Source organism: Nocardia sp. CA-145437 (assembly GCF_050956485.1).
Taxonomy (GTDB): Bacteria; Actinomycetota; Actinomycetes; order Mycobacteriales; family Mycobacteriaceae; genus Nocardia.
The window spans coordinates 4,711,526-4,767,110 of record NZ_CP191204.1; the positions used below are offsets into that span (position 1 = coordinate 4,711,526).

A 55,585-nucleotide genomic window follows, 5' to 3' on the forward strand; every position below is an offset into this window, starting at 1 on the left:
CGTCTCGAACTGTCGGGAATCGTGGTCACCATGTTCGACTCCCGGCTGCTGCACTCGCGCCAGGTCCTCGACCGAGTCGCCGACACCTTCGGCGAACGCCTCTACGACACCATGATCTCGCGCACCGTCCGCTTCCCCGACTCCACCATCGCCGGCGAACCCCTCACCACCCTGGACCCCAAATCCAAAGGCGCCGAGCAATACCGCGAGCTGGCCCGCGAATTCCTCAAGCGCTCCGGCCGAGACGCGGCCCAGTCCTCACTGCCGTTTTCGCAGTAGGCGGGCCGTGCAATAACGGTGGTGCCGTGGTCTCCCCTCCGGAGCACGACACGCACCGGCTCAATAGTTGTCGCCGAAAGCGGCCCGCTGGGCGCGTTCCAGCCAGCCGCCGAACAGCCTGCCCAGCAAGGGAACCGGTACGCCCGCGGCATCGTCCGGACCGGCGACCGACAGCAGCCAGGCGGGCATGAAGCGCAGGGTCCACAGCGGGGCCGTACTTCGCATGTGGTTCTCGAAGCCCTTCCACATGGGCTCGTCGAGGACCGGGGCGAGGCGGCCGAGCAGTTCGCGTTCCTCGTCCGCGGCGTGCGCGGCGAGTTGACCGCGGACGGCGGTGGTGAGCTCGGACAGGCGGTTGGCCGCCGCGGAGTCGGAGACCGGCGTCGCGCCGAACTCCTGCCACGCGCTCAGCAGAGTGGCGAGCTCGGAGTGTTCCGCGGCAAGGATTTCCAGGGCCTGTTCATCGGCGCCGGCGTCACGCAGGCGCGGCCACAGGAACTCGTCCTCGCCCTCGTGGTGATGATGGATCACCGTGGCAAGCTTGCCCAGGTATTCCGCCAGCGCCTTGGCGCGCACCGGATTCGGCGTCGCCGCCAGGTCCAGGGCGGTCCGCTGGACCCGATCCAGATCTCGAATCATGGCCCGGTGAGCCAGAAGCATGGTCTTGTGACCTCGGGGCAGGCCGGCAACGGATGACACGGGCATGATGGCTCCTCGACGTGTGGCAGTGACGCCACGTCCCGACGCTACACTACATTCATAGTGTCGGACACTACAGGCATAGTGTAAGGAGGAGTGATGTCCCGCCGGGAGCAGGTACTGAACGCGGCGATCGAGGTCCTGGCGACCGAAGGCCCCCGAGGGCTCACCTTCCAGGCCGCCGACAAGGCCGCCGCCGTCCCCGCCGGCACCGCCTCCAACTCCTTCCGCACCCGCGACGCCCTCCTCCTGGGCATCGTCACCCACCTCGCCGAACTCGACCGCCACGACTGGGAAGTCGTCAGCGGCCTACTCCGCCCCGACACCCCCGCCGCCCTCGTCGAAGCCCTCACCGCCGTCACCCGCCACGCCCTGGGCCCGGCCCGCAGCCGAACCCTGGCCCGCTACACCCTCTTCCTCGAAGCCGTCGCCAACCCCGACCTCCTCGAACCCCTGGCGATCGCCCGCACCACCATCACCACATGGCTCGCCCCCTGGCTCGAACGCCTCGGCTCCCCCACCCCCGCACCACACTGCCGCACCCTCCTCGACCACCTCGACGGCCACATCCTCCACCAAATCACCTGGCCGGAACCGATATTCGACCCCGAACCGGGAATACGAGCACTGGTGCACGGGCTACTGCCCAACCCCTGATAGCGCCAAAACATCAGGGTGGAAACACATTCCGCCCCTAGATGCGCCGCCTGCCGAGCAGTCTCGCCTGCTCGGCCTTCAGGCGGGCGAACCGATCTCTGGTGTACTCGTGCAATTCCCGCGCCGGGAACTTGATGATCGAAACGTAGTCACCCACATCACCCTCGGACCATCGGGCAAGCGTGACTTCGTAGCCGGATACATGAGCGCAGAGCTCGAGCAGGACGGTCGGCATCTCCGCCTCGAGGAGGAGGTCGGCCTTGGCGACTACGACATCACGCGTCGCCCTGATGTTCGGAATGAACACATTTGTCGCCCAGAATCGCCACTCAGCAAGGTCTTGCTCGGACGGCACGGGAACGTCGCAGATGGGACACCTGCCGTCCGCCAGCGCGAAATCCGAATGGAACGCATCGAAGGTCCGTTGATTCGCCTCCATCAGCGCGCGAAGCGGGCCATAAAACTCGCTCAACTGCTGATTGATTCGCGTAAGTCGAGCCTGCCGCTGGCCCAGACGAAGTCCGTTCAGATACGTGGCCATATAGCCGACGAATGCCAACCCGACGGTCATCCCCACAGTGACCATGCCAGCAATGATAGTGGCATTCACGCACCGTCGGTACTACGCAAGGTGGACCGGGTGAGGCCCGTGCTGATCTTGGATAATGTCGGAATATGTTGCGATACTGGACATTTCGGGTTCCCGGAGTGATCATGCCCGCGTAAAATGGAGGCATGGATTCGAATGGGGTGACACTCGACGACTGCGGTATCGCTGAACTGGCGGCCGCGGTCTCGACCCTGACCGGATCCTTGCAGGGCGGGAAGATGGTGGAGTTCTCCGACGAGGATGTTGTGTCGTTGATGCGGCAGCTCGAAACCTGCAAGCGTCAGCTCGCCGCGCTCGATACCCGCCTGATCATCGAAGCCGGAGAACGTTCCCTGCATTCGCGCAGTGGGGCGGGGAAGATGGTGCCGTTCCTGCGCCACACCCTCGGACTCTCCCGCTACGACGCGTCCGTACGTGTGAAGATCACCCACCACTGCGGCGAATTCGTCCAGCAGACCGGGCACGTCGCGCCGCCGGTACTGCCGGTGACCGCCGAAGCGTTTGCGGTCGGCGATATTTCGCGGGATCACGTGCGCCACATCATGGACGTGATGAACCACCTCCCTCTCGATGTTCCCGCCGAAGCTCGCGCAGAGGCCGAACAGATCCTCGTCGACTACTCGCGTAGTGGGTGGCCGGATGATCTGTTGAAGATCGGGCGTGACATCCTCGCCCGCCTCGATCCCGACGGGAAAGTGGTGTCGGACGCTGACCGTCGCCGCCGTCGCGGGATCACGTTGTGCCGTCCCGGGGTGGACGGGATGACGCGGATCGAGGGCTGGATCACCCCTGAGCTGCGTGCGTGCCTGGATGCGGTGTTCGCCAAGCTGGCGCGTCCCGGGATGTGCAATGTCGAGGATCCGGAAAGCCCGTCGGCCACTGGCGGGTTCATCGCCGACAGTGTTCTTGATGCTGCCGCGCGTCGCGACCGTCGTGATGCCGGGCAGCGGACTCATGACGCGTTGCTGGCGTTGGTGCAGCCGGGTGTGAACATGCGGACCCTGGGTATGCACCGTGGCCTGCCGGTCGAGGTCGTGCTGACCATGAGCCTGTCCGACCTCGAGAACGGCACCGGTGTCGCCACCACCGCGTCGGGCATCCAGATCTCGGTCAACGAAGCCCTGAAGATGGCCGAGGGCACCCGGCCGGTGATCGCGGTCCTCGATGGCGACGGGATGCCGCTCTACCTGCGCCGTTCCCGCCGCACCGCCAACCGCGCCCAACGATTGGCGCTCCTCGCCCGCGACAAGGGATGCACTCGCCCGGGGTGTGAACAACCCGCCAACATGTGCGCCGCCCACCACATCACCGATTGGGCCAAGAACGGGCCGACCGACATCACCAACCTGACCCTGGCGTGCGACCACTGTCACGCGCTTGTCAACGACGGCCCGGATGGCTGGAAAACCGTTGTGATGGGTAAAGATTCACCTCATGCGGGCCGCACTGGGTGGATTGCGCCGAAGAGTGTTGATCCCACCGGCACCCCACGCGTCAACGATCGTCATCACGTGGGGCAGGCGATCGCCGCTGCCGTCGATTCCAGTTGCCGAACGTGGCGCTCACGGGCAGCGTGACACTCGGCTGCTCGTGTCCTGCCGGCGTGCGCAAAGCGACGGGGAGTGTGGTCGCCTCGCCTGCCCTGCCGGACTGGGGCTGACGCCGGGTTGGGATCCGCATTCCGCCGATCCCAGCCCACGGACCGCACGCATCACCTTCTCGAGAAAAGAACCCGAAGAACCTATACGCAACAAGCCACTTCGAGAAGCTCACCCGCAGCTCTTCCTCTACACCGGGACGATGCGCGGCCGAGCCGTGAGGGGGCTGGTAGGTGAGGGGCCTCGCAAGCTCGGCCACCCTCTCTTCCTTCTCCAGGCGTCTTTTGTCTTTGGTCTTCTTTTGTCTTTGGTCTCGTCTTGATCCTGACTACAGCAGGGCGCGAGCTCGATGCGCCTCGACAGCTTGGCGGGTTTCCTCGGCGACCAGGTCGGCGTTGATGTGGGCGCCTGCCATGGAGCCGCCGGCGGCGGAGTTGCCCACCTGAGCGGAGAGGTCGGTGACGTTTCCCGCCGCCCAGACGCCGGGGACTTCGGTGCGGCCGGTGGCGTCGGCGGGGATGTATTCGCCTACGCCCGAGGGGTGGGGTGTTGGGGTGAGGCCGAGGTCGGTGAGGAAGGCGGCTCGGGGTCGCATGTGGGTGGGGGCGGCGAGGACTTCTCGGGGGATGACGGTGCCGTCGGTGAGGCGGACGCCGGACAGGTGGTCGGCGGTGATCTCGACCGAGGCGATTTCGCCGTGGACGACCCGGATTCCCCTGGCGGCCAGTTGTTCCGATTCCTCCTCGGTGGGCGGGGTGTTGGTGTGGGCGAAGTAGACGATGTCGTCGCTCCACTGACGGAAGAGCAGGGACAGGTGGATGGCCATGCGGCCCAGGCCCAGAACGCCGATGGGACGGTCGCGGACCTCCCAGCCGTGGCAGTAGGGGCAGTGGATGACGTCGTGGCCCCAGCGGTCGCGCAGGCCCGGAATGGCGGGGAGTTCGTCGACCAGGCCGGTGGTGACGAGCAGACGGCGGGCCCGGACGGTGCGGGCGTCGGCGAGGGTGACGACGAAATCGTCACCGTCCCTGCGGATTCCGGTCACCTCACCGGAGACGATGCGGCCGCCGTAGTCGCGCACCTCCTCGCGGCCCCGGGCCAGTAGTTCGGCGGGCGGGACGCCCTCGCGGGCGAACAGGCCGTGCACCCGGTCGGCGGGGGCGTTGCGCGGGGCGCCCGCGTCGATCACCGCCACCGTGCGGCGGGCCCGGGCGAGCATGAGGGCTCCGTTCAGGCCCGCGGGTCCGCCGCCCACCACCACCACGTCGTAGCTGTCATTCAGCTGATCGGTCATTGATGACCACCTCCTGCCTACGACCATGCGGACCGCGCGGGCATATCGGCAACGTTATTTGCCGATGTGGCAAACTGGGGTCATGACCGAGGATATCGACGCAGCCCTGGAAGGGGTAGGCCTACGACTCCGTGAGCTGCGTAAACAACGGGAAACCACACTGGCCGAGCTGTCCACGGAGACGGGGATCTCGGTGAGCACATTGTCGCGGCTGGAATCCGGGGCGCGACGGCCCACCCTGGAGCAGCTGCTGCCGCTGGCGCGCGCCCACGGCGTCACCCTCGACGAGCTGGTGAACGCGCCCGACACCGGGGATCCGCGGGTCCACCTGCGGCCCATCACGCGCGGCGGGATGCAGATGCTGCCGTTGACCCGGCGGGCGGGCGGCATTCAGGCGTTCAAAATCATCATGGACCCGAAAATCGGTCGCACCGAACCGAATCCGCAGACCCATGAGGGCTACGAGTGGCTGTACGTCCTCAATGGCCGGTTGCGGATGATCCTCGGCGCGCACGACCTGATCCTGCAACCCGGCGAGGCCGCCGAATTCGATACCCGCGAGCCACACTGGTTCGGCGCGGCCGACGATCAGCCGGTCGAATTCCTCAGCCTGTTCGGCAAACAGGGCGAGCGCGCCCACTTCCGCGCCCGGCCCCGCAAGGACTGATCACGCCGGGCAGCACCCCGATCAGGCCGGGTAGCGCGGACCGATCAGCGCCAGCGCGGTTTCCACCGCCACCGGAATGATCTCGGTGATGTCGCGTCCGTCCTCCACCGTGGAGGCGATGAGCTCACGGAAGCCGCCGTAGAGGATGGTCGCCATCCGACGGGTCGGCGGGTGCAGGCCCGCGCCCTGGAATTCCGTTGTGCCGGCCAGGGTTTGGATCAGCGTGATGAACGCGTCCGCGGCGTCGCGCTGCAGGTCCCGGGCCCGCTCCCCCAGCGCCGGGATGTCACGGATCCAGGCCAGCGTGATCGGGGTGTCCTCGCGTGAGGCCCCGATCCACGCCTCGATCGCCTGATGGATCTGGGTGTCCCACGGCGCGGCCACGTCCACGGCCGCGTAGATCTGCGCGATGGTGTCGTTGTTGCGTTCGGTCAGCAGCGCCACGAAGCAGTCCTGCTTGTCGTCGAAATGCTCGTAGAAGGTGCGTCGCGAGGTCTTGGCCAGGCGCACGATATCGGCGACCGTGGTGTCGCGGTAGCCGCGCTCGCGGATCGCGTCGGCCATGGCATCGAGCAGCCGACGCCGGAAGCCGGACTCGGCGGCGGTGTCGGCGCTGGTGGCGGGGTCGGCGCGGGTCACGAGCATCAGCGTAGTTTGCCCGGATCTCGGTGGGCGCCGCGGCGGCCGGTGTGTTCGCCGCGGCGCTGGTCACCGAGGTCAGGCGGTCACCGGTTCGGGCCCGCGATCGGCGCTCGCGGCCCGCACCGAGCGGCGGCCGAAGCGGATGGTGCCGTCCTCGATTCGCCCGTGCCGCAAGGTGATCACGTCCTGCGCGTAGTTCATGCCCAGCCGCCAGGGCGGGCGCGATCCGGCCTTGGGGAAGCGGTCCATCGACCGCAGCACGTAGCCCGCCTGGAAGTCGAGCAGCGGCGTGGTGGTCACCGCCGGGTCCGGCCACGGCGTGGCCTGGCTGTACCCGTGCTCGTCGAGGTGCCGCAGCAGCCGGCAGACGAATTCGGCGACCAGGTCGGCCTTGAGCGTCCAGGAGGCGTTGGTGTAGCCGATGGTGAAGGCGAAATTCGGGACGCCGCTGAGCATCATGCCCTTGTAGGCCATGGTGTCGGACGCCGCGATCTCGCGGCCGTCGACGGTGAGCGCGATGCCGCCCAGCGCCAGCAGATCCAGTCCGGTCGCGGTCACCACGATGTCGGCGGGCAGTTCGGTCCCGGACTCGAGGCGGATGCCGTCCGCGGTGAACCGCTCGATGCGGTCGGTGGCCACCGAGGCGCGTCCGGCGCTGATGGAACGGAACAGATCCCCGTCGGGCACCAGGCACAGCCGCTGATCCCACGGGTTGTAGCTGGGATTGAAATGCGTGTCGACGTCGTAGCCGTCGGGCAGCTGCTTGATGGTGAGGTTCCGGAAGAACTTGCGCATCATGGCCGGTCGCCGCTGGCTGAGCTGGTAGATGACGGTGCCGATGGCCACGTTCTTCCAGCGGGTGACGGCGTAGGCGCGCCGCTCCCCCAGCCATCGCCGCAGCGTGGTGGCGATGGCGTCGACGGTCGGCGCGGACATGATGTAGGTGGGCGAGCGCTGCAACATGGTGACGTGCGCCGCGGTCTCGGCCATGGCGGGCACCAGCGTCACCGCGGTCGCGCCGCTGCCGATCACCACGACCCGCTTTCCGGCGTAGTCGAGTTCGGCGGGCCAGTGCTGCGGATGCACGACCTGTCCGCGGAAGTCGGCCAGACCGGCGAACTCCGGGACGTAGCCCTCGTCGTAGCGGTAGTAGCCGCTGCACAGGTAGAGGAAGTCGCAGGTGATGGTCGAGGCCCTGCCGTCGTGCTGGTATCCGACGGTCCAGCGCGCTTCTTCCGAGTCCCAGGAGGCCCCGGTCACGCTGTGCCCGTAGCGGATTCGCTGGTCGATGCCCGCCTCGGCGGCGGTGTCGCGAATGTAGGACAGGATGGCGGGCCCGTCGGCGATGGCCTCGGCCGCCACCCACGGGCGGAACCGGTATCCGAGGGTGTGCATGTCGGAGTCCGACCGCACGCCCGGATACCGGAACAGGTCCCAGGTCCCGCCCATGGCCTCGCGAGCCTCGAGGATGGCGTAGCTGCGATCCGGGAACGCGTCCTGGAGATGATGCGCCGCCCCGATGCCCGACAGTCCGGCCCCGACGATCAGTACGTCCACGTGTTCGGTCATCGTCCCGCTCCCTTCGCGGCCCGGGTCCGCGCCAGGCCCATCACGACCGACAGCACGTCGAAGTAGTGCGTCGGGGTCACCCGGGTGAGGGTGTCGAACAGATACGCGTCGGGTCCGACGAGGATGCGCGCCTTGCCGCGTTCGACTCCGCGGCAGATGATCTCGGCCGCTTTCTCCGGGCTGGTCATGGTCATGGCCTCGAATTCGGCGGCCATCTGCTCCTGGCTGCGGCCCCGGCCCTCCGGGTCCTGGCGGACGCGTCCGTTGCGGGCGATATTGGTGCGAATGCCGCCGGGGTGCGCGGTCACCGCCGAGACGCCGGTCCCCCGCAGTTCCTGCCGCAGCGCGTCGGTGAATCCGCGCACCGCGAATTTCGCCGCGCAGTAGGCGCTCTGGTACGGCATGCCCGCCAGTCCGAACACGCTGGAGGTGTTGACGATCGCGCCGCTGCCCTGTTCGACCAGGATCGGCAGGAAGGCCCGCGTCCCGTTCACGACGCCGTCGAAGTTGATCTGCCGCAGCCATTCGTCGTCCTCGGGCACGGTGTCGAGCACCGAGGAGGACACGGCCACACCGGCATTGTTGAAGACCGCGGCCAGGGGCGCGGTCAGCCACGCCTTCACTTCCTCGGCGAAGGCCAGCTGGTCGGCGGCGTCGCGTACGTCCAGCACCCGGGTCAGCACCGGCCCGTTCAGTCCGGCCGCGGTCTGCTTCAACCCGTCGGCGTCGATGTCGGCGATGGCGACCGGCGACCCACGGCGGGACAGCAGCTGGGCCAGTCCCCGCCCGATTCCCGAGGCCGCGCCGGTGATCATGACCGGATGGCCGGACAGCGGCCTAGAGGTTCGGGGCATCGGAACTCCTGAATTCGACGGTGCGGATGTGGGTGTCGATGAGGTCGGCGAAGGTGGGCCAGAGCGCGACCGGCAGATCGTGGCCCATGCCCGGCACGGTGTGCAGGCGCGCGCCCGCGATCGCGGCGGCGGTCACCGCGCCGCCGGTGGGGTTCACCATCTGGTCGCGGTCGCCGTGCACTACCAGTGTGGGCGCGGTGATGGTCCGCACCTCGCGAGTCCGGTCCCCGGACTTGAGGATTCCGGCGAGCTGACGGCCCACGCCCGCCGCCGGGCGCGGATCTCGATCCCAGGTGAGGCCCGCCGTGGCCCGGATGCGCGGCTCGTCGAGGGGATATCCGGCCGACCCGATGTGCCGGTACATGCGCACCGCCGCCTCGACATGCTCCTCCCGCGTGCGAGCGGGCCTGGCGAACATGCGAATCCAGGTCGACGGCGCGGGCCGCCCGACGCGCGGCGCACCCGTGGTGGAGAAGATCGACGTCAGCGAGGACACCCGCTCGGGATGGCGGGCCGCCACGGTCTGGGCGATCATCCCGCCCATCGACATGCCGACCAGGTGCGCCGACCGCCAGCCGAGGATGTCGAGCAGTCCGGCGGTGTCGGTGGCCATGTCCCCGAGATCGTATTGCTGTGCGTCCCAGCGCTTGCGGGCCATGGCGAGTCCGCCCGGCGGCCGGAACCCGGCGTGGGTGGAGGTGCCGACGTCGCGATTGTCGAATCGCACCACGTCGTAGCCGCGGACCACCAGCTGCGCGACCAGACCGTCGTGCCATTCGTGCTTCTGCTGCCCGAGTCCGGCGATGAGCAGCAGCGGCACGCCCGCGCCCTGCCGCTCGTAGGTGAGAGTGATGCCCCGCCCGACCTCGGCGACCCGCTCGCTCATGCGGTCACCTGCTCGCCGCGCGCGTCCCGGGTGGCGGCGGATTCGTTTGTGACAGTGCTGGATTCGACCGGCACCGCGCCGGTGTCGCCGGACTCCACGCCGGCGTGCGGCCGCGGCGCCCTGCGGTACACGACCGCGCGTCCCTTCTTCGCGGGAGCCAGTGCGACGCCACGGAAATGGGTGCGCTCGTCGGGCGCGTCGGTGGGCGCGAGGGTGAAATCACGCAGCAGTACCCGCAGCACCACGTTCATCTCCATGGTCGCGAACGCCGCCCCGATGCAGCGGCGCGCGCCGCCGCCGAACGGAATCCAGTTGAATGTCCCCGGCCGCGCGTCGACGAACCGGTCCGGGTCGAAATCGCGTGGGTTGGTGAACAATTCCGGATTGTCGTGCATGAGCCGGATGCTGACCAGGACGTGCTGACCGCGCGGCAGCGTCCAGCGGCCCAGCCGGAAATCGTCCACCCGCACCTTGCGGGCGGTGGCGTCGATGACCGGGCGCACCCGCTGGACCTCGAGCAGCGTCGCCTCGCGCAGCGCGGAGCCGCCCGCGTCGGTCTCCTCGACCAGGCGCGCCAGGATGTGCGGATGCCGGCGCAGCCGTTCAACGGTCCAGGCCAGCGAGGTGGCGGTGGTCTCGTGGCCCGCGGTGAGCAGGGTGAGCAGCTCGTCGGCGATCTCGCTCTGCGTCATGGCCGAGCCGTCGTCGTAGCGGGCCTGCAGCAGCATGGCCAGCACGTCGTCACGGTCGGCCAGGTTCGGGTCGGCGGCGGCGCGGCGGATGAGCCGCCCCACGATCTCGTCGTAGCTCGCGCGGTGGGCCTGGAACCGCGCCCACGGCCCGAAGCGCCCGAACAATCCGGGCGGCACCGGCAGCGCCGCCAGCGCGGAGGCGACCAGCACCAGTTTCGGGATCACCTCGCGCAGTTGCTCGAATTCCGCTCCCTCCGCACCGAATACGGCGCGCAGGATCACATTGAGCGTGATGCGCATCATCGAATCCATGGTCGCGAATTCGCGCCCCGACGGCCAGGTGGCCATCTCGCGGACGGCCTCCTCCTCGATCAGCGATTCGTAGACCGCCAGCCGCCGCCCGTGGAAGGGCGGGGTGAGCAGTTTGCGCTCCTTGCGGTGCTCCTCACCGCGTCGCGCGAACAGCGAACCGGGGCCCAGGAATTGGCCGAGGTTGATGTCGAGGTTGTCGACCAGATCGGTGTGGGTGGTGAACAGCGCCTTCACTTCGGCGGGGTCGGAGAGCACGACGGTGGGTCCGAAACGCGGCATCGACACCACGAACGCCGACCCGTAGCGCTGATGCAGCCGCCGCCAGGCGCGGGTGCGCCCGGCCAGAATCTCGATGCCCTGCACGAAGCCCGGCGTCGTCGGTCCGTCGGGCAGTGTCACTGTGGTCATGCGCCATCTCCCAGCGTGGTACCTCTGCGTACCAGCGCGACGGTACGCCGGTGTACCAGGGTGTGGCAAGGGTCACTTTCGCGACGTCAGGGGCGATGGGGTGACGTTTTCCGCTTACCGGCCGGTGCCGACGAGCAGCGCGACGATGGCCTGGACGAATCCCTCGATGCGTTCACGGGGGTATACATCCGGTTCACTGACCGCCATCCGGCCCAGCATCTCGGCGATGGTCAGCAGCGAGTTGGTGAGCAGGCCGGAATCGATTCCGGCCCAGCGGGAATCGGTGATGAGGCCCACGCGGACCAGCGCCTCGGCCTGGTCGAAGATGCCCGCGCGGGAGCTGCGGATGGCCTCGCGGTATTCGTCGGGGGCATTGCCGGGACCCGAGAGCAGCAGCCGCCACCGGGTCGGATTGTCCAGGGCCACATCGACGAACGCGCGGACCGAGGCGGAGGCCGCGACCACCGGATCCGCGCCGAGCAGGTCGGTGGGCAGGGTGTCGGCGACCTGCTCGAGGGCGCGTTCGCGTTCGCGTTCCAGCAGGGCGGCGACGAGTTCGGCACGGGTCTTGAAGACGGTGTACAGCACGGGTTTTCCCACACCGGCCTCGGCGGCGACGGCCTCCATGCCGAGCTCGTGGAGTTCGGCCTTCTCCAGGACCGCGAAGGCGGCGTCGAGCAATTGCGCGCGACGTTCCTCGGGTGGCAGCCGGGGCGCGTAGCGCCGGCGCGGCCGGTCGGCCGTCATGCCCTCATCCCCTGCCTCCACCGTCATCGGCCCCATTCTGTCATCCCGGATCGCGAGGTCACGCGCCCACCCAGGGTAAAGCTACGCCACCGTTGTATTCATTCCACGCAATTGCTACGGTGGCGTTGTATTCCATGGGATCGAACCTGTAGAGGAGCCCCCAGTGACCTTCGATCCGACCACCCTCCGCCGCGACGACTACGGCTTCTTCGGCCCGGATTCCCCGAGCTGGAAGGTATGGACCTCGCCCACCGCCGTCATCGGATTCCAGCGCGCGGTCACCCTCGAGCACTTCGATCCGTTCCTGACCGCGGCCGTCGCCGACACCGGCAAGATCTACTCCGAGCCGCGCGACCGCCTCGACGCCACCTTCGCCTACTTCCTGATCGTGGCCATCGGCGATTCCCGCACCGCCATCCAGGCCTCCGAGCATCTGATGACGGTGCACGCGAAGAACACCGGCATCGAGCCGATCAGCGGCCAGCGCTACAGCGCCAACTCCCCCGAGACCCAGCTGTGGATCCACATCACCGGCTGGCAGTCGGTGCTCAAGGCCTACGAGATGTTCGGGCCCGGACTGACTCCCGAGGAGGAGGCGCAGTACTGGCGTGAGTGCCGCATCGCCGCCGAGCTGCAGACCTGCAAGCCCGAGGACGTGCCGATCACCCGCGAGGGCGTGCGCGAGTACTACGCGGATGTCCGTGCGCGCCTGTGCACTTCGGAGGCCGCCCAGGACGGTATGCGGCAGCTGCTGTTCACCTCGCCCAAGAACGGCGCGGGCTGGACCTACGCGCTGGGCGCGCGGCTCCTGTCGTTCGCCTCCATCGCGACCCTGCCGAAGTGGCAGCGCAAGCTGGGCCAGTTCGACCGGCCCGGCCTCGTGGATCTCATGGTGCGCCCGGCGGGCCGGATCCTGGTGTGGCTGTTCACCCTCTTCGACAAGAAGGGCTTGATCATGGCCGCGCCGATCATCGCGCCGATGGCCGGGCAGATCCTCGAACAGCACATCAAGGGCGAGCTGCCCGCGCGGCTGGAAACGGTGACCCCGGCCGATGCCCGCCGCCTCTACGGGACGCGCGGGCATCGGACCGTCACCGCCGCAAGCTGATCCGGCTCAGATCAGCGGTGTGAAGTCGCGGGCGGCCAGGTACTCCGGCCGCGGACTCGGTGCGGAATACGGGTCGCGCAGAGTGTTCTCGACGCTGTTGAACACCAGGAACAGATTCGAGCGCGGGAACGGCGTGATGTTGCCCGAGGACCCGTGCATCAGGTTCGAGTCGAACAGCAGCGCCGAGCCCGCCGGACCGGTGAACTGGGTGATGCCGTGCTTGCCCGCCAGGTCGGTGAGCGCTTCCTGGGACGGAACGCCGATCTGCTGTTCCCGCAACGACACCCGGTGATGGTCGGTGGGCGTCTCGCCCTGACACGGCACGAAGGTGCGATGCGAGCCGGGCATGACCATCAGGCTGCCGTTGAACGGGTAGTTGTCGGTCAGGGCGATCGACAGGCTCACCGCGCGCGGGGCGGGCATACCGTCCTCGGCGTGCCAGGTCTCGAAGTCGGAGTGCCAGTAGAACCCGGCGCCGGTGAACCCGGGCATGTAGTTCACCCGGGCCTGGTGCAGGTAGACATCCGAGCCGAGGATCTGGCGGGCCAGACCCGCGATCCGGTCCTGGCGCACCAGCTCCCCGATCATCGGGCTGAGCCGATGCACGTCGAAGACCGAGCGCACCCGATGCGAGGCCCGCTCGATGATCACGCGCTCGTCGAGCAGCAGCTCGGGATCGCTGGTCAGGTGCTGCATCTCGGTCGCCACCGCCCGCACCTCGTCCGGGTCGAGCAGCAGGTCCAGCACGGCGTAGCCGTTGTCGTCGAACTCGGCCAGGCCGTGGGAGTCGATCGGGCCCCAGACCGTCGGGTCGTCGCGCTCTATCGGCGGCGTCCCGGCGACCGTGCGGGTGCGGTAACGGTCGATCAATCCGTAGTCGGACAAGGTCATTCGAATCTCCTAGTCGACGGCGACCAGCGGGTAGACACCGTTCTCGTCGTGAACCTCCTGCCCGGTCACCGGCGGATTGAACACGCACAGCATGCGCATCCGGGTGCGGGCGAACAGGCGATGGCGTTCATGGCCGTCGAGCAGATACATGGAGCCGGGGCCCAGCTCGTAGGTGAGGCCATGGTCGAGATCGACCAGGGTGCCGTCGCCCTCGACCAGCCAGACGGCCTCGACGTGATTCTGATAGTGGAATTCGTGGACGGACTCGGCGTCGATGGTGGTCTCGTGGAACGAGAACCCGACCCGGTCGCCGCCCAGCACGATCCGCTTGCTGCGCCAGCCCGGACCCGCGACATCGCGGTCGGTGCCGGTGATCTCGGCGGTGGTGCGCACGATCATGTCAGCGACCCCGTCCGCTGCCGACGACGTCCAGCGAGGAGGCCAGCAGTTCCAGTCCGTGATCGAGCTCGTACTCGGAAATGGTCAGCGGCGGAAGCAGTTTCACCACCTCGTCCTCGGCGCCGGAGGTCTCGACCAGCAGTCCGCGCTGGAAGGCGGCGGCGCACACCTTCTCCGCCTGGGAGGCGTCGTCGAAGACCAGGCCGTGCACCAGCCCGCGCCCGCGGGCGCTCACGCCGTCGAAGGCCGCGGCCATGCCGGTCAGGGCGCGATCGATGCGCGCGCCCTTGGCCCGGGTGGCCGACTCCAGGCCGTCGTCGGACCAGTAGTGCTCGATGGCGGTGCGGGCGGTCACGAAGGCCGGGTTGTTGCCGCGGAAGGTGCCGTTGTGCTCGCCCGGCTTCCACTGGTCCAGTTCGGGTTTGAACAACACCAGCGCCATCGGCAGGCCGTAGCCGCCGATCGACTTGGACAGGGTGACGATATCCGGTGTGATGCCGGCGCTCTCGAAGGAGAAGAACGGGCCGGTGCGGCCACAGCCCATCTGCACGTCGTCCACGATCAGCAGAATCTCGCGCGCGGAGCACAATCCGGCCAGCTTGCGCAGCCATTCCACGCTGGCGATATTGACCCCGCCCTCGCCCTGCACGGTCTCGACGATGACGGCGGCCGGACTGTCCAGGCCGGAGGAGGCGTCGTCGAGGACCCGCTCCATCCATTCGAAGGAGTCGCCCTCGGCGCCGGACAGGTAGCCGTCGAAGGGCATCGAGGTGGCGTGCTGCAACGGCACGCCCGCGCCCGCCCGCTTGGCCGCATTGCCGGTGACCGAGAGCGCGCCCAGCGTCATGCCGTGAAAAGCGTTGGTGAAGTTGAGGATCTCGGTGCGGCCGGTCACCTTGCGGGCCAGTTTGAGCGCCGCCTCGACCGCGTTCGCGCCGGTGGGTCCGGGGAACTGCACCTTGTAGTCCAGGCCGCGCGGCCGCAGGATGCGCTCACGCAGCGATTCCAGCAGTTCGCGTTTGGCGACGGTGGACATGTCCAGGCCGTGGGTCAGGCCGTCGCCCGCGATGTAGTCGAGCAGCGACTGCTTGAGCACCGGGTTGTTGTGGCCGTAGTTGAGCGCGCCCGCGCCGGCGAAGAAGTCCAGGTATTCGCGGCCGGTCTCGTCGCGCAGCCAGGCTCCCGAGGCGGTGTCGAACACCGTCGGCCAGGAGCGGCAGTAGCCGCGCACATTCGATTCCAGATCCGCGAACACGGACAGGTCGGGGGTGGTGGTGATCATCGCGGTTCCTCCTGAGTGGTCACCGGTGCGATGCGGTAGAGATCCTCCGGCTGATGCCCGCCGGGGAATTGATCCGCCGAGAACAAGGTCGTGCGGGTCAGAGCCGCGCCCCGGCGGCGGGCCAGGGCGGCGAACATGGCCACCGACGCCGGATTGTCCGGCGAGATGGTGGTTTCGAGCTGGGTGATGCCGTGCGCGGTGGTGCGTTCCAGCAGTGCGTCGAGCATGTCCACGCCGAGTCCGTGCCCGCGGTGCGGCTGGTCCACGGCCACCTGCCAGACGAACAGGACGTTGGGCCACGCCGGCCGGGTGTAGCCGATGACGAAACCGGCTACCTCGCCGTCGATCTCGGCGACCATCGAGGTGGCCGGGAAATCGCGGCACCACAGCAGATAGGCGTAGCTGGAGTTGGTGTCGAGTACCCGGGAGTTCTCGGCGATCTGCCACATGTGCGCGCCGTCGGCGAGCTCGGGTTCCCGGATCTGGATGGTTTGCTGGGATATCGCGTCAAATTTGCTGATTGGGATCTGCATGACCATCCCAGCCTGACCAAGCAACGTTGAGGTCTTCCATGCGAACTCATTGCGATCTCATGACGATCCGATGACTCCGCCCGGGACGCGGGGCTCAGCGGGGCATGTCGAGGCGGTAGCCGAGCCCGCGCACCGTCACCACGATGCGCGGATCGGAGGGATCGACCTCGATCTTCGTGCGCAAGCGCCGCACATGGACGTCGACGAGTCGTTCGTCTCCGAAGAAGCCTTCGTCCCAGGCTCTTTCGAGCAGCAGGGTGCGGGTGAGCACACGGCCCGGATTCGCGGCCAGTTCGCACAGCAGCCGGAATTCGGTGATGGTCAACGGAATCTGCTCCTCGCCCCGCCGCACCGCGCCACCCTCGGGCGAAAGCACCAGCGGCGCAGCCTCGTCGGGGTCGAGCACGATCTCGGTGAGTGGTTCGGTCACCGATTCGTCGGGCAGCCCGCCCAGGTGCGGGCGCCGCCGCAGCGCCCGCATGCGCGCGCTGATCTCCTTGATCTCGAACGGCTTGGTGACGAAGTCGTCGGCCCCCGCCTCCAGGGCGGCGACCACGTCATGGGTGTCGTTGCTGGCGCTGACCACCATGATCGGCACCTCGTGCGCGCGCCGGACCTCACGAATACAGGTGAAGGCGTCCATCTCACCGGACAGGAGGTCCACGACCATCACGTCCGGCGCGCCGTTCACACGCAGCTGTTCCAGCGCGGCCTCACCCGCGCCCGCCTCGGCGACCTCGTATCCTTCCTCTTCCATCGCCGCCCGCAAGGAGCCGCGGACCCCGTAGTCGTCCCCCACGATCATCAGGCTCGCACCCATGTTTCAATTCCTTTTCGCGTTCGACAAAGTCGAATACCCGAACCTTAGTTGCCCGAAACATGCTGGCTTTTGCGGTATGCACGCGATTGCTGGCGCGCAATGATGGAATTGCCACACGTCAAACATGCTTTTCATGCGACTCCGGAGGAAGGCGCGGCTATTCACCCGGTCCGATAACCCGCAGGTCGCATGTGCGACATTGTGAGAACAGGCACAAGGTGTTTCGTATGCGAAATCGTGGTTTTCGGGGCCTATTCCCGGACGGCGATATCGATGACCGGCCCGCGCGCCGGATCCAGCCAGCGCATGAGTCGGTCCAGGTCGGCGGCGGGAACCGCGACGCAGCCCGCGGTCGGATGGCCGTCGCCGACGTGCAGGAAATAGGCCGATCCGGCCCCCGCGACGACGGGGGCGCGGTTGTAGTCGATGACGACGGCGTGATCGTAGGCCGGGCCCGCGCTCCCCAGATCCTCACCGGCCGATTCGTCGAACGGACAGCTACCGGGCGCGCAACTGTGATGCGTGTTGTAGAACCGCGACGCGGTGTCCGACACCCACCAGTCCGAGGTCGTCACCCGCCGGTACGGCAGCCGCGTGCCATTGTCGGCGGCGATGCCGAAAGCCTCTGTCAGCGACCAGATTCCGGCGGGTGAGCGGGTCGCCGATTCACTGGCGGGGCCGATGCCCTGCGCGCCGACATCGGCCCGCAGCGGTCCGATCGCCCGAACCCACTGCGCCCCAACCCGATCCCACGCGCTGAGGGTGGCCGTGGTCGCGTCGGCCGAATCGGAGATCACGGTGATAACCTGCCCGGCCGGGCCGCGGTAATCGGGTTGATCGCCGGTCTCGGAGTGCCGCCGGCCGCAGCCGACCGCCACTGTCAGCAGGGCCGCGGTGACCGCGGCCGCGCTGAGCAGGCGTCGATGGGAGACGGCCATCAGGACAGGCGGTGCTCTTCGATGTCGGTCGACAGCGTGTTGCCGTTCAGCTCCAGATACAGGTGCCGGTCGGTGATCGAGAGCGTGAGCGCGTTGCGGCGCTGCAGGAACGGAGTCGCGTCCTCGATGAAGGTGGGGTCGAACGAGTAGACGCGAATCTCCGAAGCGTGGTGAATCCGCTTGGCCGGGAGCTGCGCCAGCACCTTGACCGGATCCCGGTGGGTGTAGATGACCACGCGGTCGGCCAGTTTACTGCCCCGGTGGATGCGGGCGGCGTCGGGCGCGCCCACATCGATCCAGGCGGTCATGCGGGTGGTGAGATCACGGATCATCACCGGCGGCTCATCGGTGGAGGAGACGCCGCCGACACTGAACGCGATGCCCTCCTCGTACTCGAGACAGTAGGCCAGCACCCGGGTCAGCATGTATTCGGCCGTCTCCGAAGGATGCTGGGCGACCCGCAGATCCAACTCCTCGTACACCCCCCGATCGATGTCGGACAGTTGCACGGCGAAGGTATGGAGAGTCGCGTTCAGGGCCATAGTGCTTGCAGCTTAGAACACCCCTGGTTCAGGGCTCGTCGGCGAACCGGCCCGTCGCCAAGGCCGCGTCGCGCAGCCGCGCCGGGAAGCCCGGGCCCAGCCGGGCGGAGATGTCCTCGTGGCGCAGCGGCTCGCGGCAGTGCGCGCACACCACCTCGGCGTGTGTGTCGTGGTCGCAGGCGGTGTGGTGGAGCAGCACCGGCTCCCCGGATTCGGGGGCCAGATAGCGGTCGCCCCAGGCCATCATGGCCGCGATCACCGGAAAGAAGTCGCGGCCCTGGGTGGTGAGCCGGTACTCGTGGCGCACCGGACGATCCTGGTAGGGGACCTTGTCGAGCAGGCCCGCCTCCACCAGACGGGTCAGCCGCTGGGTGAGGACATTGCGGCTGAGCCCGAGGGTGGATTCGAAATCGTCGAAACGCTTGGCGCCGTAAAAAGCTTCGCGCAGGATCAGCGGCGTCCACCAGTCGCCCAGCAGGTCGACGGTGCGGGCGACGGTGCACGGCCAGTTCGCGAAACTCGTACGTTTCATGTGGTCACGGTATCCAGGCGGGCGGGAACGTACTTGTGCCAGGGGGTGCCGACCCATTCGTCGCGATCCTCGACCGAGGTCAGCTCGTTGGGCGCGGTCCCGGTGGTGACCGGGGTGCCGTCGGCGCCGGCGACCGAGAGCCCGAAACCGTTGGGCAGCGACAGGTGGCCCGAGCGCATCCGGTCGGTGGGTTCGACGGGCACGCGCGCGGTGCCGCGGCGGGTGGTGACCTGCACCAGGTCCCCGGCGGTGAGCCCGAGCCGTTCGGCGTCGCCGGTGCTGATGCGCAGGGTTCCGGCCGCATCGCGCTTACGCCAGGCCGGATCCCGGAAGATGGTGTTGGCGGTGAAGGCCCGCCGCTCCCCGGCGGAGAGAACGAACGGCCAGGCCGCGAGGTCGTCGGCGGCGGGCTCGGGCAGGGTCGCGACCACCTCCAGCAGCTCGGGCACCTCCAGCCGGATCACCTTGTCGCGCACCCGGTTCCAGGTCTCCTCGTAATCGTCCTCGGAGATCACGATGCCGTGCCTGCCCGTCAGGATCGCCTCGAACAGCCGCTCCCCCGCCTCCAAGCCGGTGCCGTACCCGGCACGCTCGACGCTGGCCGGGAACTTGCGGACCATGTTGTAGGCGGCCGCCCACAACAACGCCGCCGACGCCGCGCCATCGGGCAGGGTCTCCCCCAGCGTCCGGTACAGCAGCACGGGAGCCAGTTTCGAGCGGGCCGGATCGCCCAGAATGCCCAGGAAGGCCATGGCGAACGCCTCCCGGCCCTGGGCCAGCGCGGCCCGCAGCGGCGCGTAATCGGCCTCGCCCAGCACGCCCGCGGCCTCGACCAGGCGGGCGTGGATCTCGGGTTCGGGCAGCACGCCCGCGGGGGCGGGCAGCACGGGGTGGCGCAGGTGGAAGATATTGCGCGGGAAGTCGAAGTTGAAGAAGGTGGCCTCGAACTTCTCGAACTGGGTGGGCGCGGGCAGCACGTAGTCGGCCTCGCGGGCGGTCTCGGTCATGGCGACGTCGATGACGACCACCAGTTCCAGCGCCCGCAGCGCCTCGCGCATGCGGGCCGAATCGGCCAGGGAGTGCGCGGGATTGGCGCTCTCGATGACCATGGCCCGGTAGCGGGCGGGGTGGTCGGTGAGGATCTCCTCGCTGATCACATTGCACGGCACCAGCCCGCTCACGATCTGCGCGCCCGCCACCGGGCTCTTCGGGCCCTCGCCGGCCGGGTGGCCGCGGTCGTGGCCGAGATTGCTCAGTCCGGTGAAAGCGTATTGGGTGCCGGGCTTTCCGACATTGCCGGTGAGCAGCCAGACCAGCTTCTCTACATAACTGACCACGGTCGAGTACCGGTTCATCTGCACGCCGAGATCCTCGAGCGCCGCCACCGATTCGGCCGCCGCCAGCCGGTGCGTCGCCGCGGTCACCAGCTCCGGGTCGACATCGGCGATGGCGCAGTACTTCTCGATCGGCACCGTCCGCAGCACCTCGAGGACGGCGTCGAGTCCGGTGGTGTGGGCGGCCAGCCACTCGCCGTCGAGGAGGTTGTCGCGCACCAGGATCGCGGCCATGGCCGTGAGCAGGTACACATCGGTGCCGGGCTTGAGCTGCAGGTGGAAATCGGCCAGTTCCGCGGTCTCGGTGCGGACCGGATCCAGCACGATCATGGACCGGGCGGGATCCTTGGCGATCTCCTTGAGCACCGTGCGCGCTCGCGGGAAGCCGTGCGACTGATAGGGATTCTTGCCGATGAAGAACGCCACCTCGGCGTGCTCGACATCGGCGCGCATCGGGTAGCCCGTCATGCGCGCGCCCACCCAGAAGTCGCCGGTCTTCTCCTGCGCCAGCGCGCTGGAGCGGTACTTCATGCCGAAGGCGGCCATGGTCGCCGGGGCGTACGCGCCGCCCAGGTGATTGCCCTGACCGCCGCCGCCGTAGTAGAAGATCGATTCCCCGCCGAAGTGGTGGCCGATCTCGAGCAGCCGGGCCGAGATCTCGGAAATCGCGGTGTCCCAATCGATTTCCTCGAAGCCGCCGTCGGCGCGGCGGCGCAGCGGCGAGGTCAGGCGGCCGGTGCGCCCGTTCTGGTAGCGGTCCAGCTGCAGGGCCTTGTTACAGGTGTAGCCCTCCGAGGCGGGATGCAGCTTGTCACCGCGGATCTTCTCGAAGGACCGGCCGTCCGGGCCGAGCAGCACCTGGATGCCGCAGTTGCACTCGCACAGGATGCAGGCCGTGGGCCGCCACTCCGTCATGTGAGCAGCGTAACTCGAGTCAGTTCACTAGCGCTACCAACTCAGAGATCCTTGACCACGATCCCGAACGCGTGCGCGAACACCGGGGCCAGCTCGAGCAGCTGAGTGTTGGTGACCAGCGCGCCCGACAGCGACTCGACACCGCTGGAGACGCCGATCGACCGGGCCTGGCGCAGATCCACCTTCTTCAGCTTCGCGTTGCGCAGCGACAACCCGGAGATCTCCGAGCCCGGGAAGCTCACCGAGGTCGCCTTGGCCTCGCTGATGTCCACATCGCGCAGCACGCAGTCCACGAACGAGACATCGGTGAGGGTCGCGCCGCGCAGGTTCACCGAATCGAACTTGCAGTTGTGGAAGCTCACCCGGCGCAGCACCGAACCGAACGCCTCCACCCCCGACAGCGCGGCCATCACGAATTCCACGTCCATCCAATTGGTTTCGGACAGGTCGGTGCGGATCCAGCGGGTGCTGCCCAGCCAGACGTCGTTGAAGCGCGAATACCGGAAGAAGCCACCGTTCACGGTGGTGGCCGAGATGGCGCACTCGGTGAAGGTGACCCCGCGCAGCTGCGGGTCGTCCAGGGACAGGCCGTCGAAATGCGCGCAGTCGTACGCGCCTTCGTCGCGCAGCGCGTCCTGCGGTTCCAGGAAACGGGCGAAGGGCAGGTCTGCCAGCTCACGCGGCATTATCGGGCTCCTTGCTGGGGAGATGACGAGCTCGGATCGGCGAACACGCCCGACTGTATGCCCGTCAGCGCGGCGCGGATTCGCCGGAGGTCAGTGCGGCGAGCAGATCACGCAGGGTATAGCGCTGTTCCGCGGTGAGGGCGGCGAACATCTCCTCGGCGGCGTCGCGCCGAGCCGCGAACATGCGGTCGAGCGCGTCGCGACCGGCGGCGGTCGGGGTCACCAGGGTGGCGCGGCGATTGGCCGGATCCGCTTCGCGGGCAACCAGACCCGCGGCCACCAGCGCGTCGACCACGGTGGTGGCCGAGCGCGGCACGATGCCCAGGTGTTCGGCCAGCGCGGACATGCGCAGCGGTTCGTCCCCGTGCTCGGCGGCGCGGCCGATGATGCGCAGCGCGCGGGCCTGGGCCGGGGTCAGGCCCAGCGGGGACAGTCGCGTGGCCTGGGTGCGGTGCAGGCGTTTGGTCGCGCGCAGGAACAGGTCGGCGAGGTCGTCCTCGCGGGGTTCCCCGGTGGCGCGCGGCTGGTCCGCGGGCGTGCTCGACATGATTCAGAGCATAACTCATTGTCCTCGGAACAATAATGAGTCAGACTCAGTTACAGCGTGTGACTCCCTGCGAAAGGAGGCGCTGTGACTTCGAAAGCGAATCAGACTTCGGAAACAGAACTTCGCCGGATCGTCCGGCTCTTCCACCCCTATCGGGGACGCCTGGCCCTGGTCGCGGCCCTGGTCGGCCTGGCCTCGCTGGCCGGCCTGGCCTCCCCGTTCCTGCTGCGCGGCATCATCGACGACGCCCTGCCCGGCGGCCGCACCGGCCTGCTCACTGTGCTGGCCGCGGGCATGATCGCCGTGGCCGCGTTGAACAGCGTGTTCGGCGTGCTGCAGACCTACATCTCGACCGGCGTCGGCCAGGACGTCATGCACGATCTGCGCTCGGCGGTCTACGCGCGGCTGCAATCCATGCCGCTGTCGTTCTTCACCGCCACCCGCACCGGCGAGGTGCAGTCGCGCATCGCCAACGACATCGGCGGCATGCAGTCCACCGTCACCTCGACGCTCACCTCCCTGGTCTCCAACTTCACCTCCGTCGTCGCGGCGGTCATCGCCATGTTCGCGCTCGATTGGCGGCTCACCCTGGTCTCGCTGGCCATGCTGCCGCTGTTCGTGTGGATCAGCCGCCGGGTCGGCTCCGAGCGCCGGCGCATCACCGGGGAGAAGCAGCGCAAGCTGGCGGGCATGTCGGCGATCGTGGAGGAATCGCTGTCGGTGAGCGGAATCCTGCTGGCGCGCACCATGGGCCGCTCCCCCGCCCTGGTCGAGGACTTCACCCGGGAATCGCGCGGGCTGGTGGATCTCGAGATCCACGCCAGTATGGCCGGGCGGTGGCGGCAGTCCACCATCTCCATCGTGATGGCGGCCATGCCCGCGGTGGTCTACTGGGCGGCGGGCATGACCGTCGCCTCGGGGCACCCGCTGGTGTCGATCGGCACCCTGGTCGCGTTCACGACGCTGCAGAGCGGCCTGCTGCGGCCGTCGGTGATGCTGCTGTCGACCGGCGTGGACATCCAGAGCTCCCTGGCGCTGTTCGGGCGCATCTTCGAATACCTGGATCTGCGACCCGATATCGAGGAGCCCGTGCGACCCACCCCGTTGCCCGAGCGGGTGACCGGTGCGGTGCGGTTCGAGCGGGTCGGCTTCGCCTACGACGCGGACCGGGACGTGCTCAGCGACATCGACATCGACGTGCCCGCCGGGACCAGCCTGGCCATCGTCGGCGAAACCGGTTCGGGCAAGACGACTCTCGGCTATCTGGTAGCGCGGCTCTACGACGTGACGGCCGGACGGGTCACCGTCGACGGGGTCGATGTGCGGGACCTGTCGTTCGCCGGCCTGTCCGCGGCGGTGGGCGTGGTGTCGCAGGAGACCTACCTGTTCCACTCCTCGGTCGCCGACAACCTGCGCTTCGCCAAACCCGATGCCACCGAGGCCGAACTGCACGCCGCGGCGCGCGCGGCGCAGATCCACGACCACATCATGAGCCTGCCCGACGGCTACGACACCCTGGTCGGCGAGCGCGGCTACCGGTTCTCCGGCGGCGAGAAGCAGCGGCTGGCGGTGGCGCGGGCGATCCTGCGCAATCCGCCGATCATGGTGCTCGACGAGGCGACCAGCGCACTGGACACCCGCACCGAGCGGGAGGTGCAGGCCGCCATCGACACGCTGTCGGCGAATCGGACCACCATTACGATCGCGCACCGATTGTCGACCATCCGCGACGCCGATCAGATCGTGGTGCTCGACCGCGGCCGTGTGGTGGAGCGCGGGACGCATCGGGAACTGGTCGAGCGCAATGGGTTCTATGCGGAGCTGCTGGCCCGCGACACCTTCGACGACGTGGTCGGGTCGTTGGACGTCTGACCTGGACGGATCGCACCGATCACGGCGGACCAATCGGTATTCTGGGTCCGGCCGACCGCAGCGGCCGGCCGCCACCGACCGTTATCGGGAGGATCCGGATGCCCACGACAGACAAGGTTTGGCCGCAAGGAACTCCGTGTTGGGTCGACTGCTCGGTCGACGATCCCGCCGCCGCGCGGGACTTCTACTCCCAGCTGCTCGGCTGGGAAGTCCTCGACAGCCCGCCCGAGGCCGGCGGCTATCTGATGGCCATGCTCGACGGCAAACCCGCCGCCGGCATCGGACCCAAGATGGGCCCCGACCCCATGCCCTCGGTGTGGACCACCTACTTCGCCGCCGACAGCGCCGACAAGATCGCGGGCGCGGTGACCGAGGCCGGCGGCGCGGTCTTCATGCCGCCCTTCGACGTCATGGACGTCGGGCGCATGTTCATCGCCGCCGACACCGCGGGCGCGGTGTTCGGCGTCTGGGAAGCCAAGGCGCACACCGGCGCCCAGATCTACAACGAGCCCGGCGCGTACTGCTGGAACGACCTGCAGACCACCGGCTACAAGCCGTCACAGGACTTCTACAACTCCGTCTTCGGCTGGTCCTTCGACGAGATCGGCAACGAGCAGATGCCCTACTCCACTTTCGCAGGTCCGGACGGACGGCCGATGGGCGGAATGGCCGACAGCAGCGGCCAGCCCGCCGGCGCACCCAACTACTGGCTGACCTGGTTCCAGGTCGCGGGCGCCGACGCCGCGCTGAACAAGGCGAACTCGCTGGGCGCGACCGTCCTCATGGGTCCCTCGGACAGTCCCTTCGGACGCATGGGCATCGTGTCCGGACCGCAGGGTGAGGTGTTCGGCCTCATCGACACCACCGTCACCAGCGGCTGACGCGACACCACCGTCACCAGCGGCTGACGCGCAGCCGAGCACGAGGGCCGAGTGGCAGTGCGCCACTCGGCCTTTCGCGTACTCGGAGCGGTTCGCGTCAGGCGAAGAGCCGGGCCACGAAGGGCACGCTGTCGGCCAGCGAGGCCAGCATCGCGCCACTGTGGTCCTTGCCCGCGTAGACGTGCACCTCGGGGAAGGTGCCCGCCAGCGCCATGTCGGCGACCAGCTTGGCGGTCAGCGGCGCGGGGACGTCGGTGTCGTTGGTGCCCTGGCCGATGAACAGCGGCCGGTCGTACCCGGTCAGGGGCACATCCATGACCGAACGCGCGGTGGGCACGAAATCGCCCTGGGCCAGCGGACGCGACAGCAGCCGCCCCAGCGTCAGTCCGTCGGCGCGTTCGGCCAGCGGCGTGAAGCACAACGTCTTGGCGTCCTCGACCAGGTCCTTGCCTTCCGGGCTGAGGTAGCTGTCCAGATCGAAGTCCGGGCGGGCCGCCTTCAGGCCGTTGAGGACGTAGGTGGCGTAGGCGGTGATGTGCGGGGACCCGACGGTCGTGCCCGGGCCGATCAGCGTGGCCGCGTCGACGATATTGGAGGCCGGGCCGGTGGCGACCGCGCCGCGGTAGTCCAGTTCGGGCGCATAGCGAGTCGCGAGCGAGGCGGTGAACACCGCGGCCCCGCCGCCCTGCGACTGACCGATCGCGACCCACTTCGAGGCCAGCGACCGGTCCACCGCACGGGCGGCGCGCACCATGTCGATGGCGGCGTGCGCCTCGGCGCGGCCGTCGAGGTAGGCGTGCACACCGGGGGTGCCCAGCCCGATGTAGTCGGTGGCGACGATGGCGTAGCCCTGCCGCAGCCAGGTGGCCAGGAAGCCGTTGTCGCGCTCGGAGCGACCGGTCACCGAGGGCGCGCAGTCGTCGCCGATGCCGACCGTGCCGTGCTCCCACGACAGCACCGGCCAGCCGCCGGGCGGCGGGGTGCCCGCCGGGGTGAACACGACGCCGGTGGACAGCGCCGGCTGATCGGCGGAATCGCGGGTCCAGTAGGTGAGTTTGCGGGCCGATCCGGTGCCGTCGAGCCACAGGTGCTGCGGCAGCTCCGCATTCGCGACGACCGCGCCCGGGGACGTGCTCTCGGCCTGAGCGGGCGGGGCGGCCACGGCGGTGGCGGCGAGCGGCCCGGCGGCCAGCACGGCCGCCGAGACCAGGGTGATCATGGCGCCACCGCGCAGGGTGATCATGGCGCCACCGCGGCGGGGCCAGGCACATCGCGTCATCGAGGAGTCCTCTCGTACTCGTCTCGCTCCGGTGTCACAGTGAGACACTTCCGCGAGACTATCCTGAGAAGTGTCACTTTGAGACACCAGGGGGTGACACGGCACGAAAGGTCGGGATGACGGCAGCCACCGGGATGCGGGAACGCGAGAAGGCCAGGGTACGGCGCGAGCTGATCGACGCCGCGCTGCTGCTGTTCGAGCGGCGCGGCTTCGAGGCGACCACCGTGCAGGAGATCGCCGACGCCGCGCAGGTCTCGCGGCGCACCTTCCACCGCCACTTCCCCGCCAAGACGGCCGTGGTCTTCAGCCACGAGAAGGACGTCATGTCCTACCTGCTGGCAGCCCTGGACCGCCGTCCGCCCGGTGAGGCGGTATTCGTCGCATTGCGCGCGGCGCTGCGTGACTTCCTGCTCGACGACGCCGAACTCGACCTGCGGCGCCGCCAGGCCGACACGGCCCGGCGGGCGCGACTGGTGCTGATCGCCAATCCGCAACTGCGCCAGGAGAATTTCACCGGGGCCTTCGGCCGCCGCGACGCCCTGGCTCGCAGTTTCGCCCGCCGGGCCGGGCTCAGCGCCGACGACCTGCGGGCGAAACTGGCCGCCGCGACCTGCTTCGCGGCCTTCGGCGTCGGGCTCGACCATTGGGTGGCCGGCGCGGACCCGTCACTGCGCAGCCTCTACGAAATCCTCGACGACGCCGTCGCCGCGATCCAGCACGGGCTCGAGATCCCCGCGGCGGCACGCGGATCCGGGCGGTAGCCGCCGCTCAGCGCAGCAGGCCGCGCAGCCTCAAATCGGCCGCGTACTTGTCGATGAGCGACCGGCCCAGATGCGGGATATCGCCGGTCGGGCCGAGTTTCGCCTGTTGCACCGCGGTCTGGAAGCGCTTGGCCGGGAGCGCCGCGCCGGGGATCGGCGGCGCGGGGTGGCGGTAGGCGTGCAGCAGCGGGAGCAACGAGTAGGTGCGTTGTTTCTCCGGGAGCGCGCGCAGGGCGGTCTCGAAGCGGGTGAACCAGTCGCGGTGCGAGTCGATGCGATCGATGGGATGGCCGGACTCGATGAGCCAGTCGACGAATTCGTCGAGGGAGATGCCGTCGTCGTGCGGGTTGAGCACGTCGTAGCTGTCGAAACCCGCGGTGACGCGGGCGCCGAGAGCGGTGATGGCGGCGGCGGTGAAGTCGGCGGGCAGGCCGTCGTAGTGGGCGCGCTGCCGTTCGCCGCGAGCGTCCAAGGCGTAGAACGACTTCGGGGCCAGGCCGGTGGCGAGCACGCTGAGCAGCAGCCGGGTGAACATGTCGGGCAGGTTCAGCTGACCGGCGAAGGTGGTGTGCGCCAGGATCATGTCGGAGCGGAACACCGCCACCGGCAGCCCGCACAGCTCGTGGGCCTCGCGCAACAGGACCTCACCGGCCCACTTGCTGTTGCCGTAGCCGTTGGCGTAACCGTCGTCGAGGGAACGCACGGGGCTGATCTCGCGGATGTCGCCGTCCTCGGTGAAGACCGCGGGATCGATCTGCGCGGCCACCGCGACCGTGGACAGGTACGTCACCGGCTTGCGGACCGTGGTCAGGGCCAGCCGGATCACCTCGGCGGTGCCCACCACATTGGGGGCGAACAGCTGGTCGTAGGGCAGCACGTGATTGACCAGGGCGGCGGGGTGCACGATCAGATCGACGGTGGCGGCCAGGTCCTGCCACACCTGGTGATCCAGGCCGAAATACGGGTCGGCGAGGTCACCGGCCAGCACGCGCAGGCGGCGCGCGGCGAGCTCCCGGTAGCGCGCGAGCAGCGCCGGATCACCGCTGTCGAACACCTCGTCGAGCCGCGCCCGCGCGGACTCGGCGTCGCGGCCGCGGATCACGCAGATCAGGGTGCCATCCGAATCATCCAGGCGCTCCAGCCATTCCAGGCACAGGAACCGGCCCAGGTAGCCGTTCGCGCCGGTGAGCAGCACCGTGCGCGGCGGCTGCGGGGCGAGCCGCAGATCGGGGGCGGCCGCCAGGGTCGGCGCGTCGAGGAACTTGTCCAGGGTGAGGTCCGCGGCGCGGATCTCGGTGCCGCCGTGCACCGTCGCCGCGGTCGGGCGGATGTCACCGGCGCGCGCGGCCTCGATGTACGCGGCCAGCCCGGTGAAGTCGTTGGCGGGACTGACGATGACGCCCACCGGCACCTCGATGCCGAAGATGTCCCGCAGCAGCGTCGAATACGACAGCGCCGACAGCGAATCGCCGCCCAGCTCGGTGAAGTGCTCATCCGCCGCGGGCTCACCGCCGCCCAGGATCGCGCACGCCGCCTTGCGCACCGTCTCGAGCACCGGCCGATCGGTGGCCGCGACGCGCAACGCGGCCAGGTCGTCCTCCTGCCGCCGGGCCTGGGCCCGGTAGAGCTCCTCGAGCCGGTCGCCGTAGCGTTCTCCCAGCTTGGGCCGCAACAGTTTTCCGATCCCCGACAGCAGCCCGTTGTCCTGGGTGAAGGGCTCGGATTCGAGCAGGAACTCGCGCGGGATCTCGTAGGACTCCAGGTCGGCGTCCTTGGCCAGCTGCCGCAGCGACTCGGCGATGGCGGCGGTCCGTTCGGCGGGCTCGAGCGCGCGGGCCGCGTCGGTGGGCACGATGACGGCCAGCAGATGCGAGCGTTCGCTGGAGCCGTGCACGAAGATCTGGGCGATGAGCGGGCTGGTGGCGTAGACCGCCTCCAGCTTGGCCACCGTCACGAACTCGCCCTGCGACAGCTTGAGCACATTGTTGCGCCGGTCGACGTACACCAGGTGGTCAGGGCTGACCTCGGCGACGATGTCGCCGGTGCGGTAGAAGCCGTCCTCGTCGAACATCTCCGCGGTCAGCTCGGGCCGCTTGAAATAGCCGGGGACCTGCAGGATCGACTTCACCAGGAACTCGCCGCGCGGATACGGCTTGTCGGTGGCGAAGTAGCCGAGTTCGGGCACGTCGGCGAGCTTGTAGTCGAGCACCGGGGGCCGGCGGATCTCGTTGTCGATGAGCAGGCCGCCGCCCGCCTCCGTGGAGCCGTAGCCGTCGATGAGCGGCTGATCGAGCACCGCGTTCATGAACTCCTTCATCTCCGCGGAGATGGGCGCGCTGCCGACCATGACGCGGGCCAGGCGCTCACCCAGGAAGTCCTGCCGCAAGGCGGTTTTCGCGGCGGCCGCGGCCTCCTCGGCGGACGCGCCCGCGGCCAGCCGGCGCTGCGATTCGCTCTGGTAGCGCTGGAACACCATCTCGCACACGCGCGGCACGAAGAACGCCTCGGTGGGCTGGGCCAGCCGGAAATCCTCGAACAGGGTCGACATGTCGCCCGAGGCGGTGCAGTAGGCGGTGCCGCCGCGGGAGAAGGTGCCGTTCACCACCATGCGCCCGGCGACGTGGCTCATCGGCATGTAGCAGAAGTTCAGCACCGGGACCGGGATCTGAGCCGGGCCTTGCCACATTCCGGTCACCAGGCGGTGGGTGTAGATCGCGCCCTTGGGGGTGCCGGTGCTGCCGGAGGTGTAGATGAGCAGCGCGGGCTCGTCGGGGTCGGCCGGCACGTAGGGCGGGACCGGCGGCAGGTCGCGGCCCCGATCGGTCACGGCGGCAAGGGTTTCCAGCGTCAGCGCGGCGCCCGACTCGGCGATGCGGCGTCGCGCGGCGGCATAGGTCTCGGCCTGGTCGTCGTCGCCGGGATCGAAGTCGAAGACCACCAGCGATTCCACCGGGGTGCCGTCGAGGACGCAGTCGAGGGCGGGAATGAGTAGTTCCAGGCTCACCGCCAACGCCCGGGCACCGGTCTCGGTGATGATCGAATGCCATTGCGCGGCCGGGGCATTCGCCTGCAACGGCACACTCACCAGGCCGAGCCGGACGGTCGCCAGCTCGACCGCGGTGAGGTCGCCGCTGACCAGGCCCAGCGAGCACAGAAAATCGCCGGGGCGCAAGGGATTCCGCATGTCCGCGTGCCACGCGGCGGCGAGTGCGCCCGCGCGCGACCACAATTCGCGGTAGGTGATGGCGCGGTACTCGGGCAACAGCCGCCGGGTGCGCCGGCCATCCGGGCCGGCCACGATCTCACCGGCCCGCTCGGCGATGGCCGGACGGTCGGCGTACCCGTCCATGAGGATCGCCACGACCTCGGCCATCGCCAGCCCGGGCCGCTGGGCCGCGGCCGCGATCTCGGGCGAGGGCACCAGCGCGCGGACCTGATCGTCGACCAGCAGCGCCTCGAAGCGCCGGGCGGCCTCGGCGCGGGCGAGCCGATCCGCCAATCGCTGGGTCAGCTCCGCACGCGCGACGTCCTCGACCATCACTGCCTCCCTGGATCTCCCGTGACCGCACGCCCCGAATCCGGTTCGGGCGCCGGGATTTCTCCCAATCGCTTAGCTTCGCTAAGTATTCTTACGATGCGGGCGCGGAGCAGGAAAGTCAAGACTCCGCGGTGCATCCCCGAACAACAGAATGCACCGCGCGTCAGTTGGGGGCTAGCTGTAGCCCAGATCCGCCACGGCGGCATCGATCAGATCCGCGATCGCGCCCGGCTGCGAGGCCAGCGAGGCGTGGCTCGCGGGCAACTCCACAATGCGGCGCGGACCCGTGCGCTCGGCCATGCGCCGCTCGTTGTCCGGGTTGATCATGCGGTCCTCGGTGGACACCTGATACCAGGTCGGCTTGGCCTTCCAGGCCGGGGCGGTGACCGGGTCCCCGAAGGCCGAACCCACCGGAGCTTTCTGGGTGACGGCCATGACCAGGGCCTCGTCCTCGGTCAGGTCCTGACAGAAACTGTCGTGGAATTTGTCCTGCGCGATCCACAGGTAGCCGTCCGAATCCGGCGCGATGGCCGCGACCGCCGCCGGGGGCAGCTGCTCGGTGATCCGACCGGGGCTCTCCCCCGCGTCCGGCGCGAAGGCCGCGACGTAGACCAGGCCCTCGACATTGGGCAGATCACCGGCCTCGGTGATGACCGCCCCACCATACGAATGACCCACCAGCAGGACCGGCCCGGCGATCTGGCGCACCATCTTCTGGGTCCGGGCGGCATCGTCGGCCAGCCCGGTGAGCGGGTTCTCCACCGCGTACAGCGACTCGTAGCCGCGCCGCCGCAATTCCACGATGACCTTGGCCCAGTGCGCCGCACCACCCCAGAATCCGTGTACCAGAACGATCGCAGGTTTGTCCGCCATGGCGTATCTCCTCTCGAAGTACTGATCTCGTGTGCTTCCCGGGTTGCGAGATCTACGCTATTCGGATGATGGAGCAAAGACCATGACGGAAACACCGCAAAACTTTGCCGAATCACCGGATGCCGCCTTGCCGAACCCGGCGGAACTGGCGGGGCTGGACGCCCTGTCGGAGATCCTGGAGACGGTGCGGCTGCGCGGCGAGACCGTCGCCCGGCACACCGCCGACTCCGATGCTCCGGTGCGGGTTCCGGCCGGGAAACGGGTGCTCCACATCGTCGAGCAGGGCGCCGTCGAGATCCGCGTGGACGGCGAATCCGGGCTCACCACAGCGCATTCCGGCGACATGGTGGTGCTGGCCCGCGGCGACGGCCACACCGTGACGCCGCTGACCGCCGACACCCGCTGGGTCACCGGCTCGTTCCTGGTCGACGAACCCCAGGCCGCCCCATTGCTTTCCGTGCTCGCCCCCGCGATCCACATCGATGCCGCCGGCCGCGCCCGCGATTGGCTGCCGTTGAGCCTGAATCTGCTGATGGTCGAGGTCACCGATCCACGTCCGGGCGCGGCCGCCATGATCTCGCGCATCCTCGACCTGCTGTTCATCCACGCGCTGCGCGCCTGGTCCACCGACACCGCCGCCCCCGGATGGCTGACCGCCGCCCTCGACCCGGCACTCGCCCCGGTCCTCACCGCCGTGCACCGGGCACCCGCCGCCCCGTGGACGGTCTCGGATCTGGCGGCGCTGGCGTCCATGTCGCGTACCACCTTCACCGACCGCTTCACCCGCCGGCTGGGCCGCGCGCCCGCCGCCTATCTGGCCGACCGCCGCCTGGCGCGCGCCGCAACCCTGTTGCGCACCACCACGATTCCCATCGCGGCCGTCGCCCACCAGGTCGGCTACGACTCCGAGGCCGCCTTCAGCCGCGCGTTCCGCCGCCGCTACGACACCCCGCCGCTGCGCTACCGCAAGGGCGACACCCCGGCCCGCCCCTGACCTTAGCCTCTGTCCGACGAAACCGGCGACCGGCGCAGGTCCTTGGTGAAATCGGTTGTGGTGGACGGTATTCGCCCGACCGCTTCGGCCTCGACCTGCGGGTCACCACCCCGCGCGGCATCGCGGTCACCCGTATCTGCCATCTCACGCCCGTCGACAGCATCGCCGACTTGCGTACGGCCACTGTCGATCTGGCCCGGGCCTCGCGACCGGAGTGACCGACCGGACCATGCCGCAGCGGCGATCGTCAGTGTGCGGTCTGGGAGGCGGCGGCGGTCTCGTCCAGGTCGGCGAGCGAAAGCAGGTGGCGGGGCGGGGAATCCCGAACAATGCTGGACCGCACGTGCAGATGCCCGGTGACATGGAGCAGTTCGCCGGAGGCGAGGAGCCGCCATCCGGGGTCGTCGTCCATGCGTTCGGTGGCGATGACGACAGCGGGATAGTCGGTCAGCGCGCCACTGCTGGTGCGAATGCCCCGATGACGGTGACTCGCGTGGTCGAGCCGCCGATCGCCCTGTGCGCCACCGGCGGCGCGCTCGAGGACATACAGGTCGTGGGTGTCGGGATAGCGCAGGGCCCACAGCTCGGTCGCGGTGGTGAGAATCAGGTTGAGTGCGTAGAGCGGCAGCCGGTCGGCGATCCAGCCGACCGCGTCGGTGATGCCCGCGGTGACATCGCCGGCATGATGGTCGATCCGGGCCGTGATCAGGGCGAAGAAGCGCTCGGAGTCGGTGTCACCGTGGACCAGTCGGCGATAGTCACCGAGTTCGTGATCCAGCTCGTCGAGCCCCTCCAGCACCCCGTTGTGCGCGAACAGGCGCCCGTGCTGCTCGAACGGGTGGGTATTGCGCGTCTTCAGCCCGCCCGTGGAGGCGAATCGAACATGCGCGACGAAGGTTTCGGATTCGCATGCGCGCGCCTCCTGCGCGAAGAGCCGGTCCGCATAGGCGGCGATCGGCTGCTTCGCCACCAGCGGCGCACCCGCCGCGGTGAAGGTGCCCAGGCCGACGCCGTCAGGTTCGCGGTGACTTTGCTGGGACAGGCTGTCGGGCGCGTTCAGCAACCAGAAGGTGGCGCGCACCCGCTGCGGCGCGGCCGAGAGTCCGAACAGGCGGCACATGACCAACTCCTCTCACGAGAGGCGAAGACGCGCCCGAGCATGCCGCCATGTGCGGGAGCGTCGGTCTCCGGCTCGGCTACTCGCTCTGAATGGACGCCGCGGCGTCGCGGATGACGTCGAGGACGAACTCGGGATTCGACAGCATCGGGACGTGACTGCTGTCGATGTCGTAGGTCTTGGCACCCATGCGCTTGGCCGCGGCGCGTTCCAGTTCGGGATTCACGGTGCGGTCGTTGTTGGCGACGATGTACCAGCTCGGCTTGGTCTTCCAGGCTGTACCCGGTACCTGCTGGTTGAACAGGTCGGCGTCCGGCACGGCCCCGGTGGCGAGGACGAGCCTCTGCTCGGCCTCGGGTAGGTCGCCGCAGAAGTGCGGGACGCCCGAGGGCTTCAGCCAGATGCGCCCGCCGCCGATTTCGATGTGGTCGAACAGTGGGGTGCGGGCGAACTGGTTCTGCTGGTCCTGGGACGTCTCGTTCTCGTCGGGGGCGAGCGCCGCGATGAATACCAGCGCGCGGACGCGGTCGTGCATGCCCGCCTTGGTGACCAGGGTTCCGCCGTAGGAATGGCCGACGAGCACGACCGGGCCGGGTACATGGTCGATCGTGAAGTTGACGCATGCGACGTCGCTCTCGAGCGAATTGAGGCCGTGCTGCGAGGCGAACACCTCGTGCCCCTCCGCCTGCAGCGAGGGAATGAGCTTGCTGAAGCATGATCCGTCGGCCCATAGCCCATGGGCGAACACGATGCTCGGCTTGGTCTGCGATGACATGCGCTGCTCCTTGGACGAAGGCCGGCCTTGGTCAGCCGTGAGCGACCTACCTGGCCGGTACAGACTCGCTTACATTCCGCAACACCATCCTGGGACAGAATAGACCGTCCAATCCCTCACATATTCCGGTGATACCTGGCCTCAGGTCGAGCAGATCACCGGCCGCCCCGCACGAACCTTCGACGAGTTCGACCAGGCCACCGCCTTCGCGTGGAAAGAGGATGTTCAGTGATCGACCACGTCTACATCTCCGTCACCGATATCGAGCAGGCGCTGGCCTTCTATCTCGAGGCTCTCGCCCCGGCGGGCTGGCGTGCTTTCGGCAACTACAACGCGTACTCCGGGCCGGAGAATGTGCCCGACCTCTTCGGCATCGGCGACGCCGACTACCTCTCCGGCGTACAGGTCGGCTCGAGCATTTGGCTGCGACAGCGCGAGTCCGGCGAGACGGGCCTCTACCTCGGAATCGTCTGCGACAGCAACGAAATGGTCGACGCCGCCTATGCCGCGGCCCTCAGGGCGGGCGGAATCGACGAAGGCAAACCGGCGGACCGAACCTACTTCGCGCCCGGTTACTACGCTGCCAATGTGCGCGATATCGACGGAAACCGCATCGAGTTCGTCCACAAAGCTTGGAACAAAGCACGCTAGAAGTGCAGGACGGCGAGCTCGGCTCGGTGTCCCAATCGGGATCGGAAAGGATTCGCCATGACCAGTTCGCCCACCGAGCTCATGCGGCGCAACCTGCTCGATGTCTTCAACGAACCCGACCCCGATCGCCGGGCCGCCGTGATCGCCGAGACCTACACCCGCGATGTGGTGTGGCATGAACCGGACCGGATCAATCAGGGACGCACCGAGTTCGAGCGTAGGGCCGCCGAGATGCTGACGGACAACCCCGACTGGGTCTTCTGGCCCGCGGGCCCGGCGTCCGGGCTCGACGACATCGGTCACCTCGGCTTCCATTACGGGCCGCCCGACCGGCCTCCAATGGTCAGCGGGATGGACATCGCACGGGTCGAAGACGGCCGCATCGCCGAGCTCTACACCATCGTCACCGAGATCCGGCCGCCGCTCTGACGGCTCGGCACGGGGGCCTGAACAGCCGTCAGGAGGCGGAGCCAGTGGGTCCTTGCGCACGGCCGAATTGGTATGCGCCTCTAGCGGCCTGCTCAGCAGCGAGACGGAGATTGATGCGGTCGAGCAGTTCACTGCTTCTCAACGGCTTGGGCAGGTAGTCACATGCACCGGCCGCGAAAGCGTCACCGATGGCGTCGGGATTGCCATCGAGAGACGTCGCGATGATGGGAATCGGCGAACGGTTCCGAAGCTGCCGACACAGATGCGTGCCTGGCAGGTCCGGCAGGATGAGCTCGACCAGCACCAGGTCTGGGTTCCATCGCCGAGCGACGGCGAGAGCACGCTGAACGTTGCTCACGGAAACCACTTCATGGCCGGCATTGGCCAGCACCAGTACCTCGATCTCCGCGGTCGCCGGGTTGCTTTCTACAACAAGGATCCTGCTGGGCTCGGCCGCAGCGATCCGCGGCAACGTGACTTCTGTTTCAGAACAAGGTGATTGACTCACGGTGGGTCCTTCATCGACGGGTCTCCGCCCCTCGGAACCTCGGTGCACGTCGGCATACGAATCCGTGTAACCAACCGCTAGGCACGACGGAAACGCTCGATCACCGCGGCGAGCGTGGGCGCGTCGACGATGAGATCGATGTGCCCGCCCGGGTGCAGGTGCACGGTCGAGTGAGGCAGGAGATGGGCCATGAGAATGCCAGCCACCAGACGAGCGGCAACCGCCACTTCAGTCGCGCTCCACTGGGGTCCACCACGGCTTGACCGACTAACTAAAACCTGTTGTCACGACTTGTTATGGTGGACAAGTGATTCACATCCGGCAGGCATGGCGCTGGTCGCAGTAGCGGCCCGCTGAACCATGTCCACGGGCTGTACGCGGCCCGTGCTTCCCGACCGGAACACCCTGCTCGTGCAGCCCTCCATGAACTTTCAGGAGTTGTACGGTGACCACATTGTCGGATTCCTTCGCCGCCGCCCGCGAGCGTAGTGACGACCTGGCCGCCGAGGTGGCCGCGCAGCCCGGCCGCTTCCGCGTCCTCACCGGTGAACGGCCCACGGGCAGACTGCATCTGGGCCACTACTTCGGCACCATCCGGGAACGGGTGCGCCTGCAGGGGCTGGGCGTGGACCTGTGGGTGATCCTGGCCGACTACCAGGTCATCACCGACCGCGACACCCTCGGCCGGGTGCGCGAGAACGTGGTGAACGCGGTGCTGGACTACGCGGCCGCCGGGATCGACACCAGCCGGGCCACCGTGTTCACCCATTCCGCGGTGCCGGCCCTCCACCAGCTGATGCTGCCGTTCCTGAGTCTGGTCACCGAGGCCGAGTTGCACCGCAATCCGACGGTGAAGACCGAACTCGCCGCGTCGGGACGGGCGCTGAGCGGGTTGATGCTCACCTACCCGGTGCACCAGGCCGCCGACATCCTGTTCTGCAAGGGCGATCTGGTGCCGGTCGGCAAGGATCAGCTGCCGCACCTGGAGCTCACGCGGGTCATCGCGCGGCGCTTCAATGAGCGCTTCGGCCAGGTGTTCCCGGAACCGCGGGCGCTGCTCACCTCCACCCCGGAGATCCCCGGCCTGGACGGGCGCAAGATGAGCAAGAGCTACGGCAACGCCATCTCGCTGTCCATGACCGCCGACGAGACCGCGGCGCTCATCCGGCGCGCCCCCACCGACGCCGACCGCCGCATCACCTTCGATCCCGACGCCCGCCCCGGCGTGTCCGCGCTGCTCACCACCGCGGCCCTGTGCCTGGGCAGCGACGAGGTGACCCTGGCCGACAAGCTCGGCGACGGCGGCGGCTCGGCGCTCAAGAAGCTCGCCACCGACGCCGTCAACGACTTCTTCGCCGCCCACCGCGCCCGCCGCGAGGAACTGGCCGCCGACCCGGATTTCGCGATCGGCCTTGTCCGCGAGGGCAATCGGCGCGCCGGCGAGATCGCCGAACGCACCCTCGACGAGGTGCGCGCGGCGATGGGGACGGTGTACTAGGAGCCGATGTACGCGGCCAGGTGCTCGCCGGTCAGGGTGGACCGCGCGGCCACCAGGTCCGCGGGCGTGCCCTCGAAAACGATGCTGCCACCGTCGTGGCCCGCGCCCGGACCCAGGTCGATGATCCAGTCGGCGTGCGCCATGACGGCCTGGTGATGCTCGATCACGATCACCGTCTTCCCGGAATCGACCAGACGGTCCAGCAATCCGAGCAGGTTCTCCACATCGGCCAGGTGCAGACCGGTGGTCGGCTCGTCGAGGACGTAGACGCCGCCCTTCTCGCCCATGTGGGTGGCCAGCTTGAGGCGCTGCCGCTCACCGCCGGAGAGCGTGGTCAGCGGCTGGCCCAGGCTCACGTAGCCCAGCCCGACCTCGTTGAGGTGTTCCAGGATCTTGTGGGCGGCAGGAATTTTCGCCTCACCCTCGGCGAAGAAGCCCAGGGCCTCGGCGACCGGCATGGCCAGCACCTCGCTGATGTCGCGCCCGCCCAGCTTGTATTCGAGCACGGCCGCCTGGAAGCGCTTGCCCTCGCACTCCTCGCACACGGTGGCGACCCCGGCCATGATGGCCAGGTCGCTGTAGATCACGCCCGCGCCGTTGCAGGTCGGGCACGCGCCCTCCGAATTCGCGCTGAACAGTGCGGGTTTCACGCCGTTGGCCTTGGCGAAAGCCTTGCGGATCGGTTCGAGCAGGCCGGTGTAGGTGGCCGGGTTGCTGCGCCGCGACCCCTTGATCGCGCCCTGATCGACCGACACCACGCCGGCACCGGCCGGGATCGAGCCGTGCACCAGCGAGCTCTTGCCCGAGCCCGCGACACCGGTGATGACCACCAGCACGCCGAGTGGGATATCGACGTCGACCTTCCGCAGGTTGTTGGCGGTCGCGCCGCGAATCTTCAACGCCCCCGCGGACTCGCGCACCGCGTCCTTGAGCGCGGCGCGGTCGTCGAAGTGGCGGCCGGTGATGGTGCCGCTGGCGCGCAGTCCGTCGACGGTGCCCTCGAAGCAGATGGTGCCGCCGCCGGAACCCGCGGCCGGGCCGATGTCGACGACGTGGTCGGCGATGGCGATGGTCTCCGGCTTGTGCTCGACCACCAGCACGGTATTGCCCTTGTCGCGCAGGCGCAGCAGCAGATCGTTCATGCGCTGGATGTCGTGCGGGTGCAGGCCCACGGTCGGCTCGTCGAACACGTAGGTGACGTCGGTGAGCGCGGACCCGAGATGGCGGATCATCTTGACGCGCTGGGCCTCTCCGCCCGACAACGTGCCCGAGGCGCGGTCCAGGCTCAGGTAGCCCAGTCCGATCTCCACCAGCGAGTCCAGCACCTGCCGCAACGCCTCGAGCAGCGGCGCGACGCCCGGATCGCGGAGCCCGCGCACCCAGTCGGCCAGATCGCTGACCTGCATGGCGCACGCGTCGGCGATGCTGATCTTGTCGATCTTCGAGGAGCGGGCCAGCTCGCTGAGCCGGGTGCCGTGGCAGTCGGGGCAGATCTGGAAGGTGACCGCGCGCTCGACGAAGGCCCGGATGTGCGGCTGCAGCGAGTCGATGTCCTTGGACAGCATCGACTTCCGGATCTTGGGGATCAGCCCCTCGTAGGTCAGGTTGATGCCCTCGACCTTGATCTTGGTCGGTTCCTTGTACAGCAGATCCGCGATCTCACGCTTGTTGTACTTCTTGATCGGCTTGTCCGGATCGAAGAATCCGCTGCCCATGAAGATGCGCCCGAACCAGCCGTCCATGCTGTAGCCCGGAATCGTGAACGGCCCCTCCCGCAACGACTTCGAGTCGTCGTAGAGCTGGGTCAGATCGATGTCGTTGACCGAACCGCGGCCCTCACAGCGCGGGCACATACCACCGGTCACCGAGAAGGTGCGCCGCTCCTTGACCTGCTTGCCGCCCTTCTCCACGGTCACCGCGCCCGCGCCGCTGATCGAGGCCACATTGAACGAGAACGCCTGCGGCGAGCCGATATGCGGCTGCCCCAGGCGGCTGAACAGGATGCGCAGCATGGCCATGGCGTCGGTGGCGGTGCCGACGGTGGAGCGCGGATCGCCGCCCATGCGCTGCTGGTCGACGCTGATCGCGGTGGTCAGGCCCTCCAGTACGTCCACGTCCGGGCGGGCCAGGCTCGGCATGAAGCCCTGCACGAACGCGCTGTAGGTCTCGTTGATCAACCGCTGCGACTCCGCGGCGATGGTGTCGAAGACCAGCGAGCTCTTGCCCGAACCGGACACGCCCGTGAACACGGTGAGCCGCCGCTTGGGCAGGTCGACGGAGACGTCCTTGAGGTTGTTCACCCGGGCGCCGACCACCCGGATCAGATCGTGGGCGTCGGCGGCGGGCAGGGCGTTCTTCGTGGACTTGCTCGGGGCCATGCGTGTCTCCATCTGAGGGCGGACCGGTCGGGCGGAAAAGCGGTTAGGGCACCTGCTGGATACGGACCATATTGCCCGCGGGGTCGCGCACGGCGAAGTCGCGCACGCCGTAGGGCTGGTCGGTCGGCTCCTGGACGATCTCGACCGCGTCGTTCGCTTGCAACCGCTCGAAGGCCGCATCCACGTCCTTGGACGCCAGCAGGACGCTGCCGTAGGTGCCCTTGGCCATCATCTCGACGATGAGCTTGCGCTCGTCCTCGGTGATGCCCGGATCGACGGCCGGCGGGTGCAGCACGATCGAGGTTCCGGGCTGGTCGGGCGGGCCCACCGTGAGCCAGCGCAGGCCGTTGTAGCCGACATCCTTGCGCAGCTCGAAGCCGAGCGCGTCGCGGTAGAACGCGAGCGCCGCGTCCGCGTCATTGTGCGGGAGGAAGCTCGAGAGAATGGTGATGTCCATGTCGATCAGGCTAGTTGCGAGCCGCTCGCCTGGGCTTCTCGATTCCTGATCGGTCGAGTCACCTGTTTCTCCACGCACGACGGCATGCCTTCGGGCGCGTCGGCCATCTGCTGCTTGTACACGCTCGGCGGCACACCGACCAGTTCGGTGAACCGGGTGCTGAACGTGCCCAACGACGAACAGCCCACCGCGAAACAGATTTCGGTGACGCTCAGATCCCCGCGCCGCAACAGCGCCATGGCCCGCTCGATGCGCCGCGTCATCAGATACGCGTACACCGACTCGCCGTAGGCCGCCCGGAACTGCCGGCTCAGGTGCCCGGCCGAGATGTGCGCGTCCCGCGCCAGCGCCTCCACGTCCAACGGCCGCGCGTACTCGCGATCGATCCGGTCCCGCACCCGCCGCAGGCGCGCCAGGTCCCGTAGGCGCTGTTCCTCGTCGGGTTTGCTCGTCACCCCTCGATGGTCGCACGCTGGGCCGACAGCCCCGTGACGACGTGCCCGGCGGATTGGGGACTACCGCCTGGACGATTTGTCAGGTAACAGTTTTGCCTTGACACAAGACATAGCGTGCGGGGAACCCGGGACATCCGGGACCCGGCACCGATCTACATGCGGCCGTGCACGGCCCGAGAACTGGGATCAGCTCTTCGATGAAGCTCTCTGCACTACGTAACCGGACCGCCCTGCGCACCGCCGCGGTCGCCCTCTCCGCAGTCCTGTCCGTGGCCCTCGCGGCCGGCATCGGATCGGCCGACCAGGACAAGGCCTCCTCGGTCTCCTCGGTGACCAAGGAGGGCCGCACCTGGCATCTGAAGGTCTACTCGGCGGCCATGGGCAGGGACATCACCGTCGACGTGCAGCGTCCGGTCGACGAATCCCAGCCCGCCCCCAACCTGTACCTGCTCAACGGCCTCGACGCCGGCGAGGGCACCGCCAGCTGGTCCGCGCAGACCAACGCGCTGGGCTTCCTGTCCGACAAGCAGGTCAATGTCATCCAGCCGATCGGCGGCCGCGGCAGCTACTACGCCGACTGGATCCAGACCGACCCGCAGCTGGGCGTCAACAAGTGGACGACGTTCTTCACCCAGGAACTGCCGCCGCTGCTGGACGCCACCCTCGGCTCCACCGGCCTGAACTCGCTGGCGGGCCTGTCCACCTCCGGCACCTCGGTGCTGCAGCTGGCCGAGGCCAAGCCGGGCCTGTTCAAGTCCGTGGCCGCCTACAGCGGATGCGCGCAGATCGCCGACCCGATGGGCCGCCAGTTCGTGAAGCTGGCCGTCGAGACCTGGGCGGGCGGGAACACCGCCAATATGTACGGCCCGGCCGACAGCCCGCTGTGGGCCGCCAACGACCCGGTCATCAATGCCGAGAAGCTGCGCGGCACCCAGCTCTACGTCTCCAGCGGCAGCGGCATCCCGCTCATGCGCGACGTCGAGTTCTACACCAAGTCCGCCCCGGGCGTGCAGGGTGACGTGAACCTGGCGCTGGGCATGATCATCGAGGGCGCGGTCAACGCCTGCACCCACAACCTGCAGAGCAAGCTCGACTCGCTGCAGATCCCGGGCACCTTCCGCTACGACCCGGTCGGCACCCACTACTGGCCGTACTGGGAAGAGGCCCTGCACGACTCGTGGCCGATGCTGGCCTCGGGCATGGGCATCTGACCCACGTTCGCACGCGAAACGCCGCACACCATCGATCGGTGTGCGGCGTTCGGCGTTTCGGGGGCCGTCCGGACCACGTTCCCGCGCGCGGACTACATCGCCGCGGCGCCCGGGACGCTCATCGGCGTGCGGACGATGCGGCCGCCCAGCCGCTCGTTGACCGAGAACCCGTGGTGGCGGCACCATTTCGCCAGCACCGGCACGGCGGAGTCGTCGTCGCGGAAGGTCGGGACCAGCTGGCCGACGATGCACAGGTGATGGGCATCCGCGGCCCGGCACAGGTGCTGCAAGATCGCGGTGCCCAGGCCGGAGCCGCGCAACTCCGGGTTCACCGTGATGTTGTCGAGCTTGATGGTGTCGGCGTAGATGTCGAAGACCACCTCGGCGAGCTTGTCGTCGCGACGCAGCGACTCGATGTCGGACGGCACCGGCCGCAGGACGCCGGGCAGATGATCGGAAAGCCGTTGCCGCGCGGCCTCATCGGGGGCGGAGCGGGTGATGGCGAGCAGATCCTCGGTGAGGTCGGCGACCACGGCGCGATCGCCCACCGCGGCCATCGGGCGAGCCTCACCGGTCGCGCGGGCCAGCGCCTCCAGGCGGCGCGTCCAGTGCGGGTGCTCGGCGCTGTAGCGTTCGGTCAGTTCGGCGAGGGTGTCCTCGAGGCACAGCGGAGCGCCGAGACTGCGCACGAATCCGCCCGACAGCACACCCCAGCGGTGATCGTCCGCGCCGACGCCGTGTACGGCCAGATCCCGTTTCAGTGCGTCACGGCGCGCGGTGGCCCGCGCGATCGGCGAACCGGGCAGCTTGCCCAGCCACTTCTGCCAGCCGTTCAAGTTCGCGCGAATCCGGGTGCCGGCGATGTCGGCACTCGCGTCGAGGTAGTTGCACAGCGCTTGCTGACGACGCTCCAGCAACTCGTCCACCGGCCGACGCGCGAGGTCGGCGGGCGGCGTCTGACCCTCACTCATAATGACCCACGCTAGCGTCCAGTTATCTCGGCGCAGGTCACCGGCACGCGTTAAATCACCTACCAGCGGTAGCGGACCACCCTATCTTCCGGGAGCCCGCCCGATCCAGGGCCGGCACCACCCGTCAACCGGGATTGCCCGGAGGTATCCAGATCGGTGACGCGATCCACCAGATCACGTTCGTAGGCCAGCGCCTGATGGCGCGTCCAGCCGGCCGAATGCCGCAGCGCCGCACGGGCTTCGCGGCGGCGATGGTAGGTGAGCAGCGGGGCCAGCGCAGCCTCCGACCCGATGGCGCGCGCCGCCGGGCGGGCGATGAGCTCGCGAAACCAGCGCCGCTCGCTCGCCAGCACCCACGCGTACGCGAGGGCGAAGATGACCAGATCGATCAGGATCGGCAGATAGGTCGAGACCAAGGGCGGGCCCGGCGGGCGCGGGGCGTCGAACAGCACGTGCATGGTGAACGCCAGCCCGTAGAACAGGGCGAATACCCCGAACCGCCACAGCCACGACCGGTCCGTACGGACCAGCGCCACCACGATCCCGACCCCGGCCAGCGCCGACATGGCCCAGTGCGAGGTGAGCGCGGTGACCAGCCGCAGCACCGCCACCAGCAGCACATCCGCCACCGGCGTCTGCGGCGACGACAGCGCGGTCTGCGTGCTGTAGAGGCAGTCCTCCGCGATCTGCGCGCCCAGCCCGACCGCCGCGCCCAGCAGCAGCCCGTGCATGGGCCGGGTCAGCCGCGACCGGAACAGCAACGCCACCACGGCGATGCCGATCGCCTTGATGTACTCCTCGTCGATCGGCGCGGTGATCGCGGCACTCCAGCTGATCGCGAACCGGTCCCCGAACAGATTCGTGACCGCCCGGCTCAGATGATCATTGGCCCACATGGCCAGCCCGGTCCACACCGTCGCACCCCAGATCGCGCCCATCACCAAGGGGGCAATCAGCTGCCGCCGCGCCCGGAAAGGGTCCAGCGCGAACAGGATCCGCCCGATCACCAGCAGGGTGAGCACCGTGATCGGCAATGCCGCCAGCGACGCCGCCCCCGCGAACCACACCTGCCCCGCCGCCTGGATCAGGAACAGCAACGGCCCGACCACGACCGCCAGACAGTAGACCCAGAACAACGCCGAACGCGGCTGGAACCAACTCATGCGGCACCCCGTTCCCGCCGAGCGAACTCGCCAACCGGCTCGCCCACCCGCCCCGCACGGTGACCGCTGTGCGCGGAACGCTCGCGGGCGCTGCCGTTTCCGGCCTGCGACGGGCCGCACGCCATCTTGTCATCCATCCCGCCACGCAGCTCGCGGCTCACGCCTCCACCGCCTTGCTCGAGCCGAGTACCTCGGCGATCAGCTGCAGACTCGCTTCTCGCGTGGGGCCGGTGGCCAGCAGGGTGACCCCCACATCGCCGCTCGTGGCCACCGCGCACACGCCGCCCGGTTTGTCGGGCAATTCGCAGGTGAGGCCGTGGAATTCGCCTTCGTCGACGACTCCCCCGTCGAAGCGCGCGGCGACGCCCGCCGCGCGCAGGGGCAGGAGCATGCGGGGTGCGGCCGTGGCGAAATCGGTGATGCCGTCGGTCACCGACACCGACAGCCGCCGCTCGCCGTCCTCGGATTTCAGGATCACGACCGATGCGTCGCCGGTCGCCTGCCGCCGCATCGGCTCGGGCACCCGGAAGAAGACGGCGTTGGCGGGATCGTCGCCGCCGTGCACCGCGCCGATGCCGGAGGCGGTCAGCGTGATGCCGGTCCCCTCGGCCAGGTCGGTCACGCGGGCCGGGACGGCGTCCGACAGCAGGGGCGGCACCACCAGCGCCACCGCGAGCGCCCCCACCGCCGCCAGCGCGGGGCCGACCGAATGCACAAGGCGCGCCATGTCTTCCACCCTCTCGGCTCCCTGAGGCAACGTCCGGGGACGGTGGATGCGTTCCGGACGCCCGGCTCGAGGCCCGGGCAGTCGCCGTCCGGGCGCTTGCCGCGAGTTAACCACATCGGGCGGCCGGAGCGTGTCCGCAGCGCCGGAAGAACATCGGGGCCGGATACGGAACGAGGATGCCGTCCGCGGCTCCGGCCCGCGTGCGGCATCCTCGATGGCTCATCCGGCGAAATCCGCTGTCCCCCTACAGCGAATCCGCGTCCTCACAGCAGGTCGGCGAGACCCTTCAGCGGTCCGGGCAGGCCCGCCGCGTGCTTCTTGAGGCCCGCGACCACCGGGTTCGGGGTCTCGGCGCGCAGCCGGTCCAGCTCGGTCTGCATGGTCGAGACCGTGCGGGTGTAGTAGTCGTCGACCAGAGCGGTGTCGTCCGGGTCGCCGGGCTCGGTGGACCAGTCCAGGGCGGGCAGGAAACTCACCGTCACCGAGGCCGGCAGCGGCAGCTGCGGCAGGATCGGGGCGATCCCGAAGGGCAGGCCCAGGGTGTACGGAAACACCTTGGCGCGCACCAGCTTGTCGAGCTGCAGCAGCTTGGCGGTGCGCTCGCCGCGGCTGAGCACGAAGATCGAGTCGTGGCCGCCGTTGGCGACCGCGGGAATCACCGGAACCCCCGATTCCAGCGCGAGCCGGATGAAGCCCTTGCGATCGGCGAAGTCGATCTTGCCGCGATCGGTCCACGGGCGGCACGCCTCCCAGTCGCCGCCGGGGTAGACCATGACCGCGCCGCCGTCCTTGAGCCCCTTGGCGGCGGATTCCTTCGAGGCCGCGATGACACCGAACTGGCGCAGGCTGTCACCGAGAACCGGTGCGCGCAGCAGGATGTCGTGGGCGACGCCGTAGCTGGGCTCGTCGGGGCGGTGCTCCAGCATGGCCATGAAGGTGATCCACACCTCCGGGGCCCAGTAGATGGACGAGTGGTTGCCGATCACCAGCGCCGGGCCGGAAGTCGGCAGATTCTCCACACCGACCACGGTGGGAGTGAAGTAGTCGGTGTAGGCCCGCGCGAGCGGCAGCAGCGGGTGGTTCGGGTCGGGGATTACCTTGTTCTCGGTCATCAGCCATTCCTGTCGATTGCTTTGCCGGGGACGGGCAGCACGCAACGACATCGCACGACGCATTTGAAACAACGTCGAGCCGAATTGAATTGCCCCCGGGTCAGATCCCCATTGATTAGCTCCGACGGCCGCGCATGCGCGGTCCGGTTCAGCGTACGGACGTCGCTGCGTTGCGACAGATGCCCGTCACCGTCCTCCTGCACCATCGACGTTATCAACCCAAGCGTTTGCTTGTTAGGAAGTGTGCGAAACCCAACATTCATCTCACTGCCCCGGTTCCGCACACCGCACTCGCCTTAAGATGGCTCACCCGAGATGCCATGCGTAGATGCGCATATCGGCGTAGACATATCTCAGGAGGCAGTCCGACGACGGGACAGCGCACTCGCCGCGAGGTGGCCCGCCAGGGCCAGACCCGCGCACCACGCCAGCGCGGTCGGCGCGGAATCCCCCACCGGAGAACCCATCAGCAGACCACGCACGGTCTCGGTGACAGAGGTGACCGGTTGGTGCGCCGCGAAGCCGCGCAGCCAGCTCGGCAGGGTCCGGGTCGGCACGAACGCGCTGCTCACGTAGGGCAGGAACATGAAGAAGAACATGAAACCGTTGGCCGCCTCGGGATTCGAGGCCAGCAGCCCCAGCGCGGCCGCGATCCAGGACAGCGCCACCACGAAGCAGGCCAGCACGCCCGCCACGGCCAGCCAGCGCAGCGGGTCCGCGGTCGGCCGGAAGCCGAGCGCCACGGCCACCAGCACCACCAGCGAACTGGTGAGCAGATTGCGCAGCACGCTCTCCAGCACATGCCCGGTCAGCACCGAGTTGCGGGAGACGGCCATCGCGCGGAACCGGTCCACGATGCCGGTGTGGGTATCGGTGGCCACCGCCACCGCGGTCGCACCCGAGCCGAATCCCGCGCACAGCAGAATGATTCCGGGCACGACGTAGTCGATATAGGAGCCGCCGACATTCATCGCGCCGCCGAATACGTACACGAACATCAGCAGAATGCTGACCGGCACGGCGATGGTCATGATCATGGTGTCCGGACTGCGCAGGGTGTGGCGCAGATTGCGGCCGACCATGGTCACGGAGTCCTGGGCGGAGTGCACGAGAGTACGCATTACGCAGCGCCTTTCACGGTATTGCCGGTGAGGGCGAAGAAGACGTCGTCGAGATCGGGGGTGTGAATGGACAAGTGGTCGATGGCCACGGCGTGATCGTCGAAATGATCGAGCAACGTGCGGATATCGCCGACACTGCCGTCCGAGGGCACCCGCAATGCCAGCTCCTCGCCGTCGATCTCGGCCACCGGCAGCGCTCGCGCGGCCGCCGCCAGCCCGTGCTCGTCGGCGAAGCCGAGCCGTAGGTGCCCGCCGGGCACCAGGCGCTTCAACTCCTCGGCGCGCCCCTCGGCCACGATGCGGCCGCCGTCGAGCACCGCGATGCGGTCGGCCAACTGGTCGGCCTCCTCCAGGTACTGGGTGGTGAGGAAGATGGTGACGCCGTCGGCCACCAGGCCGCGGATCACCCGCCACAGTTCGCGGCGGCTGCGCGGGTCCAGTCCGGTGGTGGGCTCGTCGAGGAAGACGATGCGGGGCTGCCCCATCAGGCTCATGGCGATGTCGAGGCGGCGGCGCATACCGCCGGAGTAGGAGCCCGCGCGCTTCCCGGCGGCCTCGGTGAGCTCGAACTGTTCCAGCAATCGCGCTGCGCGCCGGGCGGTCTCGTGCGATCCGAGGTGCAGCAGCCGGCCCATGAGGCGCAGGTTCTCCGAGCCGGTGAGGATCTCGTCGACCGCCGCGAACTGCCCGGTGACGCCGATGGCCGCGCGCACGGCGCCGGCCTCGCGCACGGGGTCGTGGCCGCCGACCCGCAGCTCTCCCCCATCGGCGCGTTCGAGGGTGGTGAGGACGCGGACCATGGTGGTCTTGCCCGCACCGTTGGGGCCGAGCAGGGAGAACACCGTCCCGGCGGGCACGGTGACGTCGATGCCGCGCAGTACCGGCCGGCCACCGAAGGCTTTGACGAGACCACTCACCTCGATGGCGGGCCCCGTTCCGGATGTGGTCATGAGAGCTCCGTTCAGAAACTGTGTATGCCATATACTCTGTTTATAGGCTACACAGTTTCTTCGATGCCGCAAGATGGAACGCAAGATGGAAACCGACACCACGACAGGAGGTCCGATGACGCCCGAGCCGCAAGCCCTGCCCAAGTCGGTGAAACTGCTCTGGGATCTGGACGAGACGGGCAGCCGCGGCCCCCGGCGCGGCATGAGCCTCGAGCAGATCCTCGACACGGCCATGACCATCGCCGACACCGAGGGTTACGCGGCGCTGTCGATGGCGCGGGTCGCCAAGGAGCTCGGCTTCACCACCATGTCGCTGTACCGCTACGTCGACAGCAAGGACACCCTCGTGGTGCTGCTGTACGACCGCATCTTCGACCACACCCCGGAACTGCCCGCCGGCTGGCGCGCCGGACTGGAAGCCTGGGCCTGGGCCGAATTCCACGCCATCCGCGCCCACGACTGGTGGCTCGACATCCCGACGACCACTCCCCCGCTCGGCCCGAACAATATGGCCTGGCTGGAGACCGGCATGACAGCCCTCGCCGAGGTCGACATCCCCGAGGCGCTCAAACTTCAACTACTGGTGAATCTTTCGATCTACGTGATCGGCCGCACCCGGTTCCTGCGCGATGCCATCCGCCAGACCGAGAAGCAGGACTACACCGGCATCCTCACCGCCGTCCTCGACCCGGACCGCTTCCCCGCCGTCACCAGCGCGCTCACCAATCGCGCCTTCGACAGCGACGACATGCACTGGGAGGAAGCCGATTTCGGGTTCGCGCTGGACCGGCTGCTGGACGGCTACCAGACCTTCATCGACGCGAACACCGGTGCACGGTAGGCCATCGACCCGCGTCCGCGCCCTAGCAGATTCCAGCTATATCAGCCCGAGAGCCTGACCGAAAAGATCTCTTGTCGCTACAGTCCCACGAAACTGCTTGACAGACAGGTGATTACAGTGAGGCTCAGATTCAGAGCGCTGGCGATGGCCGCGGTCGGAGCACTGTTCGCACTCTCGATGACCGGTGTCGCGGCCGCCCCCGCGAACGCGGTCGGCCTGCCCCCGTGCGGTCTGACCTGCGACGACCCCCTGCCGCCCTCGCCCGCCGGATGCTCGAGCGCGGCCACCGGCGGCACCCTCGCGCTGACCCTGCCCGACAAGAACGGGGTCAACCGTCCCTTCCGGCTGTTCGTGCCGTCCGGGCTGAGCGGCGCCGCGCCGCTGGTGGTCGCGCTGCACGGCGGCCAGGACAACCCGACGCACTTCGAAACCGCCACCGGCTGGACCGCGGTCGCGCAGAGCAAGAAGTTCATCGTCGCCTACCCCCAGGGCGGCAAGAACGACGGCGCCGCGGACAAATGGGCCTGGGAGTTCAGCGCCTCCAACCCCGCCAACGACGTTCCGTTCCTGCGCAGCCTGGTCCACGCCATCGGCAACGACTACTGCGTGAACCCCAAGCGCGTGCATTTCATCGGACACTCCAACGGCGGGCAGATGACCTCCCGGATGGCGTGCTCCGCCTCGGATCTGGTCGCCTCGGCCGCGGTGTGGGCCGGGCCGAGCGGCGCGTGGGACGCCAACGACTGCCCGACCACCCGCAAGCTGTCGTTCGGCGTGATGCTCAACGACAACGACCCCATCGTGTGGCAGATCGTCGCCGAGCAGCATCGAGACCTGTGGCGCACCAAGGACAGTTGCGGAGCCACCCCGGCCTCGGAGACCGGCACCGCGGTGGTGAAGGGCGAGCGCTACTCGTGCGCGTCGGGTACCCAGGTGCTGTACCGGCTGTACCACACCACCGATGACGCGACGAAGGCCCACCTGTGGCCCACCCCGGGCTCGGCGGCCGCGACCGACGTCAACAACCGCATGTGGTCACTGCTGAACGCCAACCCGCTGCCCTGACAGCCGCGGCTCCGGGGTTCCGGCAGGCTCGGGGATCCGGGGCGACAGCGTGGCGGTGAGCAGCGCGGCGACCGCGAAAAGCACTGCCACACAGGCCACCAGGCCGATCCAGCCGCCCGCCGCGTAGGCGATCCCCGCGGCGCTGCCGACCACCGCACTGCCCAGGTAGTACGCGAACATGTAGAGAGACGATGCGGCGCCGCGGTTCTCGGCCAGCGCGCCGACCCAGGCGCTGGCCGCGGTGTGCGCGCCGAAGAATCCCGTGGTGAGCAGCAGGATGCCGATCAGCACCGTGCTCAGGTGATCCGGGATGGTCACCGCCAGGCCGACCGCCATCAGCGCCAGGGACACCACCAGGATCCGGTGGTGGCCACGGCGAGCGGCGAGCCGGCCCGCGTAGGCCGACGCCGCCGTGCCCGCGAGGTACAGCACGAACACCAGCCCGACCACCGCCTCGGACAGGCCGAACGGGCGGTGGGTCAGCCGGTAGCCGAGGTAGTTGTAGATCGACACGAAACTGCCCATGAGCAGGAAGGCGAGCCCGAACAGCGCGGCCGGGCGCGGAGCGCGTACCTGCCGGGCGAGATCGCCGAGCACTGTCCCGAAACCGGCCGGGCGCGCGGCGAATCCGCGGGAGGCGGGCAGCGTCCGCGCGAACCACACCGCGCCCGCCGCCACGGCCAGCGACACCGTCAACTCCGCCCACCGCCACGACGTCAGCCCGAGGGTGAGCGACGGGATCAAGCGTCCCGACAACCCGCCGATGCTCGTCCCCGCGATGTACACCCCCATCGCCGAACCCAGCCCGCTCGCGCCGACCTCCTCGGCCAGATACGCCATCGCCACCGCGGGCACCCCGGCCAGCGCGACACCCTGCACCGCTCGTACCGCCAGCAGCGTGTCCATCGTCGGGCACAACGGCAGCAGCAACCCGAGCGCCGCGGCCGCCACCGCCGACCCGATTAGCACCCGGGTACGGCCGATCCGCGCCGACAGCACCCCCACCGGAATGATCGCCAGCGCAAGGAATCCCGTGGTCAGCGACACCGCCAGCGCCGCGTGCGCGGGCGGCACCCCGAACGCCGCCGACAGGCTCGGCAGCAGCGACTGTGTGGAGTACATGGCCGCGAAGGTGGTCAGCCCGGCGGCGAAAAGCGCTACGGTGACGCGCTTCTCGTGAGCTCCGGTGAACTCGGCGGACCCATCCGCGTCGGCCCGGTCCGCCACGGCCACCCGTCCGGCCGAGTCCGTGTCGTCCGTCGCGTGCCGGACCGATGGGCGATCATGGGACGCCGGGGGCGCGGCCGGTCCCGCGCGTTCCGTCGTGGCGAGTCCCGCGTCCGGCTCAGCGAACGCACGCGGTGCGGTGAGCTCCGGATCTTTCGGCGTGTCGATCGCCGGGCCGGTGGGCGCACCGATCGGTCCTCGCGTGCTCAACCGCTGATCAGCGCTGGTCATCGGGTCCTCCCAGGATGGATCGGGTACGAGATCCAGGGTGCGTGACCGGCGCTTAGATCGGAAATGCATGATTGTCGTCAGGCTCATGCCATTGCGGTATATAGCGAGGAGGCGGTGTGCTCGGCGCCGATCTGGAGTGGTTCACGACACTCGCCGAAACCGAGAATGTGAGCGCGGCGGCCGACCGATTGCATCTGGCCCAGCCGACGCTGTCGCGGATGCTCGCCCGGTTGGAGCGGCGGCTGGGCGCTCCCCTGTTCGATCGGCACGGAAAGCGCATCCGGCTCAACGAGTACGGCCGCCTGTACTACGAGCACGCGCGCCGCGCCCGCGCGGAACTGCGGGCCGGGGAGCAGGCGGTCGCCGACCGGGTCAATCCGGCCAAGGGGGTGGTGCGGCTGTCGTTCCTGCATTCCTTCGGCAGCCGGCTGGCGCCGGAATTGATCGCGGAATTCCGGCGCGGGGCCGGACGGGTCGACTTCGGGCTGTTCCAGGGCGCGGCCGAGGCGATCACGCGCCAGGTCCTCGACGGGGAGGCCGATCTGGCGTTGGTGTCGCCGCGGCCGAGCGAGCCCGGCATCGGGTGGCACATGCTGCTGAATCAGCCGCTGGTGCTGGCGGTTCCGGCCGATCATCGGCTCGCCGGGCAGCGCCGGACCCGGCTGAGCGAGCTGGCCGACGCCGAATTCATCACCATGCATCCGGGATTCGGGATGCGGCGCATCTTCGACGACCTGTGCGCGGCGGCCGGGATCCGGCCGCGCATCGCCTTCGAGACCAGTGACCTGGTGACGGTGCACGGACTGGTCGCGGCCGGGCTCGGGGTGGCGCTGGTGCCCGCCGAGGAACCGCCGCCGCCGGACCTGGCGGTGGTCCCGCTCGCCGACGCGGGGGCGTCGCGCGATGTGGGGCTGATCTGGTCGGCGACCGCGACACCGTCGGAGGCGGTACGCCGGTTCCGCGATTTCGCGGTGGACCGGGCGGCTCGCCGCCCCGCCCGCTGAGCCCGCGCACTGTCCCGGCGAGCCCGCACACTGTTACGGTTGCCGAACGGTAACTGTTCTGTCGCTTCGACTCCAGGGAGCCGCCCGTGCAGCGCTATCGCGCGGCCCTCGACACACTGGGCGGAGGCATCGCCGCCGCGGTCGCGGGCATGGCCTTGATCGTGCCCTACGACGCCGGGTGCGGCACCGACTCGTCCGCCATGCAGATGACACTGCTGACCATCACCGTGCCCCGCGCCACCGCCACCGGCGCGGTGTTCGCCGTGGTGGCCGCGGTGCTCGTACGCATGCTCGGCAACCGGACCGCGTGGGCCACCGGCGCGTGCGCGGCGCTGGTCCTCGCCACCGACCATCTGCTGGTCGCCTCCACCTCCGCCACCCTGGCCACCGCCAACTTCCTCGACTCGCTCGCCGGCGGCGTGCTGCTCGGCGCCGCCGGGGCGGCGGCACTGCGGTACCGGCCGCCCGCTGTCGGCTACCTGCTCGGCGGGCTCACCGGCGTCCTACTCGGACGCCACATCGAGACCATCGCCGCCGAGAACGGGAACCTGTCGGTGCTCGAACGCGCCTTCGTGGATCTGCCGCCGGACTGGCTGGCGGTGCTGGCGGCGGTGCTGCTCGCGGTGTGCGCGGTGGTCTGCGGGCGGACCAGCACCACGCATCCGACGTCGGTGCAGCTGCCGTTCGCGCCGATCGTGGCCGCGGCGGTGGTGATCACGACCATCGCGGTGGCCTCCGAACGCCTCACCCCGGGCACCCACAGCTGGATCGCCATCACCGCCTGGCTCGTCGCGGTCGTCGCGGCCGCCCTGATCGCGGCCCTGCTGCTGCCGGGCCGCGACGGCACCCTCACGCTGCTCGCGGTGTCGCTCACCGCGACCGGCGGCGCCCTCGCGACCGTCCACGCCCATTGGAAACTCGCGCCGGTGCTCGCGATCCTGGCGCTCGGACTGTTCGCCGGCGTCCTGCTCCCCCGCCCGCAGCCGGTGGCCGCCGCCGCGGCGAGCGTCGGGCTGTCGGTCTTCGCGCTGCTGGCTTCCAGCGCGCAGCACCATGATTCGTGGGCCGCGCTGCTCGGCGGGTGCCTCTACGCGGGACTGGCCGGATACAGCTTCGGCGCGGTCACCACCCGCCTGGCCGCGAGCACCGTCCTGGCACTGGGCGTCGTGCTGGTCCCGACCGCGGCGCTCACCCTGCAATACCGGGGCTGCGACGCGCTGCCGTCCCTGCCCGACCGCGTCAGCACGGCCGGTGATCGCGCGGCGTGGACGGCCATCGGCCTGGGCGCCGGATGCCTGGCGGCCATGCTGGTGCTGCGCCGCCTGCGGCCGGAACGCGACGAGCCGTCGCAGCCGAAACCCCGTGCCCCCGAATCCGAGCGAACGGACTAGGCGACCCGGTACAGCCAGATCCGCGGCTCGGACGGCTCACCGCCGGTGGACCAGGCATAGGTGTGGGCGAGCCCGTCGCCGTGATAGCCGTGCAGGTAGTCACGCAATGCGGTGCGGCCGCCGTGCCCGGACACGATGCCCCGCAGCACGATCGCGGTGAGGTCGTAGGCCTCGACGGCGTACGGGTTCGCGGCGGTCCCGGTGGCGTCGCGATACTCGTCGAGGAAGCGCTGGGTGGCGGGCCCGCACTGACACGCCACCAAGGTGCCGGTGGCCGCCGACCCCGCGGCGGACTTGAACGCGGGGTCGTAGCTGCCGTCGCCGAGTACGAAAGTGGCTGTGACATCGGCTTTCCGAAGCTTCGCCAGCAGGGTCGCGGCGGCCGCCGGATAGCCCGCGTAGAACACCGCGTCCGGGTTCACGGCGGCGATGGCCGACACGGCCTGCCCGGTATCGCCGCCGAGATCGACGCTGACATCGCACGCCGGCACCGAAGCCGGACCGAGGCCCTCCACCACCGCACCCGCCAGCGACACCCCGAAACCGCCTCCGCTGTCCCGGACCACGCAGACCCGCGAGAACCGGGCGGTATTGGTGAGGTAGCGACCCAACGCCGGGCCCTCGGCATTGTCATTGGCCAGGCCGCGGAAGAAGCCGCTCCACCCCGACTGCGCCAGCAGCGGATTCGTCGCGACCGGGGTGAGAAACGGCAGCCCGGCCGCGTCGAAGGTCTTCCCGGCGGCCATGACCTCCTTCGACAGCGCCGGACCGATCACCGCCACCACCGAGTCGTCGGCGGCGATCTGCTCGGCGACCCGCGCCGCCTTCCCCTGATCCCCGGCGGTATCGAACTCGCGCACCGTGATCGGGCAGACCTTGTTGCCGCCCTGCGGGTTTCCGCCCTTCACGAACTGATCGACGGCCAGCCGCACCGCGCCCAGCACGGTGCGGCCGAGCGCGGCGTCCGAGCCGGTCAGCGGGAGCGCCGCCGCGATGGTCGCCGGTTCGCACGGCAGGCGGCCGTCATTGGCGGGGTCGGCCACCGACACCGGCGCGACCACCTTGGCGCCGAGCCCGTCGATCTGGGTCAGCGGCACGAAACCCGGGTACGTGGCCGGGTAGGGACCGGTCACGCTCACCGGACTGGCGAGGCCGGACGGTCCGGAACCCTGTGCCGCCCAGATGATTCCCGCCGCTGCCGCGACGGCGACCACCAGCGCGCCGACTCCCGCCGCCAGCCGGCGACCGGACCGCACCCGGGCGGCCGTCACCGGCTCCGGCCGCAGTCCCGGGTCGTCGAGCACGGTGCGGTCGGCGCCGTGCGGCACGGTGACGGTCGCGGCGGTGGCGCCCGTCGAGCCGATCGTCGCCGCCGCCGGCCGCGGTGTCCCGGCCGCCGTCAGCGGCGGCACGGTCGACTCCGAGGCGCCCGAAAGCGCCCGCGCCGCAGCCTCGGCGAAGTCCCGGCAGGTGTCGAACCGATCCTCCGGCCGCTTGGCCAGGCCCCGCGCGAACACCGCATCCAGTGCCGCGGGCAGCTCCGGCCGCCGATCGGTCACCTTCGGCACCGGATGCTGCAGGTGCCCCGCGACCACCGCGGCCGCCGTCTCCGCCTGATACGGCGTGGACCCCGTGAACAGCCGAAACAGGGTGCAGGCCAGCGA

General features: G+C 69.0%; 55 protein-coding genes (2 of these 55 cut by a window edge). 17 read left to right on the forward strand and 38 right to left on the reverse strand.

Annotated elements, in window-relative coordinates; genetic code table 11:
* Window positions 1–279, forward strand: partial view of a ParA family protein gene (locus tag ACQPYY_RS21950; RefSeq protein WP_433590816.1) — the final stretch only. 570 nt of this gene lie to the left of the window's left edge; 279 of the gene's 849 nt are visible here — the last part of the coding sequence; its start codon lies beyond the left edge, outside the window; the stop codon is at window positions 277–279.
* Window positions 280–339: 60 nt separating this feature from the next.
* Here the strand turns inward: ACQPYY_RS21950 and ACQPYY_RS21955 are convergent, their stop codons facing one another.
* Window positions 340–984, reverse strand: coding sequence for a hemerythrin domain-containing protein (locus ACQPYY_RS21955; RefSeq protein ID WP_433590817.1), 645 nt, complete (start codon window positions 982–984; stop codon window positions 340–342).
* Between the two features lie 93 nt (window positions 985–1,077).
* Here ACQPYY_RS21955 and ACQPYY_RS21960 point away from each other — a divergent pair, with 93 nt between their 5' ends.
* Window positions 1,078–1,635 carry a TetR/AcrR family transcriptional regulator gene (locus tag ACQPYY_RS21960; RefSeq protein WP_433590818.1) on the forward strand — a complete coding sequence of 186 codons (558 nt, stop codon included), beginning with the start codon at window positions 1,078–1,080 and terminating at the stop codon, window positions 1,633–1,635.
* 37 nt (window positions 1,636–1,672) lie between these two features.
* On the opposite strand, the gene ACQPYY_RS21965 is transcribed toward ACQPYY_RS21960, so the two are convergent.
* Window positions 1,673–2,221 (reverse strand): hypothetical protein, encoded by a 549-nt coding sequence (locus tag ACQPYY_RS21965; protein WP_433590819.1) that lies wholly within the window; start codon window positions 2,219–2,221, stop codon window positions 1,673–1,675.
* Between the two features lie 164 nt (window positions 2,222–2,385).
* On the opposite strand from ACQPYY_RS21965, the gene ACQPYY_RS21970 reads away from it, so the two are divergent.
* A complete protein-coding gene (locus tag ACQPYY_RS21970) occupies window positions 2,386–3,822 on the forward strand; it encodes a DUF222 domain-containing protein (protein WP_433590820.1) in 1,437 nt (478 codons plus the stop codon).
* A 349-nt stretch (window positions 3,823–4,171) separates the two neighbouring features.
* Here the strand turns inward: ACQPYY_RS21970 and ACQPYY_RS21975 are convergent, their stop codons facing one another.
* On the reverse strand, window positions 4,172–5,137 hold the full coding sequence (locus ACQPYY_RS21975) for an NAD(P)/FAD-dependent oxidoreductase (protein WP_433590821.1): 966 nt from the start codon (window positions 5,135–5,137) through the stop codon (window positions 4,172–4,174).
* Between the two features lie 82 nt (window positions 5,138–5,219).
* On the opposite strand from ACQPYY_RS21975, the gene ACQPYY_RS21980 reads away from it, so the two are divergent.
* Entirely contained in the window at window positions 5,220–5,804 is a 585-nt protein-coding gene (locus tag ACQPYY_RS21980; RefSeq protein WP_379104784.1) for a helix-turn-helix domain-containing protein, read from the forward strand.
* Window positions 5,805–5,825: 21 nt separating this feature from the next.
* Here the strand turns inward: ACQPYY_RS21980 and ACQPYY_RS21985 are convergent, their stop codons facing one another.
* The 6 genes from ACQPYY_RS21985 to ACQPYY_RS22010 form a co-directional block, all read right to left on the reverse strand.
* Entirely contained in the window at window positions 5,826–6,449 is a 624-nt protein-coding gene (locus tag ACQPYY_RS21985; protein ID WP_433590822.1) for a TetR/AcrR family transcriptional regulator, read from the reverse strand.
* Between the two features lie 72 nt (window positions 6,450–6,521).
* Complete coding sequence (locus ACQPYY_RS21990; protein WP_433590823.1) at window positions 6,522–8,015, reverse strand: flavin-containing monooxygenase; 1,494 nt, start codon at window positions 8,013–8,015, stop codon at window positions 6,522–6,524.
* On the reverse strand, window positions 8,012–8,869 hold the full coding sequence (locus ACQPYY_RS21995) for an SDR family NAD(P)-dependent oxidoreductase (RefSeq protein WP_433590824.1): 858 nt from the start codon (window positions 8,867–8,869) through the stop codon (window positions 8,012–8,014). The genes ACQPYY_RS21990 and ACQPYY_RS21995 overlap by 4 nt, the downstream gene beginning before the upstream one ends.
* Window positions 8,853–9,755 carry an alpha/beta fold hydrolase gene (locus ACQPYY_RS22000; protein ID WP_433590825.1) on the reverse strand — a complete coding sequence of 301 codons (903 nt, stop codon included), beginning with the start codon at window positions 9,753–9,755 and terminating at the stop codon, window positions 8,853–8,855. Before ACQPYY_RS22000 ends, ACQPYY_RS21995 begins: the two co-directional genes overlap by 17 nt.
* A complete protein-coding gene (locus ACQPYY_RS22005; RefSeq protein ID WP_433590826.1) occupies window positions 9,752–11,167 on the reverse strand; it encodes a cytochrome P450 in 1,416 nt (471 codons plus the stop codon). Before ACQPYY_RS22005 ends, ACQPYY_RS22000 begins: the two co-directional genes overlap by 4 nt.
* Window positions 11,168–11,281: 114 nt before the next feature.
* Entirely contained in the window at window positions 11,282–11,941 is a 660-nt protein-coding gene (locus tag ACQPYY_RS22010; protein ID WP_433590827.1) for a TetR/AcrR family transcriptional regulator, read from the reverse strand.
* A gap of 136 nt (window positions 11,942–12,077) precedes the next feature.
* Between ACQPYY_RS22010 and ACQPYY_RS22015 the strand changes: the two genes are divergently transcribed.
* Window positions 12,078–13,022, forward strand: coding sequence for an oxygenase MpaB family protein (locus ACQPYY_RS22015; protein WP_433590828.1), 945 nt, complete (start codon window positions 12,078–12,080; stop codon window positions 13,020–13,022).
* Between the two features lie 6 nt (window positions 13,023–13,028).
* On the opposite strand, the gene thpD is transcribed toward ACQPYY_RS22015, so the two are convergent.
* From thpD to ACQPYY_RS22070, 11 genes are all read right to left on the reverse strand, one after another.
* Complete coding sequence (thpD, locus tag ACQPYY_RS22020; protein ID WP_433590829.1) at window positions 13,029–13,913, reverse strand: ectoine hydroxylase; 885 nt, start codon at window positions 13,911–13,913, stop codon at window positions 13,029–13,031.
* 9 nt (window positions 13,914–13,922) lie between these two features.
* Window positions 13,923–14,312 (reverse strand): ectoine synthase, encoded by a 390-nt coding sequence (locus ACQPYY_RS22025; RefSeq protein ID WP_379104808.1) that lies wholly within the window; start codon window positions 14,310–14,312, stop codon window positions 13,923–13,925.
* Window position 14,313: 1 nt separating this feature from the next.
* Window positions 14,314–15,594 (reverse strand): diaminobutyrate--2-oxoglutarate transaminase, encoded by a 1,281-nt coding sequence (gene ectB / locus ACQPYY_RS22030; RefSeq protein ID WP_379104811.1) that lies wholly within the window; start codon window positions 15,592–15,594, stop codon window positions 14,314–14,316.
* Window positions 15,591–16,127, reverse strand: coding sequence for a diaminobutyrate acetyltransferase (ectA, locus tag ACQPYY_RS22035; RefSeq protein WP_379271755.1), 537 nt, complete (start codon window positions 16,125–16,127; stop codon window positions 15,591–15,593). The genes ectB and ectA overlap by 4 nt, the downstream gene beginning before the upstream one ends.
* 94 nt (window positions 16,128–16,221) lie before the next feature.
* On the reverse strand, window positions 16,222–16,947 hold the full coding sequence (locus ACQPYY_RS22040) for a response regulator transcription factor (RefSeq protein ID WP_433590830.1): 726 nt from the start codon (window positions 16,945–16,947) through the stop codon (window positions 16,222–16,224).
* Window positions 16,948–17,198: 251 nt separating this feature from the next.
* Complete coding sequence (locus ACQPYY_RS22045; RefSeq protein WP_433590831.1) at window positions 17,199–17,885, reverse strand: L,D-transpeptidase family protein; 687 nt, start codon at window positions 17,883–17,885, stop codon at window positions 17,199–17,201.
* Window positions 17,885–18,427 carry a YaeQ family protein gene (locus ACQPYY_RS22050; RefSeq protein WP_357287133.1) on the reverse strand — a complete coding sequence of 181 codons (543 nt, stop codon included), beginning with the start codon at window positions 18,425–18,427 and terminating at the stop codon, window positions 17,885–17,887. The genes ACQPYY_RS22045 and ACQPYY_RS22050 overlap by 1 nt, the downstream gene beginning before the upstream one ends.
* Window positions 18,428–18,455: 28 nt before the next feature.
* Window positions 18,456–18,959, reverse strand: coding sequence for a winged helix-turn-helix transcriptional regulator (locus ACQPYY_RS22055; protein ID WP_357095641.1), 504 nt, complete (start codon window positions 18,957–18,959; stop codon window positions 18,456–18,458).
* Window positions 18,956–21,208, reverse strand: a complete 2,253-nt coding sequence (locus tag ACQPYY_RS22060) for a molybdopterin-dependent oxidoreductase (protein ID WP_433590832.1) — start codon at window positions 21,206–21,208, stop codon at window positions 18,956–18,958. The genes ACQPYY_RS22055 and ACQPYY_RS22060 overlap by 4 nt, the downstream gene beginning before the upstream one ends.
* Window positions 21,209–21,249: 41 nt before the next feature.
* Entirely contained in the window at window positions 21,250–21,894 is a 645-nt protein-coding gene (locus ACQPYY_RS22065; RefSeq protein ID WP_433590833.1) for a pentapeptide repeat-containing protein, read from the reverse strand.
* A gap of 64 nt (window positions 21,895–21,958) precedes the next feature.
* The gene (locus ACQPYY_RS22070; protein WP_433590834.1) at window positions 21,959–22,441 is read right to left on the reverse strand and encodes a MarR family winged helix-turn-helix transcriptional regulator; all 483 of its coding nucleotides are present in this window, start codon (window positions 22,439–22,441) and stop codon (window positions 21,959–21,961) included.
* An 84-nt stretch (window positions 22,442–22,525) separates the two neighbouring features.
* Here ACQPYY_RS22070 and ACQPYY_RS22075 point away from each other — a divergent pair, with 84 nt between their 5' ends.
* Window positions 22,526–24,313, forward strand: coding sequence for an ABC transporter ATP-binding protein (locus tag ACQPYY_RS22075; RefSeq protein WP_433590835.1), 1,788 nt, complete (start codon window positions 22,526–22,528; stop codon window positions 24,311–24,313).
* Window positions 24,314–24,411: 98 nt separating this feature from the next.
* Window positions 24,412–25,194: a VOC family protein gene (locus tag ACQPYY_RS22080; RefSeq protein WP_433590836.1), complete on the forward strand. Its 783-nt coding sequence runs from the start codon at window positions 24,412–24,414 to the stop codon at window positions 25,192–25,194.
* Between the two features lie 97 nt (window positions 25,195–25,291).
* On the opposite strand, the gene ACQPYY_RS22085 is transcribed toward ACQPYY_RS22080, so the two are convergent.
* Window positions 25,292–26,413, reverse strand: coding sequence for a lipase family protein (locus ACQPYY_RS22085; protein ID WP_433594701.1), 1,122 nt, complete (start codon window positions 26,411–26,413; stop codon window positions 25,292–25,294).
* A gap of 176 nt (window positions 26,414–26,589) precedes the next feature.
* Between ACQPYY_RS22085 and ACQPYY_RS22090 the strand changes: the two genes are divergently transcribed.
* Entirely contained in the window at window positions 26,590–27,234 is a 645-nt protein-coding gene (locus ACQPYY_RS22090) for a TetR family transcriptional regulator (RefSeq protein ID WP_433590837.1), read from the forward strand.
* Between the two features lie 7 nt (window positions 27,235–27,241).
* Here ACQPYY_RS22090 and car read toward each other — a convergent pair whose 3' ends face one another.
* Window positions 27,242–30,772: a carboxylic acid reductase gene (gene car / locus ACQPYY_RS22095; RefSeq protein ID WP_433590838.1), complete on the reverse strand. Its 3,531-nt coding sequence runs from the start codon at window positions 30,770–30,772 to the stop codon at window positions 27,242–27,244.
* A 174-nt stretch (window positions 30,773–30,946) separates the two neighbouring features.
* Complete coding sequence (locus ACQPYY_RS22100) at window positions 30,947–31,645, reverse strand: alpha/beta hydrolase (protein WP_433590839.1); 699 nt, start codon at window positions 31,643–31,645, stop codon at window positions 30,947–30,949.
* A gap of 82 nt (window positions 31,646–31,727) precedes the next feature.
* On the opposite strand from ACQPYY_RS22100, the gene ACQPYY_RS22105 reads away from it, so the two are divergent.
* Complete coding sequence (locus ACQPYY_RS22105) at window positions 31,728–32,639, forward strand: cupin domain-containing protein (RefSeq protein WP_433590840.1); 912 nt, start codon at window positions 31,728–31,730, stop codon at window positions 32,637–32,639.
* Between the two features lie 247 nt (window positions 32,640–32,886).
* Here the strand turns inward: ACQPYY_RS22105 and ACQPYY_RS22110 are convergent, their stop codons facing one another.
* Both ACQPYY_RS22110 and ACQPYY_RS22115 read right to left on the reverse strand, forming a co-directional pair.
* On the reverse strand, window positions 32,887–33,759 hold the full coding sequence (locus tag ACQPYY_RS22110; protein ID WP_433590841.1) for a class II glutamine amidotransferase: 873 nt from the start codon (window positions 33,757–33,759) through the stop codon (window positions 32,887–32,889).
* A 76-nt stretch (window positions 33,760–33,835) separates the two neighbouring features.
* Window positions 33,836–34,531: an alpha/beta hydrolase gene (locus tag ACQPYY_RS22115; protein WP_433590842.1), complete on the reverse strand. Its 696-nt coding sequence runs from the start codon at window positions 34,529–34,531 to the stop codon at window positions 33,836–33,838.
* Window positions 34,532–34,759: 228 nt separating this feature from the next.
* Between ACQPYY_RS22115 and ACQPYY_RS22120 the strand changes: the two genes are divergently transcribed.
* Both ACQPYY_RS22120 and ACQPYY_RS22125 read left to right on the forward strand, forming a co-directional pair.
* A complete protein-coding gene (locus ACQPYY_RS22120; RefSeq protein ID WP_433590843.1) occupies window positions 34,760–35,182 on the forward strand; it encodes a VOC family protein in 423 nt (140 codons plus the stop codon).
* Between the two features lie 57 nt (window positions 35,183–35,239).
* Window positions 35,240–35,611 (forward strand): nuclear transport factor 2 family protein, encoded by a 372-nt coding sequence (locus ACQPYY_RS22125; protein WP_433590844.1) that lies wholly within the window; start codon window positions 35,240–35,242, stop codon window positions 35,609–35,611.
* Between the two features lie 28 nt (window positions 35,612–35,639).
* Here the strand turns inward: ACQPYY_RS22125 and ACQPYY_RS22130 are convergent, their stop codons facing one another.
* A complete protein-coding gene (locus tag ACQPYY_RS22130) occupies window positions 35,640–36,119 on the reverse strand; it encodes a response regulator transcription factor (RefSeq protein WP_379104857.1) in 480 nt (159 codons plus the stop codon).
* A 77-nt stretch (window positions 36,120–36,196) separates the two neighbouring features.
* Window positions 36,197–36,325 (reverse strand): hypothetical protein, encoded by a 129-nt coding sequence (locus ACQPYY_RS22135; RefSeq protein WP_433590845.1) that lies wholly within the window; start codon window positions 36,323–36,325, stop codon window positions 36,197–36,199.
* A gap of 239 nt (window positions 36,326–36,564) precedes the next feature.
* Between ACQPYY_RS22135 and trpS the strand changes: the two genes are divergently transcribed.
* Complete coding sequence (gene trpS, locus ACQPYY_RS22140; protein ID WP_433590846.1) at window positions 36,565–37,617, forward strand: tryptophan--tRNA ligase; 1,053 nt, start codon at window positions 36,565–36,567, stop codon at window positions 37,615–37,617.
* Here the strand turns inward: trpS and ACQPYY_RS22145 are convergent.
* The 3 genes from ACQPYY_RS22145 to ACQPYY_RS22155 are packed head-to-tail and all read right to left on the reverse strand — an operon-like array spanning window position 37,614 to window position 40,907.
* Window positions 37,614–39,995, reverse strand: coding sequence for an ATP-binding cassette domain-containing protein (locus ACQPYY_RS22145; protein WP_433590847.1), 2,382 nt, complete (start codon window positions 39,993–39,995; stop codon window positions 37,614–37,616). The genes trpS and ACQPYY_RS22145 overlap by 4 nt on opposite strands.
* A gap of 43 nt (window positions 39,996–40,038) precedes the next feature.
* Entirely contained in the window at window positions 40,039–40,452 is a 414-nt protein-coding gene (locus ACQPYY_RS22150) for a VOC family protein (protein ID WP_357287094.1), read from the reverse strand.
* A 5-nt stretch (window positions 40,453–40,457) separates the two neighbouring features.
* Window positions 40,458–40,907, reverse strand: coding sequence for a helix-turn-helix transcriptional regulator (locus ACQPYY_RS22155; RefSeq protein ID WP_357287092.1), 450 nt, complete (start codon window positions 40,905–40,907; stop codon window positions 40,458–40,460).
* A gap of 197 nt (window positions 40,908–41,104) precedes the next feature.
* Here ACQPYY_RS22155 and ACQPYY_RS22160 point away from each other — a divergent pair, with 197 nt between their 5' ends.
* Entirely contained in the window at window positions 41,105–42,118 is a 1,014-nt protein-coding gene (locus ACQPYY_RS22160) for an alpha/beta hydrolase (protein ID WP_433590848.1), read from the forward strand.
* Between the two features lie 92 nt (window positions 42,119–42,210).
* Here the strand turns inward: ACQPYY_RS22160 and ACQPYY_RS22165 are convergent, their stop codons facing one another.
* The 6 genes from ACQPYY_RS22165 to ACQPYY_RS22190 all read right to left on the reverse strand — a co-directional run bounded on the left by ACQPYY_RS22165 (window position 42,211) and on the right by ACQPYY_RS22190 (window position 48,162).
* Entirely contained in the window at window positions 42,211–43,089 is an 879-nt protein-coding gene (locus ACQPYY_RS22165; protein WP_379104878.1) for a GNAT family N-acetyltransferase, read from the reverse strand.
* Window positions 43,090–43,148: 59 nt separating this feature from the next.
* Window positions 43,149–44,252, reverse strand: a complete 1,104-nt coding sequence (locus tag ACQPYY_RS22170) for a PrsW family glutamic-type intramembrane protease (protein WP_433590849.1) — start codon at window positions 44,250–44,252, stop codon at window positions 43,149–43,151.
* A gap of 157 nt (window positions 44,253–44,409) precedes the next feature.
* Entirely contained in the window at window positions 44,410–44,979 is a 570-nt protein-coding gene (locus ACQPYY_RS22175) for a hypothetical protein (RefSeq protein WP_433590850.1), read from the reverse strand.
* A gap of 263 nt (window positions 44,980–45,242) precedes the next feature.
* Window positions 45,243–46,091 (reverse strand): lysophospholipid acyltransferase family protein, encoded by an 849-nt coding sequence (locus ACQPYY_RS22180; RefSeq protein WP_379104885.1) that lies wholly within the window; start codon window positions 46,089–46,091, stop codon window positions 45,243–45,245.
* A 353-nt stretch (window positions 46,092–46,444) separates the two neighbouring features.
* Complete coding sequence (locus tag ACQPYY_RS22185) at window positions 46,445–47,212, reverse strand: ABC transporter permease (RefSeq protein WP_433590851.1); 768 nt, start codon at window positions 47,210–47,212, stop codon at window positions 46,445–46,447.
* Entirely contained in the window at window positions 47,212–48,162 is a 951-nt protein-coding gene (locus ACQPYY_RS22190; RefSeq protein WP_433590852.1) for an ATP-binding cassette domain-containing protein, read from the reverse strand. The genes ACQPYY_RS22185 and ACQPYY_RS22190 overlap by 1 nt, the downstream gene beginning before the upstream one ends.
* A gap of 73 nt (window positions 48,163–48,235) precedes the next feature.
* Between ACQPYY_RS22190 and ACQPYY_RS22195 the strand changes: the two genes are divergently transcribed.
* Together ACQPYY_RS22195 and ACQPYY_RS22200 are read left to right on the forward strand one after the other, a co-directional pair.
* Window positions 48,236–49,003: a TetR/AcrR family transcriptional regulator gene (locus tag ACQPYY_RS22195; RefSeq protein WP_433590853.1), complete on the forward strand. Its 768-nt coding sequence runs from the start codon at window positions 48,236–48,238 to the stop codon at window positions 49,001–49,003.
* A 117-nt stretch (window positions 49,004–49,120) separates the two neighbouring features.
* Window positions 49,121–50,068, forward strand: coding sequence for an alpha/beta hydrolase family esterase (locus ACQPYY_RS22200; RefSeq protein WP_433590854.1), 948 nt, complete (start codon window positions 49,121–49,123; stop codon window positions 50,066–50,068).
* Here ACQPYY_RS22200 and ACQPYY_RS22205 read toward each other — a convergent pair.
* Window positions 50,039–51,526, reverse strand: coding sequence for an MFS transporter (locus tag ACQPYY_RS22205; protein WP_433590855.1), 1,488 nt, complete (start codon window positions 51,524–51,526; stop codon window positions 50,039–50,041). The genes ACQPYY_RS22200 and ACQPYY_RS22205 overlap by 30 nt on opposite strands.
* 116 nt (window positions 51,527–51,642) lie before the next feature.
* Here ACQPYY_RS22205 and ACQPYY_RS22210 point away from each other — a divergent pair, with 116 nt between their 5' ends.
* Both ACQPYY_RS22210 and ACQPYY_RS22215 read left to right on the forward strand, forming a co-directional pair.
* Window positions 51,643–52,530, forward strand: coding sequence for a LysR family transcriptional regulator (locus tag ACQPYY_RS22210; protein ID WP_433590856.1), 888 nt, complete (start codon window positions 51,643–51,645; stop codon window positions 52,528–52,530).
* Between the two features lie 86 nt (window positions 52,531–52,616).
* On the forward strand, window positions 52,617–53,921 hold the full coding sequence (locus ACQPYY_RS22215) for a hypothetical protein (RefSeq protein ID WP_433590857.1): 1,305 nt from the start codon (window positions 52,617–52,619) through the stop codon (window positions 53,919–53,921).
* On the opposite strand, the gene ACQPYY_RS22220 is transcribed toward ACQPYY_RS22215, so the two are convergent.
* A protein-coding gene (locus ACQPYY_RS22220) for a bifunctional serine/threonine-protein kinase/ABC transporter substrate-binding protein (protein WP_433590858.1) crosses the window boundary here: on the reverse strand, window positions 53,918–55,585 show its 3' portion. It continues 591 nt past the right edge of the window; 1,668 of the gene's 2,259 nt are visible here — the last part of the coding sequence; its start codon lies off the right edge, out of view; the stop codon is at window positions 53,918–53,920. The genes ACQPYY_RS22215 and ACQPYY_RS22220 overlap by 4 nt on opposite strands.

What these genes read in the sequence shown, in the direction of transcription:
- ACQPYY_RS22080 (WP_433590836.1), top strand. Translation starts at nt 24,412, where the DNA reads ATGCCCACGACAGACAAGGTTTGGCCGCAAGGAACTCCGTGTTGGGTC.
- ACQPYY_RS22190 (WP_433590852.1), bottom strand. Translation starts at nt 48,162, where the DNA reads ATGACCACATCCGGAACGGGGCCCGCCATCGAGGTGAGTGGTCTCGTC.
- ACQPYY_RS22060 (WP_433590832.1), bottom strand. Translation starts at nt 21,208, where the DNA reads ATGACGGAGTGGCGGCCCACGGCCTGCATCCTGTGCGAGTGCAACTGC.
- ACQPYY_RS22145 (WP_433590847.1), bottom strand. Translation starts at nt 39,995, where the DNA reads ATGGCCCCGAGCAAGTCCACGAAGAACGCCCTGCCCGCCGCCGACGCC.
- ACQPYY_RS22065 (WP_433590833.1), bottom strand. Translation starts at nt 21,894, where the DNA reads ATGCCGCGTGAGCTGGCAGACCTGCCCTTCGCCCGTTTCCTGGAACCG.
- ACQPYY_RS22050 (WP_357287133.1), bottom strand. Translation starts at nt 18,427, where the DNA reads ATGGCCCTGAACGCGACTCTCCATACCTTCGCCGTGCAACTGTCCGAC.
- ACQPYY_RS22165 (WP_379104878.1), bottom strand. Translation starts at nt 43,089, where the DNA reads ATGAGTGAGGGTCAGACGCCGCCCGCCGACCTCGCGCGTCGGCCGGTG.
- ACQPYY_RS22175 (WP_433590850.1), bottom strand. Translation starts at nt 44,979, where the DNA reads ATGGCGCGCCTTGTGCATTCGGTCGGCCCCGCGCTGGCGGCGGTGGGG.
- ACQPYY_RS22185 (WP_433590851.1), bottom strand. Translation starts at nt 47,212, where the DNA reads ATGCGTACTCTCGTGCACTCCGCCCAGGACTCCGTGACCATGGTCGGC.
- ACQPYY_RS22090 (WP_433590837.1), top strand. Translation starts at nt 26,590, where the DNA reads ATGACGGCAGCCACCGGGATGCGGGAACGCGAGAAGGCCAGGGTACGG.
- ACQPYY_RS22010 (WP_433590827.1), bottom strand. Translation starts at nt 11,941, where the DNA reads ATGACGGTGGAGGCAGGGGATGAGGGCATGACGGCCGACCGGCCGCGC.
- ACQPYY_RS22150 (WP_357287094.1), bottom strand. Translation starts at nt 40,452, where the DNA reads ATGGACATCACCATTCTCTCGAGCTTCCTCCCGCACAATGACGCGGAC.
- ACQPYY_RS22025 (WP_379104808.1), bottom strand. Translation starts at nt 14,312, where the DNA reads ATGATCGTGCGCACCACCGCCGAGATCACCGGCACCGACCGCGATGTC.
- ACQPYY_RS21990 (WP_433590823.1), bottom strand. Translation starts at nt 8,015, where the DNA reads ATGACCGAACACGTGGACGTACTGATCGTCGGGGCCGGACTGTCGGGC.
- ACQPYY_RS22070 (WP_433590834.1), bottom strand. Translation starts at nt 22,441, where the DNA reads ATGTCGAGCACGCCCGCGGACCAGCCGCGCGCCACCGGGGAACCCCGC.
- ACQPYY_RS21960 (WP_433590818.1), top strand. Translation starts at nt 1,078, where the DNA reads ATGTCCCGCCGGGAGCAGGTACTGAACGCGGCGATCGAGGTCCTGGCG.
- ACQPYY_RS22000 (WP_433590825.1), bottom strand. Translation starts at nt 9,755, where the DNA reads ATGAGCGAGCGGGTCGCCGAGGTCGGGCGGGGCATCACTCTCACCTAC.
- ACQPYY_RS21975 (WP_433590821.1), bottom strand. Translation starts at nt 5,137, where the DNA reads ATGACCGATCAGCTGAATGACAGCTACGACGTGGTGGTGGTGGGCGGC.
- ectA (WP_379271755.1), bottom strand. Translation starts at nt 16,127, where the DNA reads ATGCAGATCCCAATCAGCAAATTTGACGCGATATCCCAGCAAACCATC.
- thpD (WP_433590829.1), bottom strand. Translation starts at nt 13,913, where the DNA reads ATGACCTTGTCCGACTACGGATTGATCGACCGTTACCGCACCCGCACG.
- ACQPYY_RS21965 (WP_433590819.1), bottom strand. Translation starts at nt 2,221, where the DNA reads ATGGTCACTGTGGGGATGACCGTCGGGTTGGCATTCGTCGGCTATATG.
- ACQPYY_RS22195 (WP_433590853.1), top strand. Translation starts at nt 48,236, where the DNA reads ATGGAACGCAAGATGGAAACCGACACCACGACAGGAGGTCCGATGACG.
- ACQPYY_RS22045 (WP_433590831.1), bottom strand. Translation starts at nt 17,885, where the DNA reads ATGGCCGTCTCCCATCGACGCCTGCTCAGCGCGGCCGCGGTCACCGCG.
- ACQPYY_RS22180 (WP_379104885.1), bottom strand. Translation starts at nt 46,091, where the DNA reads ATGACCGAGAACAAGGTAATCCCCGACCCGAACCACCCGCTGCTGCCG.
- ACQPYY_RS22085 (WP_433594701.1), bottom strand. Translation starts at nt 26,413, where the DNA reads ATGATCACCCTGGTCTCGGCGGCCGTGCTGGCCGCCGGGCCGCTCGCC.
- ACQPYY_RS22205 (WP_433590855.1), bottom strand. Translation starts at nt 51,526, where the DNA reads ATGACCAGCGCTGATCAGCGGTTGAGCACGCGAGGACCGATCGGTGCG.
- car (WP_433590838.1), bottom strand. Translation starts at nt 30,772, where the DNA reads ATGGTCGAGGACGTCGCGCGTGCGGAGCTGACCCAGCGATTGGCGGAT.
- ACQPYY_RS22160 (WP_433590848.1), top strand. Translation starts at nt 41,105, where the DNA reads ATGAAGCTCTCTGCACTACGTAACCGGACCGCCCTGCGCACCGCCGCG.
- ACQPYY_RS22040 (WP_433590830.1), bottom strand. Translation starts at nt 16,947, where the DNA reads ATGGGTGCGAGCCTGATGATCGTGGGGGACGACTACGGGGTCCGCGGC.
- ACQPYY_RS22105 (WP_433590840.1), top strand. Translation starts at nt 31,728, where the DNA reads ATGACGGAAACACCGCAAAACTTTGCCGAATCACCGGATGCCGCCTTG.
- ACQPYY_RS22115 (WP_433590842.1), bottom strand. Translation starts at nt 34,531, where the DNA reads ATGTCATCGCAGACCAAGCCGAGCATCGTGTTCGCCCATGGGCTATGG.
- ectB (WP_379104811.1), bottom strand. Translation starts at nt 15,594, where the DNA reads ATGATCACCACCACCCCCGACCTGTCCGTGTTCGCGGATCTGGAATCG.
- ACQPYY_RS21995 (WP_433590824.1), bottom strand. Translation starts at nt 8,869, where the DNA reads ATGCCCCGAACCTCTAGGCCGCTGTCCGGCCATCCGGTCATGATCACC.
- ACQPYY_RS21955 (WP_433590817.1), bottom strand. Translation starts at nt 984, where the DNA reads ATGCCCGTGTCATCCGTTGCCGGCCTGCCCCGAGGTCACAAGACCATG.
- ACQPYY_RS22110 (WP_433590841.1), bottom strand. Translation starts at nt 33,759, where the DNA reads ATGTGCCGCCTGTTCGGACTCTCGGCCGCGCCGCAGCGGGTGCGCGCC.
- ACQPYY_RS22055 (WP_357095641.1), bottom strand. Translation starts at nt 18,959, where the DNA reads ATGAAACGTACGAGTTTCGCGAACTGGCCGTGCACCGTCGCCCGCACC.
- ACQPYY_RS22005 (WP_433590826.1), bottom strand. Translation starts at nt 11,167, where the DNA reads ATGACCACAGTGACACTGCCCGACGGACCGACGACGCCGGGCTTCGTG.
- ACQPYY_RS22100 (WP_433590839.1), bottom strand. Translation starts at nt 31,645, where the DNA reads ATGGCGGACAAACCTGCGATCGTTCTGGTACACGGATTCTGGGGTGGT.
- ACQPYY_RS22125 (WP_433590844.1), top strand. Translation starts at nt 35,240, where the DNA reads ATGACCAGTTCGCCCACCGAGCTCATGCGGCGCAACCTGCTCGATGTC.
- ACQPYY_RS21980 (WP_379104784.1), top strand. Translation starts at nt 5,220, where the DNA reads ATGACCGAGGATATCGACGCAGCCCTGGAAGGGGTAGGCCTACGACTC.
- ACQPYY_RS21985 (WP_433590822.1), bottom strand. Translation starts at nt 6,449, where the DNA reads ATGCTCGTGACCCGCGCCGACCCCGCCACCAGCGCCGACACCGCCGCC.
- ACQPYY_RS22170 (WP_433590849.1), bottom strand. Translation starts at nt 44,252, where the DNA reads ATGAGTTGGTTCCAGCCGCGTTCGGCGTTGTTCTGGGTCTACTGTCTG.